Origin of the sequence: Pseudomonas triticifolii (genome assembly GCF_014358015.1) — a bacterium.
GTDB classification, from domain to species: Bacteria; Pseudomonadota; Gammaproteobacteria; order Pseudomonadales; family Pseudomonadaceae; genus Aquipseudomonas; species Aquipseudomonas triticifolii.
The window spans coordinates 1-55447 of record NZ_JACONV010000003.1 but is presented as its reverse complement, the minus strand read 5'-3'; the positions used below and the strand labels follow the sequence as shown (position 1 = coordinate 55447).

The following is a 55447-nucleotide window of genomic DNA, read 5'->3' as shown; positions in this document are numbered from 1 at the left end:
CAGGAACAGATTCTGCCAGCGCGTGCGGTTCTCGATCCAGGCCTTGTTCTGTTCACCCAGTGACGCCGACCAGGCTTGTATTCGGTCTTTCTGAGGCTGATTCAGTTTGCCAATCCACGGCGTCAGGCGCTTTTCCATGCGGTCAGCGCGCTCGGCAATCTGGCGTTCCAGAGGCTGGTCGAGGTATTTGTTCTCGCGCTTGCGCTGGTCCTTGGCAAATGCGTTCTGCATCTCCTGGACCTGCTTGTCGTCGAAGCGCGCCAGCAGCTCGACGGCCGATGGCGTGATCTCGCGGGAGATGGTGGCGATGGCTTGCCTGGCTTCGTTGGTGCGCGCTTGCAGGCCCTCATAGGTCACCTGATCGCTCTTCACCATCTCTTCCAGCTTGTCCAGCCAGTTCAGGTACTCAGGGAGCTGAGTGCTGCAATGCCAGCTCAGGTGCTGTTTGAGGCGCACATCCAGCCAGCTTTTCTGATCGGAGCTCATGTCCAGGTAGTCGCTGAGCGTCCACGGAATGATCACATCCAGATTGCGATACGCCAGCCCCACCTGATTGCATCCAGTGAGCAGCAACACGGCCATCAACATTGTACTGAAGGCTTTGAACAAAGACTGCATGACCACTCCTTGGGTACTGACTGCACAGGTTCTGTGCAGTAGAGGAGTGTAACGCGCGGTGGTTCAACCGGGTTGTTCTGTCAGAAGAACGAACGTACGGCCTTCAGGGTAAACGTGCCGTCACAGCGCGTGTTGTGGCCGCTGTAGACGCTGCAATCGCCGCCGCTAAGGCTCGATCCGCTGTAGATCAGATTCATGTCGATGCCCAGCCAGGGGCGAGACAGATTCAGCGACCAGTCATTGAAGCCGTTGATCTGTCCACCATCAGTGGCGGTCTGTGGCGTGTCGAACTGGTGGTTGGCGTATTGCATGCGTACGCCCACGCCCAGCCGCTCAATGGCGCCAAGGTCGATGAACACCGTGCTGTCACGCGAGCCCACATCGTTGCTGAAGGCTGCGCCGACCCGACTGTTCTCCATCCGTAGCCCGGCATAGAACTCGTGGCTGTCGATCTGACTGGTGTCGGGATAGCTGTAGCGAATCATCCCAAGCTCGTAACCCAGCGTGTTGTCGAAGGGTTTCTTGAAGCCCATGTAGGAATCGACTTCCAGCGCGCTGTCGGGTGTAAACCCCATGTTCGGGGCCCACTGGCCAAAATAGAAACCGCTTTCATGGGTCAGGTCCATCCCGCCATGGAAAGAACCGGAGCCGCCGCTGGGCGTCACCAGGCCCTGCGCCATGCTGCGCGTGGGGGTGGTGGCCAGTTTCAGGTCGAAGTCGCCCAGATCCCGCTCCAGAACCTGGGCAGACACAGAATGGCAGACGAATAAGGCGCTGAAGGTCAACGCGTGTAAGCGATGGCTGAGCATGGCTCACTCCTTAATGTGTCGAGGAGTGTGGTCAGGAATGGCGTATCGAAAAATGGCTCAGGAGCCCGACACAAGCCGCGTGCTAGACCCTCGCAAGGATACCGGTGAAATCGCTGTACAGTGGACCGTTCGTCGATTTGCAGTGTGTCAGTTGGCCGCAGTCGCCTGGGCCGGAGGAATGACCAGGCCACGGATCACCACCAGCGCCTGCTCGAAGGACGGGTAGCCACTCTTGGCGACGTCCAGTTCGGCGTACTCTTTCTGGTAGCGTTCGGAGAGTGCCGGGTCGCTGATGCTCAGCTGTTGGGAGAGCAGGGCGATGGCCAGCGGATGCTTGTGCCTGGCGGCGGTCTGCAACAGATCGACAATCTGTTTATGGTCGGCCTGTTGGCGGATCAGCAGAACCGCCTGATAGAACTCGGCTTCGCCGGAGGCGTCGTCCAGTGCGGCACGGCGCAGCATGGCCTCGGCCAGTTCGTAGTTCTCACGGTTGTCTTCGCTGATCAGCAGCTTGGCCTGCAGCATGTCGTTCTGATACAGCAGGTGCCCGGCCCGGCAGGGGCTGTCGGTGAGCTGACTGTCATTGGGGCCGTTCTCGCAATGATGCGAGGCGCAACCACCCAGGTACACAAGCGCGCCGATAAGCATCCAGTTCTTCATTCGAGCATTCCGCTAATGAGACAACTACCCGAGCATGATCCGGCTCGTGGTCATAGTGATATCAAGCAAGAGAGTAGCAGCGTGGCGGGAGGAATATCCAGAGAGGGTGTTCAATCTAGCGCCTTGAGCGTCAAGGCGCATAGAGATCGACGGGCGAAGCGGGGGGTTACTTCTTGCCGAGGTTGATCTGCTTGGACGGTGCGAAAGTCTGGCCACTCACGCCTTTGGCGATTTGCTGGATTTCGCCGCCGGACTTCAGGAAGGCCGCAATCTGTGCGTTGATCGAGTCGCTCGTTTCAACGGCTGGTGCGGGCTTGGCTTTCGAGTGGGATGCTTTGATACGCATGGCTGCCATTTACCTTCATAAACGTAATACGGCCAGCCATCGTACAGGAAACGCTTGCTCATTGCTTGGTCAATACGTTAACCACATGACGCGCCCGCAAGCGTCAACAAGCGTCAATACGCCTCATCATTCTGATCGGAGCCGCTAACCGACTGTTTTGATTGCAAAGTCTCTGCGTCCTGTTCAGAGGATGATCAATCTTCGGTCGGCTGGCCGGTGTGCCCGGCCGACGAGCGGGTCTGCTCAGTGCGCCGCAGGCCTGGCATCTTGCACCGCGAATGCCGACGCAAAGTCGGGTAGAATGCGCCCCACGCAATGAGGGTAATCTGCACATGGCTTTAATCGGGCGCTACAACAGCTTGCAAGTGGTCAAGCACACTAATTTCGGTCTGTACCTGGACGGCGCGCAGGATGGCGAAATCCTTCTGCCCAATCGTTACATCCCCAAGGATGTGCCCAGCGAAGATGAAGACTGGCTCAACGTTTTCATCTATCTGGACAGCGAAGACAAGCTGATCGCCACCACTGAGAAACCCAAGGTTCAGGTGGGCGAGTTTGCGAGCCTGAAAGTGGTCGAGGTCAACAGTATCGGCGTGTTTCTGGACTGGGGCTTGCCCAAGGACCTGTTGCTGCCGTATTCGGAAGAGAAGCGCACGCTGCAGGCGGGTGACTATTGCGTGGTGCATGTCTACCTGGACAAGCACACCCGCCGCATCACCGCCACGGCGCGTCTGGATCGCTATCTGGACAAGACCCCGGCCAACTACAGCGTGGGTCAGGAAGTCGATCTGCTGGTGGCCGAAGCGACCGACATGGGCTTCAAGGCAATCATCAACAACAAGCACTGGGGCTTGATCCACAAGAACGAAGTGTTCAAGTTCATGCGCGCCGGCAAGCAGGAAAAGGGGTTCATCAAGGAAATCCGCGCAGACGGCAACATCAGCCTGAGTCTGCAGCCGGTCGGTGCAGAAGCGGCAAGCAGCCTGAGCAACAAGATTCTGGCCAAACTGCGTGAGAACAATGGCACGTTACCCGTCAGTGACAAAAGCGATCCGCAGGTGATCAGCGGGCTGTTCGGCGTCAGCAAGGGCAACTTCAAGAAAGCCATTGGTGCGTTGTACAAACAGGGTCAGATCGTGATCCACGCCGATCGCATCGACCTGGTCTGATGGCGATGAAGTCTGACCGCGCAGCCTGGATGGCAACGCGGGTCAGACCCGGGCGGACAGCCTGTCGATTTCCTGCTTCAAGCGATTGAACGGCAGCGTGCCGTTGAAGACCCTCGCCTGCTCCAGCGACTGGTCGCTGCGCCTCAGCAATGCCACCGGTACAGCCCTCAGTCCAAGCTTCTGCGCGAGCGTCTGGTCATCCAGTACGGCTTTTTCGTACTCGCTGTCGATCAGCGCCTGTTCCAGCGCCTGCTTGTCCAGTCCTGCCGTGTGACCCAGTTCAAGCAGGTTCGGCGTTTCGCCGATATCCAGCCCGTCCTCAAAAAATGCCTTGAACGCGCCTTTGTGGAACGCAGCAAAACGGCCCGCCGTTTTGGCGAAGGCTGCGGCCTCAAGCACCTTTCGGCTGCGTGGCTGGACAGTGGGCATCCTCATGACGACTTGACGTTTATCCGCCATGGGCAGCACGGAACGTGACCAGGTGGCACGCAGGTAATCGGCATTGGGATCAAGCATGGCGAGCGGGGCAGGACGCAGTTCGAAGGCGTGCCAGTTGAATTCAAGCTGCTCGCCATAGCTGTTTTGAAGTTGTTCGAGCACCGACAGTTGCAGATAACAGAAGGGACAGACGTAGTCGCTCCAGACATCGATTTTAAAAAGACCTACAGTGTTCATTCACCAGACTCCTTAACGCTAGTAAACACTGACCCCCGTGATGCCTTAAAAGTCCTGCCGTTCAGAGGATCATTTTCCGCTCCCTGTCGGTCATACCTTCATACGGGGGCTCTTTGCCTTCGAGCTCATCAAGGAAGCCTCATGAAAATGCCTCTAAAAACGATCGTCGCAGCCTACCTGGGGACGCTGCTGGCGTTTCTGATACTCGATGGACTCTGGCTGGGTGTACTGATGGGGCCGACGTATCGCGAGTGGCTGGGCCCTTTGATGCTGGAGACGCCTGTAATCGGCCCGGCAGTCGCGTTTTACCTGTTGTATGGCGCAGGCGTGGTGATATTTGGCGTGATACCGGGCCTCAAGGAGCAACGTCTGGGACGTGCCACGGTGTGCAGTGGGCTGTTGGGGCTGATTGCCTATGGCACCTATGACTTGACTAACTGGGCGACGCTGCAAGGCTGGCCCGCGCAGCTGGCGCTGATTGACCATGCCTGGGGCACCGTGGTGTCGGCACTGGCGGGAACGGCGGGGTATCTGGCGGCGCGTCGGTTTGGCTGACAAACCGCGCCGACTGTATCGCCGGCAAGCCGCCTCCCACAATCTGGCGTTTACCATGAAGCCAGGCTGTGTCAGCGACATCGAAATGCCGTTGAGAATGCGCGTAACGTATTGAATATAGGCAATTTTATGTGGGAGGCGGCGTGCCGGCGATTCGGTTGCTCAAGCCACTCGTGAGCGACTGACACAGTTCCATCGCCGACACGCCGCCCCCCCGCAATCCAGCGTTCGCTGCACGATCAATCCTGCAGAAAGCCTGCAAAACTTAGGTTGCTGCCCTTGGGGCGCATGTCCTTGAGCCAGGAGTCCTTGTCGGCGCTCAGTTCCAGGCTGACGGTAGGTTTGCGCTTGTCGGCGTTGCGCACTTCAAGGCCTTCCATGTGATCACGCATGAACACGGTCGTCACTTTCAGGTGCAGCAACTGGTCTGTCTCAGGGGTGTGCAGCAGCAGATGCAGCCACTCGTACTGGCCAACCTGCAGACGCGGGACGGGCAAGTCGAACCACCAGATATTGCGTTTGTGGTCGAGCACGGCGAAATGGGTGTTGTTGACGCCCAGCACAGCGCCGCCCAGTTCCTGGTTTCTGCGTGCAATGGCCAGCTTTTTATCGAGTTTCATAACGTTCCTGTGAATCGGTTTGTTCAGCGTGCCGGACTCTGCGGGCAACGATGCCGCGCATTCTCGCACAAAGTCTGCCCGGCGCTCGCTGCGAAGCAGACAAATGCAGCTGAACCGGACTGCAGACGAACGGCAATCGTGGCTCGAAAAATACTTGAAACTCTTCGCAAACGGCGCAGGTCAACCTTTATGTCGAGTACGACATCCGAATTCTATGTGGTCTTCAGACCCGGGAGATACACCCATGAGCAGCACTGGCGATAAAATCAAAGGCATGGCTAATGAAGCAGCTGGTAACGTCAAGCAGGCTGTCGGCAAGGCGACCGACAACACCAAGCTGAGGGCTGAAGGCAAGGCGCAAGAACTCAAGGGCGAAGGCCAGCAGGCCAAAGGCGAAGCCAAGGATGCCATCAAAAAAGGTGTCGACAAGGCGTAAGCCTGGCTTTTCCCGAGTCTGAAATCGGGAGAAGAACAATGCAGATAACGGTCATCTCCGGATGGCCGTTATGCATTCTGCTCTACAAAACTGAAACCTTTTACCGCCCGTCAAGTCAATGTGACATCGGTGCCCGTGCAGGTTTGTCATTGAATTGACAGATAATTGCAGCGATACCCGGTCTTGAGGTTGTAAGGTGTTCCAGTAAGGGAGCGAGAGGAAACGCCATGATTTTCCCCCATTTACGTCAACTGTCGGTTGGCAAAGTGCTGGTACGCACCGTCAATGAATTTCTCGACGACGAGATGTCCACGTATGCGTCGGCACTCGCGTATCAAATGCTGTTTTCCCTGTTCCCGTTTCTGCTTTTTCTGATCGCACTGATCGGCTTTCTGCACCTGCCTGACTTTTTTTCGTGGTTGCGTCTGCAATCGGAGCTGGTCCTGCCGCCGCAGGCGCTGGAGCAGGTCAATCCGGTGATCGACCAGTTGCAGCAGTCCAAAGGTGGCTTGCTCTCCATCGGTATCTTCATTGCGCTGTGGACCGCTTCGGCGGGTGTACGGCTGATGATGAGCGCCATGAACGCTGCCTACGACGTGGTCGAAGGTCGGCCGATCTGGAAGCGCTTCCCATTGTCGATTTTCTATACCGTGGGTATCGCCGGCATGTTGCTCGCGGCGGCAGCCTTCATGGTGCTCGGGCCGCAGGTGATGAACTGGATTGCCGCGCAGATCGGCATGGAAGATTTTATCGTCACGCTGTGGACCATCCTGCGCTGGCCTGCAATCATTCTGCTGCTGATGGTCGCTGTGGCACTGATCTATTACGTGATGCCTGACGTGAAGCAGGAGTTTCGTTTCATCACCCCAGGCTCGGTATTGGCGGTGGTGGTGTGGATCGTCGCTTCGCTGGCATTCGGTTTCTACGTCAAGACCTTCGCGGACTACAACGCCATGTACGGCAGCATTGGCGCAATCATCGTGCTGCTGTTGTATTTCTACATCTCGGCAGCCGTGCTGTTGCTCGGCGCAGAGATGAATGCTGTCATTGAACACATGTCGGCCGAAGGCAAGGAAGCGGGGGAGAAGGAAGCGGGTGATGGCGGCGGCGAAGGCACTGAGAAACAACATGTCTCGGGCCTGGGTCGTGACCATTCCGTGCCCTTGGCCAAGGCTGACGAAACCTGATTTATTTGTGCAGCGTGGGCTTGCCCGTGTTCAATCCATACGTTGAGAGGCCTGGTTCGTGATTCATAAGATCCTGAAAATGGGCGACCCACGCCTGCTGCGCATAGCCCCGCCGGTGCCTGAAGAAATGTTCGGCAGCCAGGACCTGAAGACGCTGATTGCCGACATGTTCGAAACCATGGAAAGCGTCGGCGGCGTCGGGCTGGCAGCGCCGCAGATCGGCGTCGATCTGCAACTGGTGATTTTCGGTTTCGAGCGTAGCGAACGCTATCCGCAGGCCGAGGCCGTACCGCAGACCATCCTGATCAATCCGGTTATCACACCGTTGTATCCGGCGGTGGAAGAGGGCTGGGAAGGGTGCCTTTCAGTGCCGGGGCTGCGCGGCATGGTCAATCGTTTTCAGAGTATTCGTTACGAAGGTTTTGATCCGGACGGACAGCCCATCCAGCGCGATGCCTTCGGTTTTCATGCGCGCGTCGTGCAGCATGAATGCGATCACCTGATTGGCCGTCTCTACCCTTCGCGCATCACCGACTTCAGCAAATTCGGCTTCATGGACGTGATGTTTCCCGACATGGACCCCAACGCTGACGAGTAACCCGTGCCGTCATGCATCCCTGCACAGCGCCACCAGCGCCTTGGTGCGACTGTAGCGCATCAGTCGCTCGCCCAGCGGCAGTGGCAGGCGTTGTGCCGGTTCAAACCCTAAGGGTTGATAAAACGCCAGTAACTGCGGATCGCAGAACAGCCAGACCGGACCGTTGAGTGGCTGGAGAGCTGCATTGATCAGCCGCTTGGCGACCGCCTGACCACGTTGCTGCGGGGCGACGAACAGACTGGTCAGCCAGTGCCCGTCTGCAACAGGCGTCAGACACACTGCGCCCACGATTTCCTGCTGTTTCGCTACCCAGGCCTGCCCCTTGCCCGCAGCGCGCATCGACGACTGGTGCTGGCGATAAAACTTGCCCAGCAGTGGGCGGCATTCGTCGGGCAACGGCATGAAGTGTGTATCAGGCATGAGAAACCGCTCACAGGCGTGGAAAAGACGGGCTGCATCATACAGCTCGGCAGCTAGGGTTGATGAGGTGGTCAGGTATATGACTACAACTTATTACACCGAGCCGATGTCGATAGGCTTGAGACATCTTGTCCACTACCCGCACCTTGAGGTGATCATGAAATCCATAACACGACTTGTGGGCAGTTCGCTGCTGGCGCTGGGCCTGCTCGGGCAGCCCGTACTGGCAGCCGACAAGGCCGAACCCATCCTGTTCGGCGCGCTCACCTGGGAGAGCGGCAGCTTGATCACCGAAGTGCTGCGCACGCTGGTCGAGAAAGGTTATGGCTACCGGACCGATACCTTGCCCGGCAGCACCGTCAGTCTGGAAACCGCGCTGGCCAAGAACGACATTCAAGTGATCGCCGAAGAATGGACCGGTCGCAGCCCGGTGTGGGTCAAGGCCGAAGCCGAGGGCAAGGTGTTCGGGCTCGGCGATACCGTCAAAGGTGCAACCGAAGGCTGGTGGGTGCCCGAGTACGTCATCAAAGGTGACGCTGCCAAGGGCATCAAACCGCTGGCGCCTGAGCTGAAAACCGTTCAGGACCTGGCGCGCTACAAAGATGTGTTCAAGGACCCGGAATCCCCTGACAAAGGCCGCTTCCTCAATAGCCCGAGCGGCTGGACGTCGGAAATCGTCAACACCCAGAAACTCAAGGCCTATGGCCTGGATGACAGCTTCGTCAACTTCCGCACAGGTTCCGGTGCGGCGCTGGACGCCGAGATTGCCTCGTCCATTCGCCGTGGCAAACCGGTGTTGTTCTATTACTGGTCGCCGACGCCTTTGCTGGGTAGCTACAAGCTGATCAAACTTGAAGAGCCACCGTTCAACGCCGAGGCCTGGAAGACCTTGACCGATGCCAGCAATACCAACCCCAAGGGTTCTGCCTCGCTGGCTGCCAAGTTGTCCATCGGCGTCTCGGCTCCGTTCAAAGAGCACCACCCGGAGCTGGTGAGTTTCTTCACGAAAGTCGACCTGCCGATTGACCTGCTTAACAAGACGCTGGCCGAGATGACTGAAAAACGCACTGACCCAAGCGTCGCTGCGCAGGCATTTCTCAAGCAGCATCCTGAAGTCTGGAAGGCCTGGTTGCCGGATGATGTGGCCGCGAAGGTCAGCAGCGCGCTGTGACGGGCTCATGATTACGATTAGCACTGAACGCCTCATGCTGCGCGACTTCGAGGTCGCTGATGTGCCCGCGTTGGCCGTGATACTGGGCGATGGGCAGGTGATGCGCTATTCGGTGCGCGGCGTACTCAGCGAGCACGCCACAGGCGATTTCGTGCGCAACTGCCGGCATGCCTACAGCGTCGACGGGTATGGTCCGCAGGCATTGGTTGAATCCGCCTCGGGCCAATTGGCCGGGTTCTGCGGTTTGAATGCCGAGCTTGTGGACGGCGTGATGGAGGTGGAAATCGGCTATCGCCTGGCTCCGTCATTCTGGGGACGAGGCCTTGCCAGCGAAGCGGTTCAGGCGACGTTGCGGCATGGTTTTGAAACCCTGCGACTTGAATCGGTGATCGGCATCGTCCAGCCGCAGAATGCCGCATCGGTCAAGGTGCTGCTCAAGGCCGGGTTCAGTGACTATGTGCATAGCCAGTACCATCGCCTCGGAGTGCGTATTTATCGTCTCGATCAGGCGCAGTGGCAGGCGCGACATTGCTGAGAGCGGCACAGGTGTGCGGTATGCGACGTGGTGTGTGGTAAAGCCGGCGTTAGCTGTTAAGTTCGTCAAGTACCGATGTTTTGCCTGGGAGGGCCTGATGGGTGAAAGCAAGCAGGGCTCGCGTGTCGCAATCAAGACGGGCCTGGCGCTGATCGCCTGCCTGCTGGTTGACGGCACCCGGCAGGTGCATGCCGACGAGGTGGACGATACGGCGCTGGCTTTCGTTCAGGAACGCAAGCTGGGCGACGGCCTGGCCTGGCTGGGTTATCAGGTCGCCTCAAGAACCGCTACGTTCGCCAGTCTGGTGAATCAGGTCGGCAAAACCGAGGCGCAGGAGCTGGTTCAAACCGAGCTGCAGCGCCTGCAACCGACGTATCAGACCGAGTGGGACCGTAATCTCGCAGCCGCTTACGCACATTCCTTCACGGCCGATGAGTTGCGCTCGCTGAGCCAGGGGGATGGCTCATCGTCGGTGGTGAATAAATTCAGAGCCCGTAACATACAGGTCAGCGCCGAGATGAAGTCCAGCTCTTCCGAGCTGCTGGGGCGCTACGTCAGCAAGGCCCTTGGCAACGCTCAACAGGCCCTGAATTAATCCAACGCAATGAACAGTGAGGCAAACCATGGACCCATTCATGCAGGCTGCAATTGACGAAGCCAGACAAGGGCTCGAAGAGGGTGGAATCCCTATCGGTTCAGTCATCGTCCATGACGGCAAGATCATCGGCCGGGGCCATAATCGCCGGGTTCAGGAGGGAAGCGCCATCAAGCATGGCGAGATGGACGCCCTGGAAAACGCAGGTCGGCATCCTGCCAGTGTCTATCGCGAGGCGGTGCTGTATACGACCCTGTCACCCTGCGCGATGTGCAGCGGTGCGATTCTGCTGTATGGCATCCGCAAGGTGATCGTCGGCGAGAACCGGAGCTTCATGGGTGAGGAAGCCTTGCTGCGCTCACGTGGCGTACAGGTCGATGTACTCGATGATTCGACCTGCGAGCACATGATGCAGGGCTTCATCGCCAGCAAACCTGAGCTGTGGAATGAGGACATCGGGGAGTAACGCGCCAGTCGCGCGGCTTTATTTGCCCGTCTGGCTGGATAATGACTGGACTGCGGGTCGTGCCACGCCGAACAGCGCAACGTTGCTCAACGTATGTTCATCGCCGGTCAGCCTGATTGGCGCGGTACCGCCCGGCATGACCACTTCCACAAGGCCTGCCTGAATCCGCCCGGCTTTCCATGCTGCGCAGGCTACCGCGCTTGCGCTGGTGCCTGACGAGGCAGTCGCGCCTTCGCCTCTTTCGAATACACGCGCCTCGATACGGTTGGGATCGGTCACGCTCGCCCACTGCAGGTTCACGCCTGCCGCACAGGGATCGCCCAGTCCTACATCGCCGTCGGAAAACGCAATCCTGGCCAGCGCTTGATGCAGTTCCGGCGTCTGCAGTCGGGCGAAGGAAGGCAGGTGTTCGGGGGCACAGACCAGTGTCACGCAATGCGGATTGCCGATGCGCACAAAGACGCTTTGCGACCATGCCTCGTCAATGTCGCTCAAACGTTCGACGCGGTTTACCGGCGCGCCCATGAACATTGCCTCTGAAACGCCGGGACCCTGCGCGCTGACCGCCTCTGGTCCGAACTGCGGACGGCCCAGGTCGAGCCAGAAACCCGCAACGCCATCCATCGTCGTCGACTGGACCCACGTCTGGACGGGGGACGCTGCGTCCGTCTTGTCGTGATGTACCCTCAGTGTGAAAGGCTGCTCGTTGCTGACCAGACCCTGATCGGTCAGCGCCTGGGCAAAGATGGTCAGGCCATTGCCGCTGCGTTCGGCCAACGTGCCGTCGGTGTTGACGATCAGCAGGTCGAACGGTGCAGTGTCCTGAAACGGGCCGACCAGCAATCCATCGGTGCTGTGAGTGTTCCCCGATGCGTTCAGCGAATGCTCTTCAAGCGCGCAAACCTGCTGTACGGCGAGACCCGTCCAGTCCTTGCGCGACGAGGCTGCTGTCTCGACTGATTCCGGAAGCGGTATGCCCATCGCGCGCAGTGTCTGGGGCGTCACCACGGCGTAGACATTACCGCGGGCATCATAAATTCTGCTCATGCCGCTTACGCTCTTTTTTTCCACTTGCAAGAGATTCATCATAAGCGTTGTTCGTGCCATTAGTTTGCCGCTAACGATGATAATCTCGCTTCATCACTGTTGATGCACGTGTGACCTGCTGATGCACAGTCGTTTTTCTGGGGTTCTTTATGTCGGTCCAACAGCGCAATAACGTCAAGATCATGGGCGATGGACCGACCACACTGATCTTTGCCCACGGTTTTGGTTGCGACCAGAACATGTGGCGCTTCATGGCACCTCACTTTGCCGAACATTTCAGGGTGGTGCTGTTCGATCTGGTCGGCAGCGGGCAATCCGATACGTCGGCCTATTACCCGCACAAATATGCCTCGCTCAAAGGGTATGCCACCGACCTGCTGGAGTTGGCCGATGAGTTCGGCGGTTCTGGGCCGATCATTCATGTCGGGCATTCGGTCAGCGGCATGATCGCGGTGCTGGCCGAGCTTCAGTCGCCCGGGCGTTTTGCCGGTCACATCATGATCGGCCCGTCGCCGCATTACCTCAACGATGGCGATTATATGGGCGGCTTCACCCGTGCGGACGTCGATTCATTGTTGGAAACGCTGGAAAGCAATTACCTGGGCTGGTCCAGCACCATGGCGCCAACCCTCATGGGGGCGTCCGACCGTCCCGAGTTGGGTGAAGAGCTGGCCGACAGTTTCTGCCGCACCAATGCCGATATTGCCAAGCAGTTCGCGCGGGTGACCTTTTTGTCCGACCATCGCGCAGATGTGGCGCGTTTCAAGGCCAGGACGTTGATACTGCAAAGCAGCGACGATCTGGTCGTGCCCGTTCAGGTCGGGGAGTACCTTCATGCGACGATTGCGGACAGTACCCTTCACATGATCGACAACGTCGGTCACTACCCTCATATGAGTGCGCCGCAAGAATGCATCAACGCGATCAACCAGTTCCTCGACTCCCTCGGGAGTTCTGCGCATGGACGTTGAGCCGATACCACCGCGCGACGTCGAACAGCTTTATGAACATGCGCCCTGCGGGCTGATGGTCACCCAGGTCAATGGCACCATCGAGCGCGTCAACGAGACGTTCTGTCTCTGGCTGGGCATGACGCGCGAGGCGTTGATCGGGCGTCGCTTTCAGGACTTGCTGAATGTGGCCGGCAGGGTGTTTCTGCAGACTCACTGGGCACCGTTACTGCAAACCCAGGGCTCGATTGCCGAAGTGAAAGTCGAGATCACCCACGCCGATGGCCGCTCCATACCGATGATGCTCAATGCCGTGCGCCGTGAGCATCCGCAGGGCGTGCGTCATGAGCTGGCGGTCTTTCTGGCCGAGGAGCGTAACAAGTACGAGCGCGAATTGCTGGCCTCGCGCAAGATGGCCGAGGAGTTACTGCAGCAGCAGATGTTCGTGCAGACAGAGTTGACCTCCGCACGAAACCGCTTGCGTCTGGCTCATGCCGAAGCCGAGATACGGGCTATTTTTGCCGAGCAGATGATCGGCATTGTCAGCCATGACCTGCGCAACCCGCTGACGGCGATCAAGATGGCAGCCGGCCTGCTGGACCGTACTGCGCTCGAGCCCCGGCAGGAACGCATTCTGGGCCACATCCATCTCTCGACCGACCGGGCCGACCGCATGATTGTCGATCTGCTGGACTTTACCCACGCCCGGGTCGGACGCGGTATCTCGCTGTCGACCCAGCCGATTGATCTGCATGCAATCGTTGCCAAGGCCGTCGAAGAGCAGCGTCTGGCTTATCCGGGACGGGTGATCACTCATCTCACCGAGGGGCAGGGTGCCTGTACGGCCGATGTGGATCGTCTGCTGCAAATGATCGGTAATCTGGTGAACAATGCCGTGACTTATGGTGCACCCGACAGCGAGGTCGTTGTCACATCGGCTTTCGAAGCGAATGTTATCAAGGTGTCAGTGCATAACAGAGGCGAGCCGATCCCGGCGCACAAGATCGAAGGCCTCTACGAACCTATGGTCCACGTAGCTGGCAGCGGCGATGAAACCCGTACCGTCGGGCTCGGATTATTTATTGTTCGTGAGATCGTTCGGGCTCACATGGGTGATATCAGCGTTCGCTCTTCTGCCGAAGAGGGAACGACGTTCACCGCAACTTTTTCGCGCCCGGCTGACTGAATCAGATTGTAACGTTATAGAGATCCATTCAAATGAATGGTTTATGGTGCTTGCGTGAGCGAAGCACCTTCGCGCGTTGTGCGTCCTGTCTGGAACGTTCATCTCCGATTGGCGCCGGGCGTCAAGGTTTCACAAACGGTTATATACAAAACGTTCAGCGCGTCTAAAATGTTGCGTCATGCACAACACTTCAAAGTTTGGTTACAGGTCGGACATGCAGCAATCCATTGCAAACGATGTAGCCACCATAGGTCGGATCAGTGCGGTTCCTGCCATCCTGCAAGTCGTGACCGAGTCCACCGGTCTGGGCTTTGCTGCCGTTGCGCGCGTGACACAAACGTCGTGGACCGCCTGCGCTGTTCTGGACAAGCTCAATTTTGGTCTGCAAGCCGGCGGCGAGCTGGAGTTGAGCAGTACGATCTGTCATGAAATCAGCCTGTCCCATGAGCCAGTGGTGATCGACCATGTGGCTCAGGACACGCGATTCTGCGAGCACCACACACCGCGCACGTACAATTTTCAGAGCTACATATCCGTCCCGATCTTTCTCGGCGATGGCCGGTTCTTCGGCACCATCTGCGCGCTCGATCCCAAGCCCGCCAAAATGATCGGCACACCGATCCTGGCCATGATGGAGTCGTTTGCGCGTCTGCTGGCTCTGCAGCTTGAGGCCGAAAAAGACATGCAACAGGTGCAGGCCGACCTGCTGGCCGAGCGCGAAGTGTCAGAGTTGCGCGAGCAATTCATCGCCGTGCTGGGCCATGACCTGCGTAACCCGCTGTTTGCCATCAATGCCAGCGCTGAACTGCTGCTGCGTCTTCCGCTGGACGATAAGGGGCAGCAGATCGTGCAGCACATTCTGACGTCCGGAAAGCGCGCGTCGCAACTGGTGGATGACGTGCTCGACTTCGCCCGAGGTCGATTGGGGCACGGTATTCCGTTGAGCATTCATGATGCGCAAGGCCTTGATGCAACGCTTGAACACGTGGTCTCAGAGGTTCAGCGGGTACATCCGTCACGGCAGATTCGCTCGCAGATCGGCACGCTGGAGCTCATTCGCTGTGATCACGAGCGGATTGCGCAATTGCTGTCCAATCTGGTTTCCAATGCGATCAGCCATGGTGATGCGGCAAGCCCCGTCGATGTGGTGGCGCTGGTCGATGGCGGCTCGTTTCTGCTCAGCGTGACCAATCAGGGCGCGCCGATACCCGAGTCAGTGATGGGACAGTTGTTCCAGCCGTATTCACGCCCAGTGACGGACGAACCCCAGGCCGGTCTTGGGCTTGGCTTGTACATTGCCAGCCAGATCGCCGTGGCACATGGCGGCACGCTTGAGGTGTGTTCAACGCGCGAGCGCGGCACAACCTTCACGTTCAGCATGCCGCTGGTGTCGGTTTCCCGGTCGTCGCTTGCAGGTGCCCGATAAGAAACGACGGCCTCATGCTCGACGTTTCGGTGCCCCGCTGACCATCCTTGTTACAAACTCTCCGGCCGCTTTGCTTGCTCATCGTTGTTACCGGGCCGAACCTGAAGCCTCTATCGTCATCAAAGACCTGAGTCTTCACCGTCCTTCGGGGCAACCGATGAGAGCCCAGTGATGAACAGTCGTGTACGAAAATTTGCATGGGGCGCGTTGTGCGTCATGTTGAGTGTGAGCGCCGTTCAGGCGCAGACCCTGCCCAACAGCACCTTAGGCAATGGTGCCAGCAGCAACCCTTACAACAGCCCCATCCATCGCGCCAACCCCAACAGCCGCCAAGGTACCGAGTCGAGCATTCCGCCCTCGCGAGCGCCCAATATTGCGCCGCCGGTGCGCAGGCCAACGCTGGAAAACGGTGGTATCGGCAACGGCTACCCGACTCGTCAGACGCCGTCGCGCCCGGCCACGCAAACCCCTGACCCGCAACGTTCCAAGTGATCCAGTGACGTCACGTTCCCGTCTTGCGGCGGGACATCCAATTCATGCATAAGGAATCGCCCATGTTCAGAAAGACCCTGTTTGCGACACTGTGTGCCACCGCTGTCCTGAGCCTGCCACTTCCGGTAAGCGCCGCCTCTGCCGAGCAATACAAGAGCGAGCTTGGCACCGTCACGGTCACACCGATCGTTGAAGGTTTGAACTACCCTTGGGCGTTGGCGTTTCTGCCCGACAACAAAGGTATGTTGGTGACCGAACGCTCGGGTAATCTGCGACGGGTTTCGGCGGACGGCAAGCTGTCTGCGCCGCTCTCCGGTGTTCCGCAAGTCTGGGCCAGAAAGCAGGGCGGGCTGCTCGATGTGGTGTTGTCGCCGGACTTCGCCAAAGACCGAATGGTGTATCTGACCTACTCCGAAGGCAGCGGTAAAACGGCTGCCGAAGGCGATACCGCAGGCACCGCGGCAGGTCGTGGCCGGTTGTCGGCAGACATGACGAAGCTTGAAGATTTCGAAGTGATTTTCCGCCAGGAACCCAAGCTGTCAGTGGGTAATCACTTTGGCGCACGGATGGTCTTTGACCGCGACGGCTATCTGTTCATCGCGCTGGGCGAAAACAACGAGCGTGCAACCGCGCAAGACCTGGACAAACTGCAAGGCAAGGTCGTGCGTATCTTCCCGGATGGCAATGTTCCCAAGGACAACCCCTTCGTTGGCCAGAAAAACGTGCGCCCGGAGATCTGGTCCTATGGTCATCGCAACCAGCAGGGGGCAGCCCTGAATCCCTGGTCCGGCACATTGTGGACCAATGAACATGGCCCCAAGGGTGGCGATGAAGTGAACATTATCGAGCGTGGTCAGAATTACGGCTGGCCGCTCGCAACCCACGGCATCAACTATTCCGGCGAGCCGATTCCGGAAGCGAAGGGCAAGTTCGTCGAAGGCACCAAAGTGCCGTTCCAAGTGTGGGAAAAGTCACCGGGCATCAGTGGAATGACCTTTTATGACGATGGCCGTTTCAAAGCGTGGGATCACAACCTGTTCATTGGCGCACTGGCCACTGAAGAATTGATACGTTTGCAGTTCGAAGGCGACCGGATCGTTCACGAAGAACGTCTGCTCAAAGACATGAAACAGCGTATCCGTGATGTGCGTCAGGGACCGGATGGTTATCTGTATCTGTTGACCGATGACGATAAGGGGCAGTTGCTGAAAGTCGGGCTGGCGCAATAAGGCACGCGTTATACAACGCACAAAAAAGAAAATTCCCACCTGAAGTGGGAATTTTCTTATTGAGTCTGAGTGAACAAGCGCTGAAAGACTCAGCGCTGTGCACCCGCATCAACGATCCTGTTCGTCCCGAATAACAGCGCCGGTCTTGGCGTTGACATCGTAGTTCCACTCAACGCCTTTGGCGTCCTTGAGTTCGATCTGGTAGACGTAGTTGCCGCCCGCGTCTTTCTCCAGTTCGGTGTCGTGAATCTGAAAGCCCGAGTGCTTGGCCAAAGCCTGTTTGTTGAACTGCTCGAAGTCACCGACCGCGCCGGATTTTTGCAAGCGAATAACTTCATCTGGGCCGATATCGGCTTGAGCAACACCTGCAGCGGCAGTCAGGGCAACAGCAGCGAAGAGGGCAGACATAAGTTTCATAGGGTATTCCTTCTGATTGATCTGTTGTAATGGATTGTCGGCGTGCTGATTCGTTCAGTGCCTGTGTTGGAATCAGATTAGCGACGCATACTTAATTCACGCTTAATTAATCGACTGCGGTTCTTTATAGGATGGGCTGGATAGGATGGGCTGGGCGCTGCACGCGTAAAGTTTGCCGACCTGATTCGTTTGAAAAACAGCACGCACACAAAGGTTGAAAAAAACCGACGGTGAACGTAAAAGGTTGCCCCCTGCCTGAAGGTGCTTTGCGTCTGTCCAGGCGCATGATCTTCTGGAGTTCGACAATGAGTACGCCACACCGACCCGCTGCGCGTCTTGCGTTTCGCTTGCTGCCACTGGGCATGGCCGTTGCCTCACCCGTGCTGGCGGTCGAGCCGGTCAATCTGGCCGCAGTGAACGTCTCGGGCAGTCGGGAAGAAAGCGTGGGTGACTATCAGGCGGTTCGGGCGTCGATCGCCGGTCATGACCAGGCCACCCTGCTTGATACACCGGCGTCGGTGTCAGTGTTCACCGAGGCATTGATTCAGGACCGCCAGGCAAGACTGCTCAGTGAGGTACTGCGCAATGACGCGTCGGTGGGCGAAAGCTATGCCCCGGTGGGTTACTACGAAAACTTCGTGGTGCGCGGCTTCTCGCTAAATGCCGCCAACAGCTATCGCATCAACGGCCGCAGCATCACTGGCGAGCAGAACGTGGCGCTGGAAAACAAGCAGCAGGTCGAACTGCTCAAGGGCCTGTCGGGTCTGCAAAGCGGTGTATCGGAGCCGGGCGGTGTCATCAATTACCAGACCAAACGTGCAGAGGATGTGCGCTCGGTCACCGTGTCGACCAACGAGCACGGCGAACGCTACATCGCCACCGACGTGGGCGGCTGGTTTGGCAGCGAGCAGCAGTTCGGCTTGCGCGCCAACCTGGCGCATGAGGACATTCGTTCCTACGTCGAGCACGCCGACGGCCAGCGCGACTTCGCCTCCCTGGCGTTCGACTGGAACATCAGCGAGCGTGCCTTGCTGCAACTGGACGTCGAGTATCAGACCAAGGAGCAACGCTCGGTGCCCGGTTATCAGTTGCTGGGCGGCACAACCCTGCCGCACGACGCTTCGCCGCGCACATTGCTGGGCTATCAACGCTGGTCCAACCCCGTCGGCATCGATTCCCTGAACATGAACGGCCGCTTCGAGTACCGCTTCAACGATAGCTGGAAAGGCAGTGTCAGTGCGTCGCGCAGTCGGGTGGTCATCGATGACTACAGTGCGTTCGCCTGGGGGTGCTACGGTTCGGCCAGTTGCGCGGCAGAGGCGGTTCCGAATCATTTCAGTGCCGAAGGTGGCTATGACATCTACGATTTCCGCAGCCCAGACGACACGCGACGCAACGATGAGGTCGAGGCCGCTCTCTCCGGCACCTTTACGACCGGATCGCTTGCGCACGATCTGACCGTTGGCAGCAGCGCGTACCGGCGTACCGTCGATACCCGTGGCACCTTCAATGAGTTCGTCGGGTCCGGCAACATCAACGAGTCGCCTGAATCGGTTGCGCCGTCGGACCTGTCGTTGCCGCACACCGAGCGCCGTCTGGACAGCCGCCAGTACGGCCTGTTCTTGACCGACCGGATCAGCTTCAATGAGCAATGGCAGACGGTGCTGGGCGGGCGTCAGGTGCGTCTGGATGAGCAGGCCTATGCCGAGGACGGCAGTGATGCACGCCACACCGAGCGCTGGGTGTTTCTGCCTCAGGCAGCGCTGATTTACAAGCCAGTGGACAACGTTTCTCTTTACACCAGTTACAGCAAAGGACTTTCGCTGGGTGGCACGGCGGCCTGGTTTACCACCAACGCCAGCGAGATTCTGGCTCCGACCGTGTCACGCCAGCTTGAGGCGGGCGTCAAGTACGATTGGCAGCGTATGAGCTTCACTGCGGCGGTGTTTCAGGCGCGTCAGGCCTATCAGTATTCCAGACCCAATGACGACGGCACCTTCACCTACGTGCAGCAAGGCGAGCAGAAGAACACGGGGCTGGAGCTGGGTGCCAACGGCTGGGTCACTGATCGCCTGCAGCTTTCGGCCAGCGCGGCGGCAATTCGCGCACGGGTCGAGGGTAGCGGTACTGCAGTCTATGAAGGTCATCAGGCACTCAACGTTCCGAAATACCGAGGCAGTCTGCAAGCCGACTACAGCCTGCCGATTCGCGGGCTGGCCCTGCTCGGTGGCATGCAGTACAGCGCGAGCAAGATGGCGGATCGGGAAGGCTCCGTGCAGGTCAACGACTACGCGCTGTTCAACATCGGCAGCCGTTACAGCACGAAGATCAGTGGTTACGACACCGTCCTGCGCTTGACCGTCGACAACCTGTTCGACAAGCGCTACTGGCGCGATGCTGGCGAATACCTGGGCGACGACTACCTGTTCATGGGCGCCCCCAGAACCGCCAGACTCTCGGCCTCGGTCAGTTTCTGAACCCACTGCTGAGGCCCACGCAGAGCGTCCTGCGTGGCATTCCCGCGCAGGCGCGTGCAGTGTTCACCCATCTTGCTGGATGAACAAGGAACCCAGGGGATCTGTATTCCAAACCCCGCAGTTGGCCGCAAGCTTTGCTATTCTTCGCGCCCAGCGAGCGCGGGACGCGCTTTTCAGCCATGTATCGGGGGCTTCATGACGGCCATCGTTCGACCACCTCCACAGCCGTTCAGCCGTGGCGACTACAAGACTCTGGGTCTTGCAGCGCTGGGCGGGGCGCTGGAAATCTATGATTTCATCATTTTCGTGTTCTTTGCGCTCACCCTCAGCCAACTGTTCTTCCCGCCCGAAATGCCCGAGTGGCTGCGTTTGCTACAGAGCTTCGGTATTTTTGTGACCGGCTACCTGGCGCGTCCGTTGGGCGGCATTCTGATGGCGCATTTCGCCGACCGTCTGGGACGCAAACGGGTGTTCAGCCTCAGCATCCTGATGATGGCCTTGCCCTGCCTGCTGATCGGCATCATGCCCACCTATGCCCAGATCGGCTACTGGGCACCGTTGGTGCTCCTGGCCCTGCGCATTCTGCAAGGGGCAGCCGTCGGGGGAGAGGTGCCGAGTGCCTGGGTGTTCGTCGCCGAGCATGCACCGAACGGCCATCGGGGTTACGCCTTGGGTGTGTTGCAGGCCGGACTGACCTTCGGCTACCTGCTGGGCGCGTTGACAGCGACCTGGCTGGCCAGGGTCTTCAGCCCGGCGGAGATTCTCGACTGGGCCTGGCGCATCCCGTTCCTGCTGGGCGGCGTGTTTGGCGTGGTCGGCGTCTGGCTGCGTCGCTGGCTGAGCGAAACGCCTGTGTTCATGGCCTTGCACGCCCAGCGCGAAGGGCTGCAAGGACTGCCACTCAAGCAAGTCCTCAAAGATCACCGGGCTTCGCTGTTGCCTGCCGCCTTGCTGACCTTCGTGCTGACATCGGCCGTCGTTGTGCTGGTGGTGATCACGCCAACCGTCATGCAGCAACGCTTCGGCATCACGGCCAGCCATACCTTTGCCCTGAGTGCCGCCGGTATTGTTTTTCTGAACATGGGTTGCGTGCTGGCCGGCATGCTGGTCGACCGGATCGGTGCCTGGCGCGGTGTCATGCTCTACAGCCTATTGTTGCCGCTGGGGATCGGCGTGCTGTACGCCAGCCTGATCGAGGGCTGGTTGCCACTGGGTGTCGCTTACGCCATTGCGGGCCTGGCCTGCGGAATCGTGGGTGTCGTGCCGTCGGTGATGGTCGGCCTGTTTCCGGCCAGTATCCGAGTGTCGGGCATATCGTTTACCTACAACATTGCCTATGCGTTCTGGGCCAGCACCACGCCGTTGTTGCTGATCGCGTTGATGCCCTGGAACGTCTGGGTCTGCGTGCTTTATGCACTTGCGATGGGCGTAACCGGTCTGGTCACGGCCATCGTGTTCGGCGTGCGCAGAGGCGTTGTCGTCGATGATGTCGCACTGAGCCGAGCCGGTTAGCCACTCTTGTGCCTGGTTGGGTCTACGACCTCTGCACCGGGCCATCGCCCTCGTACACCGAAGACCTGTGCAACCCGTGAACGCCAGACAAGTCGATCCCGTCCAGCCCGGTAGGCGGGGTCGATTCAGCACGTTGAAAACGGACAGTCAGCGGGTGATTGGCTGGATCCAATTGTAACAACTGATTGTAATTATGAGTGTGCAAGTTTATCTTGCGCCTGTCTCGCCAAGTAACGTTTTATCAAACCCTCAGGTAAGTTCCCTTGTTTGCGCTAATCTGTGCAGGGCTTGCTTATGGGTTTTATATATAAATTAAATAGGATTTGTCTGGGCTTTTTGTAGGAGTTTTCTTTGGGGTTTTGAGTGTGTGATCGATTCAGGAATAGGCCTGCACACTATGTTCTGTCAGAGGCAATGTGTGCCGTGTGATAAAAAGATCATTAAATAAAATGGCGTCTGTGCCGATTCACTCTTGAAGTCATGGATGATGAATATGAGAAATGTCCTACAGTTTCATCTGTGCACGCAGTGACAATGGGAGGGAATACCATGTGGGTGACTATTCGGGAACAGGAAGTTCTGGGGCTCTTGCTTCAGGGATTTACCAACAAGGAAATTGCGCAGCAGCTTTGTATCAGCGGCTACACCGTGCGTGATCACGTATCTTCATTGCTCAGAAAGAATCAGGCCAAAACCCGGGCAGAGTTAATGGCACGTTGCGTGTCGCGTCTCATGGTGTCAAAAAATATCCTACCCCCTACATCTGTCGGATTGCCTGGCAAGATGATCTCTACATAATAGGTACTTGTAGGCTCGATCAGAAGCGCATCAAGCTTAGAGTGCCTGGGCGTTCGTTCTTTTTAAAACGTCAGGTTATACGATTCAGCCTATAAGGATTTACGGGTGCTGCGTCAGCACCCGAATAAACGTTTTACGGGTGGGGTGTTCTTGCGGGGAGGCAGGATATACCCATCCGGTGGCGAAGGGTCTTGTCGGCTGACGGTGGCGCAGCGTTTCAGACAGAGATACGGCACAACAACATTGGATCAACACTATAAAGGAGTCACTCATGAAAGTGTGTCTTGTTCGGCGAGCCTCGCGTTTCGATCAGTCATCGCGGCCGGAACCGCAACATCCAGACGTCGATACGATGACGGATGTGCAACGTGTCGCCCAGCGCCAGGCCGGCCTGTCGCGAGCCGTGCTCGCCGCCCAACAGGCAGCCCTGCTGGGCCCGACAGGGCACTTTGCAAACCTGTCCCGACAGGTTCGAAAGCAGGGCAGACAGGCACCCGTCCTCAAGGACATCAACGCTCTTGAAGACCACAACCGCCGGGTGCTGGCAGAGCAGGCCCTGCAATTCGTGCTGGCGGTCCATTGCCGGCGACCTCCGGCTGACAATCCGTTTCAAGGCATGACACGCGAATACCTGTGCTGCGTCGTATTCGATGAGGCAGCCCCCTACACACTGGTCGAGCGCTACGCAGCCGGCGATGCCCTGCGGCAAGTCGATAGCGAGTACTTCAGCAAGCTGATCGCGACGACGCGCGACACCGTCGAACGAAGAATCGTCTTCCATGGCTTGCTTGAGCACTTTGACCGACTACTGCCCATCGAAAAAAGTATCTATCCACTGGACTATCGCGCCGTGCAACAGGCGCACCTTGATCAGGAAGAAGCGCTCTACGGCAAACTGGAACTTGAACAGCCCATTCATGTGATTTTCGAAACACGCGAACCTCAATGGCTTGTCGATTACGTATCCTGACTTGAGCGTTCTGCCCACTGAGGCGTGGGTAACTATAAGCACTTCTCAAGCACCTGCCTTGTTTTTAATAATGCGCTGTCTCTATTGGAAGTAAGGAGTGTGAAAGTCTGTGCCCGTGCATGAGTGAATGCACGTGCAGGTTTTATAAAGTTTTCATGTGGTATTTATTTATAACATTTGGCAAGGCTGATGCGAGTACTTTTATTCAGGGGCCGCGAGATGACGGTTGCGGACCCTGGATCACGAGTTTAAAAACAGTCTTTCGGCGCTGACCCACTGTTGCGTGCGCAGATCGCCGGATCTTATAAATAAGGATTTTACGTATGAAAAAATTATTGCCTGTAGCGTTACTGTTTGTCTCGGTTGCCAGCGTGGCTGCTGATTTTTCGGTGACCACTACCCGAACACCTACTTCCATTATGGGGCCGGGACACAGTGCGTTTACCAGACACCAACTGAGGCTCTCGGAGTATGCACGTGGCGCGGCTATGAACTCCCGATTGCGAGGTATCTCTTGGTCAGCGACCATCTTTCCAGAAAGCACTGGAGAAGAAGCAAAGATCTGTTATCGGAGGGATGGTGTAAATGAAACGGCTTGCAGGGCTATAACGCCTGGCGAGCGTGATAGTACCGATGCATTTAATCATCTTGGGTTTAGTTATGCAACTGATGTTTTGATTAAGCACAAGGCTGCCAATGGGCCTTGGAAGAGCAATCCTGTGGGCCCTGAATCAGTAACCTTCCATTTGACATACTAAGAGACTAGCCCTTGGTGAATTTCGCCAAGAGCTAATTGGGAGAAGAGTATGAGAGTCCTGAGTTCTGGCGCGGAAGCAGTCAATGTAGCGACACAGTTGGATCAGAAGTTCATGTCGAGAGAAATGTCTTCTTTTTCTGGTTCTTTAGTTAAATCTGTATCCGCAAGATCAACGGTTGATATCAGTGGTCAAGCTCTTCTTAAGCAACGGATATTCGGTATTGACTGCCCCGAACGCTCTGCACCGGTATTGGGCCGGTCGGAGTGCGGCAGAATGAGGCCTGAAGCTGAATTTCTGACGCGGGACGATAGGGCTCTTCTCTGTGATATCTATAAATGGGCAAACGGTCACGGCGTTGATTTGGCGTACGTTGATGATCTTGCTTTTGAATTGGCAGAGTACAGAGAGTCGGATGATGGAAAACTAACGCTCGCTCACAACCAAGGGAAACTATATAGCGCTGAAGGGCATAGGGTTTTCTACAGCTTCACTGACAAGGATGCTGCAACAGCCAAGCGTATCCTGCAGAGCAAAGCGTTGGAGACGACAAGGCTTGATCATGGCTTTATTCGGTTCATTACCAATAAGGATTTCGGCTCCATTGGGCACAATAATTTTGACTTTATGGAGAAGGTCATTAGCAGGTTCTCTGCAAGCGTAACGAATGATCATCCGCCAGGTCCTGAGTTCTCGACATTCCAGTCTTCAAAAAATAGTTACATCCGGTCTTTATCCAAGGAGAAATATGGGCTGGGCAACGGTGATGCTCGGGAGGCTGGTAGCGATGTCGAATTGACAAAAAAATCAACAAAACCCAAACCCATCACTCTGGAATCCCTGCGCGCCGATCTGCGCCAGTCGTTGTTTCAAGCGATGGGGGTCAAGAGCTTTTCATCGCTGTTCGCGTTGTTGTTCAAGGACAAACGATAGTCCGCTAGGTCTGAACACCCATCGCGGAGCAGTCTTGTGTATCGGCGACGACCACCCGGTTGCGGCCCGTGCTTTTGGCGAGATATAGCGCCTTGTCCGCTTCGTGCAGCCAGATGGAGGTGTCGGCCAGCGAGTCATTGTAAGCCGCGACGCCGATACTGAGGCTTACCTTGAGGTCCTGGTGCGGCGAATAGGTGAATTCTTCGATGGCCAGACGTAGGCGTTCAAGTATTTCTCTGGCCTGAACCTGATGGGTATCCGGCAGAATGATGCAGAACTCGTCGCCGCCACATCGTCCGGTGAGGTCGCAGTCACGCAGGTTTTCCATCAGCGCCTGGCTGATGTTCTGCAGGACGGTATCGCCGACGAGGTGCCCGTACGTATCGTTGATCAGCTTGAAGTGGTCGATGTCGATCAGTGCCACCGTGCACGTCTGTTTCAGCTCCCGGCTCTTGGCAAACTCGATGTCCAGCAGGTCTTTCCAGGCGCCGTGGTTCAGCAGTCCGGTCAGGCTGTCGGTGCGGCTGAGCCTGCGCAGTACGTTGCGGTGCTCGGACAGTTTGATCGTGACCTTATGGCTCATCCAGCCAATGAAAATCGGGTAAATCATCAGCACCGGAAGGCAGGCATACACCTGCGCCGGATTACTGTCCAGGTGCACGGCAGGGTTGAGTATCAGCAGGGCGGCTAGCACGCCGAAGGCTTGTGCGATCAGGCCCCGCAGCATCAGGCGAGGGCCGGCTGCGGCCATGTTATGCATCGCCATCATCGCCACGACAGTGGCGGTGGGCAAAATGCTGAAACCCATGGCACCTATCCAGAAACCTCCGGCCAGCGAGTCGGCCAGAAGATTGCGCCATTCGGCCTTGTACGGTTCACGTGATGCACGGGCCAGTCGATAGGCAAGATGCGGCCAGATGAGCGCATTGAAGATCGCCAGTGGCCATAGCCAGAGCGCAGCGGTCACATGAAAAAGAGAGACCGCGACCGTCACGAAACCTACGCCGACCCCGAGTGTTCTGGGTGCGTAAATTCGCTTGGCAAATGCCTCGCCTCTTGCCTGATATACGTTCATAGCCTGTACCGGACATGGTGTAGAACCGGTCAGACAGCTCCCTCTGGACCGAAAGGCCTGAGTTTGAGGCTTTGCTCAGGTCGTGTGAAGGTCAAATTGCCATTATTTGATGAAGCTTGGTCGAGTCCATTGCGCGCGTGCGTTTTGGACCCAAGTCATCAGGCGTCGATAGACAGCCATCTCGTTCAGCCTCTGACAGTCTTTCTTGATCAGGCAGGCTGCCAATGGCTGAACCGATTTAATCGTCGGACTGAGTCAGGCTATTGCCTTTGCGTTGCGAAGCTTGGTCATCCAGGCCAGCACGATCGCCAGCAGGGCGACGACGGTCGCCACGTAGCCCACTGCTTCCAGGCCCAGATGTTCGATGGTGAAACCGCCGATGATGGAGCCCAGCCCGATGCCCGCGTTGGCGGCGGACACATTCAATGTACCTGCCAGGGCCTGAGCATGAGGCGCAGCGTTCATCACGCGGATCTGGCAGATCGGAAACAGAGCCGTGTGCGCAATACCCCATACCACCAGCACCACGGCCAACAATGGCATGGAGCCGGCAGCCGGAACGCTGGCGCTCATGCCCAATGCCAGCAGCAAGGCGAATACCATGGTTGAGCCCAACGGGCTGCGGTCTACATAGCGGCCTCCCAGCGTATTGCCGATCAGGCCTACCGCACCGAAGCCCATCAGCCACCAGCCCACCTGAGCCGATTCAATGCCTGCGATGCGCTCAAGCGTGTCTGCCAGGTAGGTGTAGGCACCAAACATCGCGGTAAACAGCAGGATCGACAGCAGCAGATTGGCGATGAAGTAGGGGTCACGCAGAATGCGTGCTTGCTGAGCCAGGCCGACTTTTTCGGTGCGCGCCATTTTCGGCATCGAGAGAGCCAGCAGCAGCGCCATCAGGGCCGACAGCAGCGTCAATGCCCAGAAAGCACCGCGCCAGCCTACTGCGTCGGCGAACACCGTTCCCAGTGGAATGCCGAACAGCATGGCGGCCGAGATGCCCAGATAGACCTGCGCCACGGCTTTGCCCGCCTGCTTGGGGCCAGCCATCATGCTTGCGGTTTCGCTGGCGGTGCCCCAAAACACGGGCAGCGCCAGTGCCGGGATGAAGCGTGCCAGTGCCAGCACCCACAGGTTGCTGGACATTGCCGCCAGCGCATTGGATGCCGCGAAAATCAGCAGGATAACGATGAAGGTCCGCTTGCGGTCCAGGTGCGACAGCATCGCTGTCAGAGGCGGTCCGAATAGCATGACGGTGAAGGCAAACAGCGTGACCAGCAGACCGGCTGTGGAAATGGATATGCCCAGGTCTCGGGCCATGGCCGGGAGCAGGCCGATGATCAGAAATTCGGTGGTGACGATGACAAAGCCGGCCAGCGCCAGGATAGCGATGGACAGACCCGCGCCTGTCGAGCGTTCGCCCGCAGCGCCCACAGCAGTTGTTTCAAGAGACGACATGACACAAAACCCGTTAGAAATAAGTGCGTCAGCTTATTGCAGAAAGTAATTCCTATCTTTGGTAAATATTCCATGCATTATGGAATCCATTTCATTAATAGGGTGCGTTGTGCTGTTTATGGATCGTCTTAAAGGCATCGAAACGTTTGTAGCGGTTGCGCATGCGGGCAGTTTTACGGCCGCTGCCGAGCGCCTCAATCTGACCAATTCGGCGGTCAGCAAAAGCGTGGCCCGCCTGGAAAATCGTCTGGGCATGCGCTTGTTTCAGCGCACGACCCGCAGCCTGTCGCTGAGCGAAGAAGGTGCCGCCTACCTTGCGGTGTGCACGCGCATGCTGGCCGAGCTTGAAGACGCAGAAACCGCTCTGGCCGCGCAACGCCGCGAGCCTGCCGGACAGTTGCGCATCGACTTGCCCGCGACCTTTGGCCGCCAGCATGTGTTGCCGTTGATCCTGGCGTTCACCGAAAACCATCCCAGGCTTCGCCCGCGCGTGACCTTCACGGACCGCTTCGTCGATATTCTGGAGGAGGGCGTCGACCTTGCCGTGCGCATCGGCGGGCCTCAGGTCTGGCCGGCCGGTCTGGGCCATCGCTATCTGGGCACCGAGCGCGTGATCTTTTGCGCAGCGCCTGCTTACCTGCACCGCCACGGTATGCCCCGCACATTCGATGAGCTGGCCGACCATGCCTGCATCCTCTTTGGACGAGGTGATGGCAGTATCAGCCCGTGGCTGTTTACCGACGCGCAAGGGCAGCCAGAAACGCGTGTGATCGAGCCACGTATCGTGGTGGGCAATGGCGAAGCACTGGTCGCCGCCGTGACGTCGGGGTTTGGCATCGCACAACTGGCAACCTGGCTGATCAAGGATCAACTGCAGCGCGGCGAGCTGGTGGAAATACTTCCAGATCTCTCCACCGAAGGTTTGGCCTTGCATCTGGCCTGGCCACGCAGTCGTGAGGCCTTGCCCAAGGTGCACGGTCTGATCGAGCTGTTATCAGGTGCATTGCGGGTGGACTGATTGATCAGCGTGAGCGGTCAGGCTGCGGTGCCCAAACGTCACACGCGGGCTGGGGTAACAGGAAGTCGCCATGACTTATCTGTTGCTGCTGCCGCCGTTCGTTAGCGTGCTGAACGGGTTTGCCGTTCGAATCACGGTTGAAGCGCGCACATAGGGAGGAAGCGCGGATCGGCTCGCGCCGACTGGATATCGAGCGATCCGCGTTCGCGGCGGATCGTTACTGACCGATGACCGCTTTTACCAGTGCGGCATGCTCTTTCGGGTTTTTAGCGTTGGACACCACGTTGAGAATCGCCGCACGCGTGCCGGATGCGGCCATGATCGTGGTGCTCAAGACCTGCGCATCGCTCATGGTTGCCGAGGTGTCGAGCTGGCGGATACCCAGGCCGTTCTTCTTGACGATTTTCTTCTCACCCAGCTTTTTGAAGTCCTTGTAGCCAGTGCTTTGCTGGGCAAGGATGCCAGTCACCAGACCCTCAAGTACCACGCTGTCGTTATCGCTGGCCTGCACGCCCATCGGGATCGGGGTTTCGGTGACGATGACCACGCGCTTGTCGGCGGCGTTGGAGTACAGCGCACCGGTTACGCCCTGCGCCTTGGCATTGGCATCGATCTCTGGCATCTCGCCTTGCACGTAACCGGCTGGCAACGTAAATGCCAGTTTGCCGCCCAGCAGCGAAGCTTTTTGAGCCGCAGCGGCGGTGGCTGCAGGCGCGTTGGTGGCCGCTTGAACACTGACGATTCCCTGAGCGCCGAACAGCGCCACGCACATCGCGATTGCCTTGAAACTGATAGACAGCATTGGAACTCCCTGATTGTCTGATGACAGATAGATAGCAGTGTGAATGGGGAATGTGAGCAGGCAGACAAAGAAAAGTGCCGCAACTGCGCTAATTCTTGCGAAAAATCGGCCGTATACCACGGCATTTGGGATACGCCGCACACCCCCAGAACTCCCCGGCATTTTTGCCGGTGCGGGCCACCTTGATCACCATCGGCTTTTTACAGTGCGGACAACCGGGCGTGGCGGGCTTGGGCTCGGGCTTGGAGATAGCGGGTCGATGCGGCTTTTTGCGCAGCCGGGCCGTGTTGCGGGCAGGTGGCTTGCTGGCGGGTGCCTCCGTCGGCGGCGACTCTGGTCGCAGTGCAGGCTCGGTGGGGTGTTCATGGCTGTGACGTGAACCCATGCCCTTGCGCAATGCCGCGAACAATCGGCGTATGACGTTGAGGGTTTTTGCTATCGGGGATGAGTTCTTGCGTGCCATTTTGGGGTTTCATGCCTTGGGTCAATGTCTTGCAACGGGCATGGTGCATAGTTCAAGACACCGAAGTAAAGCGGCCTTGCAGGTCTGCGCTGAGTCAGCAAGCTCAGGGTGGTCAAGCCTGACCTTTACGCTACGCCGAACCTGGCGTCTGACCGCTAATTGCTTGAGGCCGCTAAAGGCCCGTTCGTTTGAGTCGATACAAAGAGCAGAACGTCGGTTGTTACTTTGAAGGGCTGTGCTGCACCTTCAGGGCGGCTCCGGATTAGCGTGCAGTTATCAGGGAGTTGATCCATTCATGCGCGTCAATATGCCTATCACTCAGACTGAGCGAACCTTTCCCGCGTCTGAGCGCCTTATCTCCACGACCGACCTTAACAGCCATATCACCTACTGCAACGACGCCTTCGTCGCACTCAGCGGCTTTACGCGCGAGGAACTGATGGGGCAACCCCACAACCTGGTGCGCCACCCGGACATGCCGGCCTCGGTGTTCGCCCACATGTGGGAAACGATCAAACAGGGTAAACCCTGGATGGGCGTAGTGAAGAACCGATCCAAGCAAGGCGATTACTACTGGGTCAGTGCCTACGTCACCGCGGTTTATGAAAACGGTCGTATCGTTGGCTATGAGTCTGTCCGGACGCTGCCAACTCGAGATCAGGTGCGTCGTGCCGAAGCACTGTACATCCGCTTGCGCGCGGGCAAGTCCGCAGTCTCCAGCGTCAGCACGGCGGCCTATCATCTCGTCCGCCAGTTACCGATGATTTTGTGCGCTCTGGCCTTGATGGTCGGCGTTTATCTGCTGGACGACACCGCGTCGTTCGGCGTGATTCTGGCCGTGCTGATTGCACTGGGCAGCTTTCTTGAAATCCGCCATCGAAACAGCATTCGCCAAACCCTCGACGCACACCCCAAGGCGTTCAGCAGCGCGTTAGTTGCCCTGACTTACAGCGACAACCGTGGCCCGCAGGCACAACTTGACCTGGCCATGCTCAGTGAAGAAGCACGTTTGCAAGCCGCCTTGACCCGCCTGGCCGATACCGGCGAGAGCGTCAGGGCGCACGCCGGGCAGTCGGCCCAACTGTCGGTGCGTCAGGCTGAATCGCTGGATCAACAGCGCAGCGAAGCGGACCAGTCGGCGACTGCCATCAACCAGATGGCGGCGACCATTCAGGAAGTGACCCACAACGTACAGAACACCGCGCATGCCGCTGAAGAGGCCGACAAACTGGCTCAGCAGGGACGTGGTCTGGCCGATGAAAGTCTGCTGGCGATTCGGCACATGGCCAATTCCGTGACCGAGATCGGTCACGCAGTCGGTGAACTGGCCAGCGCCACGCAATCAATCGGCAGTGTGGTCGATGTGATTACCTCGATTGCCCAGCAAACCAACCTGCTGGCCCTCAACGCAGCCATTGAAGCTGCCCGTGCGGGCGAGCAGGGCCGAGGCTTTGCGGTAGTTGCCGACGAAGTCCGCTCGCTGGCGTCGCGCACGCAGTCTTCGACCGAACAGATTCAGCAGATCATCACGTCCTTGCGCGACGGTGCCGCCCGTGCGGTACAGACCGCCAACAAAGGCGAACAGATCTCGCTGGAAAGCGTCGCCAGCGTTGAAGCCGTGCAAAAGGCACTTGATGGCATCAGCCAGTCTGTCACCCGCATCACGGGCATGAGTCAGCAAATGGCCTCGGCGTCGGAAGAGCAGAGCCATGTTGCAGAAAACATCAGCCAGCAGATCACCCGTATCGCTCAACTCTGCGACCAAAGCGCCGGCCAGGCTCAACAAGGCTCGCAGATCAGCAGCGAGCTGGAGCACATGGCGGAGTACCTGCATAGCCTGGCAGAGCGGTTCAGTCGGTAGTCTTCGCGAGCAAGCTCGCTCCCACAAAAGCCGTCTTTGTTCAGTGGGTCAGGTTTTGCTTGAGTTGAGACGGCGCGGGCACTCATTGCACGAGTGTTTGCTCATCATGTGATCAGTGACGTTTCCACAGCTTGAATTTCAAACGCTCGGGCTTGTAGAAAAAACGTTTTCTCTCTTTGGGTGAGGGCAGCGATAGTGCATGAGCGATCACCATGAAAAGCGAGACCCAGCCCAGCACTGAGTTATCGACTGTGCCAAGAAATGGCAGCGTGCCGAGGCTCGCGAACTTAAAATGAACATGTCCGCAGGCTACGTTATAGATGATGAAGCCCCATAGTTTGGGTGCCGAAAAATGATGCCCAGAAAGCGCATACCTTGACCAAAACGCAGGAAAATAAAAGAGGGTCGTGGTGACCGTAAAGATAAGGTACGCGCTGACGTTACTCATACAGGCAACTCAGCTGATCAAAAACTGAAGCGGCTGTCACGGTGTCTGATGCCCGTTCAGTGACAAGTACAGCAAGCGGTGTCGTCTTGTAGGCTCTGATTTTGTCTGCGTCGTAGTACTTGAAAAGGCGCCATGCATCAGGCTTGACGACAAGACGAAAAACGCCATAAGCGGAAGGTCCTAAATCAGCCATTCCGTAAACTGTATTACCTTCGCATTCCCGTTTCCCTGCCACTTTTGCGACCGCCTGATAACCTTTCCTTACCGGACCTTCAACATCTGAGCGATCTTCCAGCAGATTTCGTCCGTTTTCATAAATATTGTTTGCACCGTGAGCAATCATTGCGCCGCCAAACACTGCGCAAAGCATGCCCGCGGACGCATAACAAATGCCAACACCACCCGTTACCTGCAGTACACCGGCCGCCAGACCTACCGTCTTCTGTCCAATCTCGGACGACTGCCTTAGCAGCCCATTCTGCTCTGCCTTTATGGCCTTCAGTCCCTCATCAACACTCTTCGTCCCGGCCTCCACATCCCGCACGATGGATCGGGCGTAGTAGGCCACTTCCCGATTGAATTGCAGACGGAGCGTGCCATCGTTGATGTGCCGTGCGGAGAGCGTGCAGGCTTGGCCTGCGAGGTGAGTGGCCGCTTCGCTGACTCGCCACAGGTCATGTTGTCCAGTGGTGCGCCTGTCTGGCAGGCTCATTGCTCTGCGATCCAGGAGGCATAGCCTGAGGTGTTCGCGAGGTGATGGGTCCAGATGATGTCGCGGTAACGGATAGCGACATGCTCCTGGGGTTCGGCGTCGTTCTGTAATATCGCGTGGGGCATGTCGAGTGTCAGGTCCGCGATGATGCATTCGCGTAGTTCAATGGTGTAGAACTTGTCTTGAGCGCCCGCAGACGAGGTGCGGTAAAAGTCGATCGTGCAATTGATGGGCTCTCGGTTGGCGAGCACCTGACCCAGCAGAGGAGATGACTTGTCGACGTATTTGGTGATGACGATAGGGCGGTGGGTGGCGTGTTTGATGTTGTCGATGTTGGCCATGTTGTGCGTAAACGACAGCACCATGATTTCGTCAACATGATCGACCTGGCAGCTGTTGCCAATCGAAGCCATGCTTGAGCAGCCTTTTGACAGAACCCCTCGCGTGTCGCTGGTGATCGTCATGTACCCGTGATTAGCCATGCTGCAATCGTCCTGATTGGTGAGGACGAGCAGTTTATTTTCGGGGTTTTGGAAAGAATGTAGGAAGCGTCCGAAAACGCTTCCGGCGAAAGATAATAATCCTGTGCTCCGCGCAGCGCTCAGGGCGCATTAACGCTTCAATACGCGTGACACCGGGCTGTTATCCTCAGCACGCCCAGTCCAGCTCCATCTTCTCCAGGTCAATCTGGCAGTTACCACCGCCGAAGTTGAAGCCGCCGAAGTCCTCTTCAAACTCGAGGTAGTAAGGACCAAATTCGGGATACCCCTGCACCGGATACATGGTGCCGCCCAAGTGGTTGCGGTTCGCAAACCGGTCCAGGCCCAGAGCCTCGCCTTCCTCGGTCACGTAGGGCCGGATGTAGCCGCTGTGCTCGCATTCATCGTCCCACTCGCGAGGCGGTTTGCCGACGTTAGGATCGTCTTCGCGCACCTGTGCCCTGATGGCGAACGCGGTATCCAGACCTGCTGCGCGCCCTTCGCCCGCTAGCCATGAGTAGGCGTCGGCATCGTGATTGCGCACAGTGGTATACAAATAGTGGTCTGCATAGCTCTTGTCCAGCCAGCCCGGCGTGCCTGTCAGCAGCGGGTTGCCGCGCAGATCCGGCGGGTTACACAGCGCGCCGTCAAATTCTGCCTGGGTCAGCCAGATGGCAACGTAGTGCGTGCCCAGTATGTCGGTCATGTCGAAATGGGAGGCGTGTCGAGCGTGACGGTGGGTCCAGAAGGGCAGCAAATCCTCGTCATCGGGAGGCGTGGACAGCAGCGGCGAGTCGAAGAAGTCTTCGACCTCGCTGCTCGGCGACAGCTCTTCCATCTGATCGTCAACGAACAGGCAGAACGCGACCCGCTCAGCGCCTTGCTTGCGGTATGGCTGCGGGACGTAGAGCGTGAAGGCGTGACGCAGAGGATGCCCCATGATCGGGCTCAGCGGCCATTGTTCGGTCGTGATACCTGGCGGCAGCCCGAGGCTCCAGCCGCCGCTCCACTCAGCACCACGCCCGGTTGCGCGCAGGTGCTGTTGAGGATCGCGAAGCAGGTCATAGGCCACCGTCAGATTCGGGTCGGCCAACAGTTTTACAGGCTCCGGATAGATTGCCCCCGGCTTTGAAATCTGGATGGCCAGAATCCTGTTCTCCGTCACCCGTACGAGCAGTTCGAATGCATCGTCCGTGCAATCCTTGAAGGTCAGCCATTCGGGTGGATCATCAGGCTCGCCAGCAGCAGGTTTCATATCAGGTCGTGCAGTCTGGGCCTCGGCGAGCGGCATGCCGATGTGGAGACGCTCGATCAACTGCTCCTTGGGAAACGACCGGTAAAAGCTGACGGTCCCCAGCACGCCCTGCGCGTCCACCCTGGCCCCATAACCCAGATCATGAACGCCGAGCAGATAACCGCTGTCAGAAAACGACAACCCATACTCGCCAGTCAGCCCGTCCACTGCTTCTTTTGGCATGCCGGGGCGCAGCGCTACGATCTTGGCAACGTTCATGTCTTCGGTTCCTCGGGACAGCCAGCGGGATCAGGTCGGGATTGCAGAGCATAGCAACCTCATGAGTGTTAAAACCCTATTTCTTGTCGGCACACAGGTGGTCTGGCAGCCATCCTGCGAGGCGAGTGTTCAGACCAGCACTCGGCGGCTGGCTGATGCCATCGCGGGCCTGTGAATCCCGACTCATACCCCTCGCCCCAAAACCTCATCCACCACGGCCATAAACGCCTCAACCAACAGCGAGCGACCCTGCGTTCTGGCCAGCATCAACAAATGCACGCGCGCCTCCGGCTCAGCCAGGGGTCGGTAGACCACGCCTGTCTTGGCCAGCGTTCGAGTGCATTCCGGCACCAGGGCGACGCCTTGGCCGGCTGCCACCAAAGCGATGATCGAGGTGATCTGGCGGCCGGACGGACCTGGGCGCAGCGGTAGGTCATTGTGTCGGTACAGGTGGCGGATCGATTCGTTGAGCCCGGAGCCATAGTCGGCCGGGAACAAAATCAGCGGGTAGGTGCTGAGCTGCTCAAGGGTCACGTCGTCCTGGCTGGCCAGCGGGTTATCGCAGGCGAGGGCGGCCACCAAAGGCTCTTCCATCAGCGACAGGACCTGCACGTCGGTCTGTTCACGCTCGGGCTGCAAGCGGCTGAGGCCGATGTCGATGCGGCCATCCAGCACCTGCGAGTACAGGCCGCTGGAGGCACTTTCCACCAGGGTCAATTGCACTTCGGGGAAGCGTTGCGCGAAGGCTTGGATGGTCTGGCTGAACAGGTCCGACAGCGCAATCGAACTGGCGTAACCCAGTACCAGTTGCCCGGCTTCTCCGGCTGCCAGCTTTCCGGCAATGACCTCCGTCAGGTTGGCCTGGTCCAGTACGGCGCGGGCGTAGGGCAGGAAGTGCCGCCCTTGTGCGGTCAGCGTGACCGTGCGGCTGGTGCGGTCGAACAGGCGAAACCCCAGTTCGGCTTCCAGCGCCGAAATCTGTCGGGTCAACGGCGGTTGCGCAAGGTGCAGGCGCAGTGCTGCACGGCCGAAGTGCAGTTCTTCAGCGACCGTCAAAAAGTAACGTAACTTGCGTAAGTCGAGCATCCTGTTCCCTGGGTATTGATCGGTCTGAATTCGGTATTGGTGTTGGCAGAGCGGCTCATTCTATAAAGACCCACCCGAATAAAACGAGAGGTCTCATGAATTCGCGCCTGCATAACGCTCGCGTCGCGCTTTTTTTGTGTGGATGTGCAGCCTTTCTCAATCTTTATTCGACCCAGAGCATTCTTCAGGAACTGGCCCAGAGTTTTGAGGTGAGCACCAGGCAAGCGGGTTGGAGCATCACCGTCACCACACTGGCCGTCGCCTTGACCGCGCCTTTTATCAGCCGTCTGACCGGTCGCTTCGAGCAACGCTCGGTGATTGTCGTCGCAGCGGTGATGCTGGCGGTGCCTGCGCTGTTTGCGGCCCACGCGAGCAGCTTTGCCGAGTTGCTGATCTGGCGCTTTCTGGAAGGCATGTTGATTCCGGTGGTCTTTGCCACCAGCGTGGCTTACATCGGTGACCGCTGGAAAGGCGGAGCCGTGACCGAAATCACCAGCCTGTACGTGGCCGGCACAGTGCTCGGCGGTTTTGCCGGGCGCTTCGTGTCAGGAACCATGACCGAATACGCGGGCTGGCGCGAGGCCTTTGAGTTGCTGGCGGTGCTTGGGCTGGTGGTGGGCCTGGCGATTCACATTCTGATGCCAGCAGATTCGCTGGCAACGCCCAAGGCATCACCTGTGCGGCTGAACGTTTATCGCGAGCTATGCCGCAAGCCTTTGCTGGCTGCTTATGGCGTCGGGTTTTGCGTGCTGTTTTCACAGGTCGCGACCTTTACCTACGCCGGTCTGCATCTCGGTCAGGCACCGTTCAACCTGGGCGCTGCGGCGCTGGGCGCTATTTATGCGGTGTTCCTGCTGGCGCTGGTGGTCATTCCGATCGCCGGACGCTTGAGCAAGTCCAGGCCGCAATCGGAGCTGTTGACCGGGGCCGCGCTGCTCGGTGTGTGCGGTTCGATCCTGACGTTAATGCCTTCGTTGTGGCTGATCGTGCTGGGTCTGGCCTTGAGTTCGACAGGGGTTTTTCTCGCTCAGGCATCTGCCAACGCCTTCATTGCCGCGACCGCCGGGCCCAACAAGTCCGGCGCGGTCGGGCTGTACCTGACCGCGTACTACCTGGGCGGCAGCTTTGGGGCTGTGGTGCCCGCGATGATATGGAATCACTGGGGCTGGCATGGATGCATGGCGCTGATCATGGGGTCGCAGCTGCTGTCGTTGCTGATCGGTCTGGCCGGCTGGAAGCCTGTCAGGCCCGATCGCCGAAATCCGCTTGCCGCACCTGCAACGTCCAAGCCGATTAATTTGCCCGATTCGTCATCCGATAATAACGGTTACAGGAGGTGATCATGAGTAACGTTGTGGCGCAGCAGAGTCAGTTGTTGAAAATCATTGAGCCTGTATTGAACGACATGCCCGCCAGTGCCCTGAAACATGCATTGTTCGAGGCATTTTGGGAGCAGGAAGAGGCGCTGGCGAGCATCGAGGAAGCCTTTATGACGCTCACCTCGCGTCGCCATTCGCCTGCGGTGCTGCGCAAGTTTTTTGCCAGTTGGTCGAAGACCAACAACTCTGCGGCCAGTGTGTCCGGCCTGGCCAATCGGCTGACGTTAATGGCCCGTGCAGAACAGGACCCCGAGGTTGCACGGCAGATCTACAAGGCGTGCGGCAGCCTGCAGCGCATTACCGACGAAGACCTGGGCGCACTGGGCAACACCCAGCATGCCGAGCTGTTCTACAACATGGCCACGCCATTGTGCGGCGATGATCAGTGGTTGCTGCGAGAGAACTGCCTGCCCTCGGCACAGACCTTCAAGGACTGGACCGACACCCGTCGCCTGCGCGATCGCGACCTGATGCAGGGCTTGCTCACGACGCTGGTTCATGAGGTGTACACCCACGGTGAGGTCGAGTTGATTCATCCGCTGTATGCGCAGTGGTTCGTGCGCGACATGGGCATACCCGATTCACGGGTCCGCGCCACGGTGGCTTGGGTCACGGTGCACACCGGAGGCACCGAAAGTAACCATTTTGCGCACGCGGTCGCCGCGATCAGCGAGTTTGTCGAAGCGCTGCAGATTGAGATCAATCCTGAGGCGGCGCGCAGCATCTTCTCCGAGTACCTGCGCCGCAAGGCGCATGTGATGATGGACTGCGCACGGCTGATGCACTGACTGAGCAGCACCTCACACGGAGCGCTGCGTGATACTGGCCTTCACTACAAGCCATTGACGACGATGAACGATCTGAATGCTCAAGCAGCACCCGTGCACACGCCAGCACCTGCCGAAGCGTCTGCGTCTGCCCGTCGCCGGTCACTGGTGGCCGGGTGCGGCGCTCACGCGGTGCATGACGGCCTAACCGACGTCATCTATGTGCTGTTGCCGATCTGGCAGATGCAGTTTGGCATGAGCTACGCGCAGATAGGCCTGTTGCGCGGCGCCTACGCCGGGATGATGGCAGGTTTCCAGTTGCTGGCCAGTCGTGCTGCCAGACGCTGGGGACGCGACCGGCTGCTGGTGGGTGGCACCGCGCTGGCGGGGTTTGCGTACCTGCTGGCGGGACAGGCGGGCGGCTTGACGGTGCTGCTGTTGGCGCTGTTGCTGGGAGGCCTGGGCGCCAGTACGCAGCACCCGTTGGCTTCGTCTTTGATCACTGACAGCCATGAAGCGGGTGGTGGCGTGAAGGAGGCCTTGTCTCAGTACAACTTCGCCGGTGACATCGGCAAGATGCTGGTGCCGGGTCTGATCGGTCTGTTGCTGACCGTCATCAGTTGGCGGGCCAGTGTCACGTTATTGGGGGTGCTAGGGCTGGCCGCTGCGGGGTTGCTGTGGTGGCTGATTCCGGCTCGCACCCGTGCTGCGCCCATGAAATCCAAAGCGTCCAGGGTGGCGATGGGCAAGGGGTCGGTCAGCGGCCTGCGTGCACTGATCGTCACCGGCACGCTGGACAGTGCCGTGCGCATGGGCTTTCTCACGTTTCTGCCGTTTCTGTTGAAGGACAAGGGGGCGAGCACGGCGGGCATCGGTCTGGCCTTGACGATGCTGTTCGTGGGTGGCGCGTTCGGCAAATTGCTGTGTGGCTATCTGGGCGCGCGTATTGGCATGGTGAAGACAGTGTGGCTGACGGAGTTCACCACGGCGGTGTTGATCGTCATGTCGGTGTACCTGCCATTCTTCGGGTTGATGTTGGTGCTGCCCTTGCTCGGCCTGGCGCTGAATGGCACCTCGTCTGTGCTGTACGGCGCCGTGCCGGATCTGGCGGGCCCCAGCAATCGTGATCAGGCGTTTGCCGTGTTCTATACCGGCACGATTGGCGGCGGGGCGCTGGCTCCGATTCTGTTCGGCGGGCTTGGCGACATGATCGGCGTGCCCATCGCGGTCATGCTGCTGGCCGCCATGCTGTTGCTGACATTGCCGTTATCCTGGTTCGTACAGAAGGGGCTGGACGCTGATGCTCAATCCGGGCCTGAAATGAGTTGAATGTGGGGTTTGATCGACTGGTGTATGAACCCGGTTGTCAGCATTACACCACGTCGCATTCAGGCTTGATGTTTGGTTTTCAGTATCAATAACGACGCAAATAGTATTGGCTCGTCCGCCGGGATGTCATCAGACTGTCAATAAGTCCTGGCGGTAACGCAGTGTTGTGCTGTCTTGAAGTACGCTATTCCAATAAGTTGCTTGAATCGCTTGGCAGATATAAAAATGAATAATAAACCGCCCGCTGCAAGTCGGTTGCTGCTTGCCCGACGAACGCTCGAAATTCGAGCGCCGGGCACTTCCAGTATGCGCAGTAAAGCCAATGCCCTGAAAGAAAGCGGTATCAATGTCATTAACTTCGCGGCAGGCGAATTGTCATTCGATGCCAGCCAGACAATGAAAGCTGGCGCTATTGATGCGGTGAAGCGCTCGCAGAATCGCTACACCCCTCCGATTGGACTGCCCGCATTGCGCGAGGCGTTGGCAGACGAAGTCAGCCAGCGCTGCGGTATCGCGTATTCAGCCAGCGAAGTGGCCGTGACGGCCGGTGCCAAGCAAGCGCTGTTCAATGCCGCCATGGTGCTGCTCAACCCGGGCGACGAAGTCATCGTGCCGGTGCCTTACTGGGAGACCTTCCCCACACAAATTCTGCTCGCGGGAGCGGTCCCGGTGTTCGTCGACACCCAGGCCGACGACTATCGCCTGACCTGCAAGGCGGTCGAACAGGCGATTTCCCCGCGCACTCGCATGATCGTGATCAATACGCCCAACAACCCTACAGGCACGGTCTACCAACGAGAACAACTGCTGCTGATTGCGCAACTCGCCTTCGATCGCCAACTGTGGGTGGTGTTCGACGAGTGCTACCGCAAGTTGGTGCGCCATCCTCATGAGCATCACAACATCGTATCGCTGTTCCCGGCCCTGAAGAACCAGACCCTGCTGGTTGACTCCTTTTCCAAGAGCCATGCCGTCACCGGCTGGCGCGTGGGGTATGTGTGTGCGCCAGCCGAAGTGGTGGCGGCCATGCACAACCTTCAGGGGCACACCACGTCCAACCCCAGCAGCCTGTCCCAATACGCGGCGCTGAAGACCTTGAAAGCGGATTCAACAGACTTCGTGCGCGAGGTGAACACCTTTCTCGATCAACAACTGCAGGCCGCTCTTATCTGCCTCAGTTACGTCAATGGCGTGACCTGCGCACCGGCGGAGGGCGCGTTTTATCTGTTCATTAACGTGGCCCGGCATTTGGGTGGCAAATACCTGGGTACGGTGATTCGTGATGTCGATCACCTGGCCGAACTGTTATTGACCGAGGCGCACATTGCCGTAGTGCCTGGTTCGGGGTGCGGTGCGCCAACGTGCATCAGGCTTTCATATGCGGTCGGGCGCGAAGAACTTGTTCAAGGACTTACGCGTCTGGCGCAGTTCATGTCGGAAGTTACTCTGGATGAATAAGCGCTGTGATTGAACGACTGCAACGGAGTGCCAGTGCAGGCATCCCGAATCATTAACACGCAGTTGTAGCATTAATTGGTAACACCCTGGTCTCTCTTGTCTCATAAGGAAGCGGTCATGGAACTACTCACGCGACACTTTATTTCATACGTGGATCAAGCGTTGACGGATGTCGAGGACAGGCACCTCGTATACGCATTAATGAGCGGTTTCCATGCCCACCCTGACAAGCTGGATGCCTATTGCGATACCTACACCGAGATGACCTCCAATCAATGGACCGAGTCTTCGCTGTGTACCTTCTTTTGCGGCTGGAGAAGCCCGGACGGCGCTGCGCATGCCGTATCGAGCATCATCGTGCGGATCCTGCAGGAGTCCGCTTCATTGAGCGACGACGCCAAGCTGCAAATGCTCGCAGCGGCGCGGCACTGCGGTGAAATCATTGTTGAAGATGTAGGCCTTGGCGAAATGCATGGCCATCCTCACCACTCCAAACTCTATTACCGCATGGCATCTGCCATTTGCGGCTCCGATGACTGGCGTCTTCAGGACCGTTTTCTCGACCCCATCACCAAAGAGTTTTCCAGCTGGGTAGGCCAGACACGGCCCCTGGCGCCCAACCTCATCGAAGCGCTTGAGATGATGGCGATGACGGAGCTGTTCAACACCGGCGAGTACAACCTCATGACGCCCATGTGGAAACAGTGGCTTCGGGAGGTCCGCGGGTATCCCTCCGGCGAGGCCAATCGGGTTGCCGCCTTCCTCAGTGTTCACTGCGGAAGTGTCGAGGCCCGGCATTTCAAGCATGCGGCAGAAGCCCTGAAACTCTACGCCAGCGCCACGGAACAACCCATCAACTATCGACGTATCGAGCGCCTGTCCCGGGAGTACGTGACCCGAGCCTGCGAGCACCTCGGCAAGATGGCGTCTGTCCTGAAAAGCGAAATGCCCGCCTGGGATTAAGGCCGCCCGCAACCGCGTTGCCTGAGCACCCCCGATAATAAAAAGGAGCCTGGATTCGTATGATGGACATCGATACCCGTCGAACCAATCTGGCCGCGCTGCTGCAGAGCAAGCGTTGCCTTCGCGTGCTTGAAGCCCATAGCCCGATGTCCGCGTTACTGGCCGAGCGCGCACGATTTGAACCCACCGCAGGGCAGAGCGTTTCCTACGACGCCATCTGGTCAAGCTCGTTGACCGACTCGACCCAGCGCGGTCTGCCGGACATCGAAATCCTCTCGCCCAGCAACCGGTTGCACGGCATCCGCGAGATTTTCGACGTCTGCTCCATGCCCCTTATCTTCGACGCGGACACCGGCGGCAAACCCGAGCACTTCGCGATTCACATCAAAATGCTGGAGCGCGCTGGCGTCTCGGCTGTGGTAATCGAAGACAAGTGCGGCCTCAAGAAAAACTCACTGTTCGGCACCAGCGTCAGCCAGCAACAGGAATCCATCGAAGAGTTCTGCGAGAAAATCCGTGCAGGCTGCAATAACCGCAACAACGGCGGGCTGCTGATCATCGCGCGCTGCGAAAGCCTGATCCTCGGCAAAGGCATGGACGACGCCATCGAACGCTGCATGGCCTACGTCGATGCCGGTGCCGACGGCATCATGATTCACAGCCGCGAAAAAGACGGCCAGGAAATCCTCGACTTTGCCAAACGCTTCCGCCAGCACTGCCCGCACGTGCCATTGATCTGCGTCCCCACCAGCTACGCCCACCTGCGCTTCGACGTACTGGAAACCGCCGGATTCAATGCCGTGATCTACGCCAACCACATGCTGCGCAGCGCCTACCTGGCCATGCGCGACATCGCCGTCGGCATACTGGCCAACGGCCGAACACTGGAAGTCGAGCCGCGTTGCCTGGGGATCGATGAAATACTGGATTTGGTGCCGGGGACTCGGTGAGTGTCGTGGTGGGTAGGTGATTCAACGTAGGCTGAATCCGTGTGGCGTGTAGGGATTGACTGTTTTGCGTTGGGTGGCGGTGTGGTGGCGCGCCACTCACTTAAGCTCTCGCGTCTCCTCATCCACGGATCTCATTCCTTGAGCAAAAACCTCGCATGAACGGGCTCATCGTTTTCGTCGTTACGGTGCTGATTTCAATTGCTTTGGACTACGGCATCAAACCCCGACCCTATCGTAAATGGTTGGGAATTCTTATCGGCTTACTCGGGGGCGTCGGCATGTTTAATCTGCCGACGATCCTTGATGGCTTCGATCCGTTCAGTCTCTATCTGGTGATGTGCTTTACGGGCATGACGCTGTTTTGCAGTCGTGATCGTTATGCGGATAAATAATGAGCCGTTGGGTCAGGGCCAAAAGATCTAGGCATTAGCGACCTCACAAACGGGCCGTGATCAAGTGTCACGGCCACCTGATCGCATTCAACCCGCTCGAAACACCGGCAACGCCGAACGCCACCACGGCTTGCTCAACTGACGCGGCGCTGACTGAGCCTGCATCTGTGGATGCGAGAGCATCACTGGCATATCCCTCAGCCTGATCCACGGCTCGCTCTGCCAGTGCAGCACATTCACCGACAAGCCCGGCCACTGCAGCATGCTCAGGTGCGGCGCGTGATCATCGGACGACACCTCACCATCGCGCAGCGTCGCCACCACCTCATGGGTCAACCACTGCCGCAGCCCGCGATTCTCCGCATGATAGTGATGCACCAGCATCGCGTAAGCCCCTGACTCCGTCACCATCAACTCCGGCTCAGGTCCGCTGTGCTGCTCGAGCGTCATGACCCGGTACTGGTCTGCGTCCAGCTTGCGCAGGGGTCTTTCGTTCAACGGCCAGCCGATGAGACGCCCCAGATCACGGGCGCTGAACCAGGGTTGGTGTTCGAGGAGGAGGGCCTTGAGTTGGCGGTTGTGGCGGTGGAAGAGGGTGGGCTTGAGAGCTTCAGGCATGCGCCACCTCCCCGAGGGAATGTGTACGGGAAAAAACGGATCTATCGCGTGAGCTGATCATGAGGACCTCTGGATGCTTTCTTAGGGCAGGGATTTAGGTGTCGGGAGCTAAGAAACCCACCAGAGACGGGCCGGACATATTTCCCTTTCGGGTCTTGTATTCGCCCACTCCCGACATAAAACGGGACATTTTCTGCAGGCGCAGCGAAACCGCTGGCGCAAAAAAGCCGCATGGCTGTCGGGTGCGGAGGCCGCTCTGGTTTTTGAGTTTCTTAGGCTCTGGGCGGAGAGGTTAGGGGGATGAATTGACGCGGTCAACCGTTCTGGCATGTCGGACGGGCTACGGAAGCTGTAGGAATCTGCTGGAAATCCTCGACAAAGAATCACCATTTCTATCTCACGAGCTTGAGCATGGACAGATCAGGAAATACTCATATACTGTTTTTTTATACAGTAATCGAGCACTGTTCAGATCCAAAGATAGCGGCTTCATTTCCGTGCAGACCGAAATGAGGAATTTACTTAAAGCTTGAATGGAATAGAATGGTGATCGTTTGTCACACGTTTGACCCAGAGGAACAAGGCTCATGAGTCTCTTTGAACCCAATGCTTTTGAATCGTCCCAAATGAGCGAGCCTGTCTCTTCGTCTGATCCCCATCCCGCTCAGGACATGGATCTTCTCAAAAGGCTTCTTGAGATCTACGACCAAGGGCAATTGGCGGCGAAACTGAATGAAATCGGGTCTTCGCACTGCCGTGAGACGATAAATCGCTGGGTCAAAGGAAAGTCATCACCCCGTCTGACTCACCGGGAATATGCTCATCTAGAGTCCTTGTTGCCCGAACCGCCTTCCTACAAGCCTTCGTTCACTTTCATTGATCTGTTCGCCGGCATTGGCGGAATCCGAAAAGGCTTTGAATCGATCGGAGGCGAGTGTGTTTTCACCTCTGAATGGAACACCTACGCCGTCAAGACTTACAAAGCAAACCACTACTGCGATCCAAAGCGGCATCGATTCAATCAGGATATTCGCACTGTTACCTTGTCCGACCAGCCTGAGGTAACCGAGGAAGCGGCTTACAAGCATATCCAGAACGAGATTCCCGATCACGACGTTCTTTTGGCTGGTTTCCCTTGTCAGCCATTCTCTCTGGCAGGCGTCTCCAAGAAAAACTCATTGGGCCGCAAGCACGGTTTTGAATGTGAAACCCAAGGCACGTTGTTTTTTGACGTGGCGCGAATCATCGCTGCCAAGCGGCCTGCTGCCTTTCTGCTTGAGAACGTGAAGAACCTGAAGAGTCACGACAAGGGCAACACCTTCCGGATCATTTGCGAAGCGCTGGATGAACTGGGCTATGAGGTCGCAGACGTCAACGCACCCAAAGGTGCTGATCCCAAGGTGATCGATGCCAGGCATTTCGTCCCTCAGCATCGCGAGCGAATCGTACTGGTAGGGTTCCGACGAGACCTCAATGTCCATGGCGGCTTTACTCTGCGCGACATAGACAAGCTGATACCCAAGCAGCGCCCCAGCTTTGGCGATCTTCTGGACAAGGAAGTAGACAGCAAGTACATCCTGACACCGAAGCTTTGGGACTACCTCTATAAATATGCAGAAAAGCATCGCCAGAAAGGCAATGGCTTCGGCTTTGGACTGACTCGCCCTAATGATGTGGCGCGGACTCTCTCTGCGCGGTATCACAAGGACGGGTCAGAAATTCTGGTTGATCGGGGTTTTGTCGAGCACCTTGATTTCAACAGCGAGCTGAATCAACTGAACCGTCCACGCCGTCTCACTCCGCACGAGTGTGCCCGTTTGATGGGTTTCGACAAGCCGGGTGAGAGCAAATTTGTCATTCCGGTTTCGGACACACAGGCGTATCGGCAGTTTGGTAACTCGGTTGCGGTACCAGTTTTTGAGGCCGTTGCCAAGCTTATGAAAAGCCGAATTCTTGCTGCAAAGGAGAAGGATATGGACAAGCCGCAGCTGGAATTTTCGTTGTCTGCTTAAGTCGAAAGTGCTTCTACTAATGTCGGGGCCGCTGGGCCTCGATAAGGGGCAAGCATGACTGATGTGGTAGATGCAGCAACTCGTTCGAGGATGATGGCTGGAATCCAGGGGAAAAATACATCTCCTGAACTACTGATACGGAAAGCTTTGCACGCTCGAGGTTTTCGATTCCGTATCCATGCGAAGCACCTTCCCGGTAAGCCTGATCTGGTCTTGCCAAAATACAATGCGGCGATTTTTGTTCATGGGTGCTTTTGGCATGGACACGATTGCCGTTTTTTCAAGGTCCCGCAGACTCGTCCAGAATTCTGGCTTGAAAAAATCGGGAAAAATCAAGCTAGGGATTTGGTTCAGATTGCTGCTCTGCGGGCTTTAGGCTGGAGGGTACTAGTGGTTTGGGAGTGCGCAGTACGGTCGATGAAAAAACAAAAAACGATGCTGCTTATTGACCTGATTGGTGAATGGCTGGTAAATGGTTCTGAGTATCTCCAGCTAGACGAAGCAATAGCTGAGCAGATTGCTGCTGCATTAGATGATAAGTAATCTGGAACGCTATTTTTCTGGATTCGAGCTGAGAATAATCCTAAGTTTGATGGCTTTAAGGTTTAACCATCAAAATAAGTGTCTTTTGATGTATGTCCAAAGTAGAGGGTTGTGATGGGTTTTCATCCCGAATGGAAAGATATTTCTAAATGTATTTCAGAAAGTGAACGTATTTTTATAAAGAAGCTGTCGCGTAATGATACTGCTTGGGCCGATAGCTCTAAAAACGGCCATCAAAACGGTTTTTTTATTCCAAGAGCTATTGCTGAGTCAGACTTTTTTCCTGTTTTAAAAAATACAAACCCAGAAAAACCGCACATCTTTGATGTGACGTATCAAACATTTTGGCCTGCAACAGGTGAGGTAAAGACCTCAACAATAAAATATTTCTCAAAGCGTAATCCAGGCGATAAAGAAAAGGAGAGGCCAAGGTACGAATGGCAGCACACCGGAATCCCAAAGGAGCAGTTTCAAGCCCTGTCTCCTGCCTCGTGGCTTATTGTCGGTAGATATAAGCAGCAAAAGTCGGGTGCTTTTTATTGGTTCATTGTCATCGATTCGGTTAGTGAAGAGGCAGAAATCATTGAAACGGCTTTTGAGCTAGAAGCCGACTTTCATTTTGGTTTTTTCAATTCAGCATCGCTCGTAGCCCCTGCATTCGAAACTGATCAGCTTATTGCCGAGTTATCGCAAGCGATTAAAAACGGGACTTTGGAGCAATTCATCAAGAAGCAAACTCTCCCATCTCCTGAAACGCTGGCGTTCCAGGCTCAGACGAGATGGCTTGACGAGAATGGTTTTAGAGATATGAGTCCGTTTTTGATTCCGCACCCAGGTGACGCTGTTATGCGAATCAGCAGGGATATTGAATACTCAATCTACAAACGGGCGGAGCTTCGCTTCCGCGCCGCTCAAGTCGCACGTATACTTTTGCATGGCGGAGGTGATCCTGTTGCTAATCTCGTCAAAGCGTTCTCTGAGCTGGACTCGATATTCCTTAGCGCCGCACAGACCAGGAAAAGCAGAGCTGGTCTTTCGTTCGAACACCATGTAGGAAGGCTTTTTAAAGATGGTCGCGTTCGTTACGAAGCTCAAGTAGTGTTCGGTGGGCGTCGTCCGGACTTCGTATTGCCCGATGTAAGAGAGCTTAATCTCAAAGGGGACGCCGTCATCGTATCCTTAAAAACCACTCTGCGTGAAAGATGGAAGCAATTAGCTTTAGAGAAACCTCTCGGGGCGATTTTTCTCGCTACAGTTGATGACCGCGTTTCTGGCGAGGCTATTGACGAAATGGGCCGGCACTCGATTTCTCTCGTTGTGCCTGAGTCTTTGAAAAAGGCTAAGGAATCTGCTTATGACAACTACGATAATGTCATCACATTCAGGCAGTTCTTTGATCACGAAGTTAAATCCAAGCGACCCTCATTGATACTTTCATTATAGCTACATTGGGCAGTTACAGATCATTGCTCTCCTGTAAGCCAAAATAAAAAGCCAGGCAGCTTCCGCTCCTGGCTTTTTCATTACCGCTGGCTCAAAGCCGGACTATCAATCCCAGCTCAACGCCCCGCCTGTCTGATACTCAATAACCCGAGTCTCGAAGAAGTTCTTCTCTTTCTTCAAGTCCATGATCTCGCTCATCCATGGGAACGGGTTGGTGGTACCTGGGTACTCTTCCTTCAAGCCGATCTGGCTCAGGCGACGGTTGGCGATGAATTTGAGGTAGTCCTCCATCATGGCCGCGTTCATGCCCAGTACGCCGCGTGGCATGGTGTCACGGGCGTATTCGATTTCCAGCTGGGTGCCTTGCAGGATCATCTGCGTGGCTTCTTCCTTCATCTCGGCATCCCACAGGTGCGGGTTTTCGATCTTGATCTGGTTGATCACGTCGATGCCGAAGTTCAGGTGCATGGATTCGTCGCGCAGGATGTACTGGAACTGCTCGGCGACGCCGGTCATCTTGTTGCGGCGGCCCATGGACAGGATCTGGGTGAAGCCGCAGTAGAAGAAGATGCCTTCCAGTACGCAGTAGTAGGCGATCAGGTTGCGCAGCAGTTCTTTGTCGGTGTCGACGGTGCCGGTTTCGAACTTCGGATCGGAGATCGAACGGGTGTACTTCAGGCCCCAGGCGGCTTTTTTCGCGACCGATGGAATCTCGTGGTACATGTTGAAGATCTCGCCTTCATCCATGGCCAGCGATTCGATGCAGTACTGGTACGCGTGGGTGTGGATCGCCTCTTCGAAGGCTTGGCGCAGGATGTACTGGCGGCACTCCGGGTTGGTGATCAGGCGGTACACGGCCAGTACGAGGTTGTTGGCAACCAGCGAGTCAGCGGTGGAGAAGAAGCCCAGGTTGCGCATGACGATGCGGCGCTCGTCGTCGGTCAGGCCTTCCGGGTTTTTCCAGAGGGCGATGTCGGCGGTCATGTTGACTTCTTGCGGCATCCAGTGGTTTGCGCAACCGTCCAGGTACTTCTGCCAGGCCCAGTCGTACTTGAACGGTACGAGCTGGTTCAGGTCGGCGCGGCAGTTGATCATCATCTTTTCGTCAACGGCAACGCGAGCGCTGGCACCTTCGAGTTCGGCCAGGCCTTCGGCAACGTCCAGTGCATCCAGCGCTTTCTTGGCGCGGATCAGGGCAGCGGAGTCGTTAGCGGTAACGGCGCGGGCTTCTTGAGCCGCAGCACCACCGGCGCTGTCGAGGCGATCCATGTTGGCCTCGTTGGCGTGACCGGCGTTGGTCGCTTTAGCGACGACTTCGCCGTCTTCTTTATCGAATTCATCCCAGCTCAGCATGGTGAAATCTCCGGCTTGAGGGTCAGTCGCTTGGGCTGACCTGTTGTATCTAAAGAGTATGTTGGTTGCGTTAGTGCTGAACGCAAGGAACATGAATGTGTTAACCCGGTTGTGGATGGCTTGGGTTTAGCGCCTTTTCGCGGACAAGTCCGCTCCCACAGTGTTGCGGTTGACCTTGAGGTTGAGGCCCGGCTTTCGGGCCTCTTCATCGGATTGCTGCCTTGAGCTGGCTCACTCCCGCAGTGTTCAGCTACGGGAGCGGGCAGGGCGATTGCCTTATTGGCAAGCCTCGCAATCCGGCTCGTCAATGGCGCAAGCCTTTGGAACCGGTGCAGGACCGGCCGGTGCTGCTTCGGTCGGGCGTGGGGCGGTGATGGCCGAGTCGTCCGGGCCGTGGCCACCGCTCGATACCGCGTTGAGCTTGCCGGTGTTGACGGTCGATTTCTCGGTGCTGGTCGCGGCCAGGGCACGGAGGTAGTAAGTGGTTTTCAGACCACGGTACCAGGCCATGCGGTAGGTTACGTCCAGCTTCTTGCCCGATGCGCCAGCGATGTACAGGTTCAGGGATTGAGCCTGGTCGATCCACTTCTGACGACGGCTTGCCGCGTCGACGATCCACTTGGTGTCCACTTCGAAGGCTGTCGCATACAGCTCTTTGAGCTCCTGCGGAATGCGCTCGATCTGTTGCACCGAACCGTCGTAGTACTTCAGGTCGTTGATCATGACCGAGTCCCACAGGTCGCGGGCCTTGAGGTCGCGAACCAGGTACGGGTTGATCACGGTGAATTCGCCCGACAGGTTCGATTTTACGTACAGGTTCTGGTAGGTCGGTTCGATCGACTGCGACACGCCGGTGATGTTGGCGATGGTGGCGGTCGGTGCGATGGCCATGATGTTCGAGTTACGGATACCTTTCTGCACACGGGCACGTACTGGCGCCCAGTCCAGGGTTTCCTTCAGGTCGACGTCGATGTACTTCTCGCCGCGCTGCTCGATCAGGATCTGTTGCGAATCCAGCGGCAGGATGCCCTTGGACCACAGCGAGCCCTGGAACGTCTCGTACGCGCCACGCTCGTCGGCCAGGTCGCAGGACGCCTGGATGGCGTAGTAGCTGACCGCTTCCATGGATGCGTCGGCGAACTGCACAGCCGCATCGGAACCGTACGGAATGTGCTGCAGGTACAGCGCGTCCTGGAAGCCCATGATGCCCAGGCCGACTGGACGGTGGCGCAGGTTGGAGTTCTTGGCCTGCGGCACGGAGTAGTAGTTGATGTCGATGACGTTATCGAGCATGCGAACGGCTACGTCGACAGTGCGCTTGAGCTTGTCGGTGTCCAGTTTGCCGTTGACGATGTGGTTCGGCAGGTTGATCGAGCCCAGGTTGCAGACTGCGATCTCGTCCTTGTTGGTGTTCAGGGTGATCTCGGTGCACAGGTTCGAGCTGTGAACCACGCCCACGTGCTGCTGCGGGCTGCGCAGGTTGCACGGGTCTTTGAAGGTCAGCCATGGGTGGCCGGTTTCGAACAGCATCGAGAGCATCTTGCGCCACAGATCCTTGGCCTGGATGGTCTTGAACAGCTTGATCTTGCCTGGGTATTCGGTCAGCGCTTCGTAGTACTCGTAACGTTCCTGGAAGGCGCGGCCGGTCAGGTCGTGCAGGTCCGGTACTTCGGAGGGCGAAAACAGTGTCCACGGGCCGTCATCGAAGACGCGCTTCATGAACAGGTCAGGGATCCAGTTGGCAGTGTTCATGTCGTGGGTACGACGACGGTCATCACCGGTGTTCTTGCGCAGCTCGATGAACTCTTCGATGTCCATGTGCCAGGTTTCCAGGTAGGCACAGACAGCGCCCTTGCGCTTGCCGCCCTGGTTGACTGCTACTGCGGTGTCGTTGACCACTTTGAGGAACGGCACGACGCCTTGCGATTTGCCGTTGGTGCCCTTGATGTAGGAGCCCAGCGCACGAACCGGCGTCCAGTCGTTGCCCAGGCCGCCTGCGAATTTGGACAGCATGGCGTTGTCGTGGATCGCGTGGTAGATGCCCGACAGGTCATCCGGCACGGTGGTCAGGTAGCAGCTGGACAGCTGTGGACGCAGGGTGCCTGCGTTGAACAGCGTCGGGGTCGACGACATGTAGTCGAACGACGACAGCAGGTTGTAGAACTCGATGGCGCGGTCTTCACGGGCTTTCTCTTCGATCGCCAGGCCCATGGCCACACGCATGAAGAAGATCTGCGGCAGTTCGAAACGCACGCCATCCTTGTGGATGAAGTAACGGTCGTACAGGGTTTGCAGGCCCAGGTACGTGAACTGCTGATCGCGCTCGTGGTTGATCGCCTTGCCCAGCTTCTCGAGGTCGAATTCGGCCAGCACAGGGTTGAGCAGTTCGTACTTGATACCGGTGGCGACGTAGGCAGGCAGCGCCTTGGCGTACAGGTCGGCCATTTCGTGGTGCGTGGCGCTCTCGGCCACTTCCAGGAAGCTCAGGCCTTCGGCACGCAGGGTGTCCATCAGCAGGCGGGCGGTCACGAACGAGTAGTTCGGCTCGCGCTCGACCAGCGTACGGGCAGTCATCACCAGCGCCGTGTTGACATCTTTCAGCGCAACGCCGTCGTACAGGTTTTTCAGGGTTTCGTTCTGGATCAGCGCGGCGTCGACTTCAGCCAGGCCTTCGCACGCTTCGGTGACGATGGTGTTCAGGCGGCTCATGTCCAGCGGCGCCAGGCTGCCGTCAGCGCGGGTGATGCGGATCGAGGGATGAGCGTGGACTTCAGCTTCGGGCGAACGAACGGCACGTTCCTTGGCGCGCGAGTCACGGTAGATGACGTAGTCGCGAGCGACTTTCTGCTCGCCGGCGCGCATCAGGGCCAGTTCGACCTGGTCCTGGATCTCTTCGATGTGGATGGTGCCGCCCGAAGGCATGCGACGCTTGAAGGTGGCCGTGACCTGTTCGGTCAGGCGGGCAACGGTGTCGTGGATGCGCGACGAGGCAGCCGCAGCGCCGCCCTCAACTGCAAGAAACGCCTTGGTGATGGCGACGGTGATCTTGTCATCGGTGTACGCGACGACAGTGCCGTTCCGCTTGATCACGCGCAGTTGACCAGGAGCGGTCGCGGACAGGTCCTGTTGGGCCTGGTTCGTCAGCGGCGCTGTGGTCGGCGAGTTCTCGCGAGTTGTGTCTGTTTGCATGGGTGTCTCCACGTTCTTTAAGTTTGTTCGGGCATGGCTGCCCACCGTTCCGTTCTGGCAATGAGTCGCCAAACGGGCGACTCAAGACTCCAAAACGGAGGTGGCAGCGAGGATGTCATCGCTGCCGGGTTTTGAAGTCAAAAAGGGACCGGGTCATATGCCCGATCCCTTGCAAATCTGTTGCAGCATGCAGGTTCTATATTGCAAGACGTGTACCGGGTCGCCTGGGGGTAGCGCGAGCGGTTTGGTTACCGAATACGTCTTAAAGTTCAACCCCACAAACGTAAGAAAAGTGCTTGAATTTCTCGTTTGACTTGTGCTGGAGTTTTGGCAGAAAACCCTACATGTAGGGTGTCGCTGCGGGTCGGGCTACAAGATAATGCGTTTTGGACATCAATTGCAACGTACGACCTGTGGATAAACTTGTGAGTACTTTGTGTATGAAACACCTACAACGCGTGTAGGCCGCATGGCTGCTGCGTCGGACCGTTTGTCACTGTTTTTTACAGATGTCTTGAGGTCGGGGCCGATTTTTGCGGGCGCGAACCCTATCACAAAAAAAGCCATCTGCAAGGGCGATCTGGCATGTCGTGTGCTTTGCTGCGCGGTTGCTACAATCGCCGGACATTCGCCTCATGCAGCGATGCCTGAATCAGCGTTTCAATAACGATAAAAAGGAAGCCGTTCGTGGAGCCACACACCTGGCAGGTGCTCATTGTCGAAGACGACCAGCGATTGGCGCAGTTGACCTGCGACTACCTGCAGAACAACGGCCTGATCGTCAGTATTGAAGGCAATGGCGCGCTGGCGGCGGAGCGCATCGTGGCCGAGCAGCCGGACCTGGTGATCCTCGACCTGATGCTGCCTGGCGAGGACGGTTTCAGTATCTGCCGCAAGGTGCGTGATCGTTACGAAGGCCCGATCCTGATGCTCACTGCGCGTACCGACGACACTGATCATATTCAGGGGCTCGATACCGGCGCGGATGATTTTGTCTGCAAGCCGGTTCATCCACGGGTTCTGTTGGCGCGCATTCATGCCTTGTTGCGTCGCAGTGAAGCACCGCAGGTGCCTGCCGCCGAACTGCGCCGGCTGGTGTTCGGGCCGCTGGTGGTGGACAACGCCCTGCGCGAGGCCTGGCTGCGCGAGCAGAGCATCGAGCTGACCGGTGCCGAGTTCGACCTGTTGTGGCTGTTGGTGGCCAACGCCGGGCGCACGCTGTCACGCGAGGAAATTTTCACTGCGCTGCGCGGCGTCGGTTACGACGGTCAGGACCGTTCCATCGACGTGCGTATCTCACGCATCCGCCCCAAGATCGGTGACGACCCCATTCATCCACGTCTGATCAAGACCGTGCGCAGCAAGGGCTACCTGTTCGTGCCCGAAGCAGCGCAGGACATGAGCGGCCACGTGTTCAGCGGCTGACGTCCATGAATTCGATCTTTCTGCGTATTTATGGCGGCATGCTCGGTGTTCTGGTGCTGGTGGCCTTGCTCGGCATGCTCGCGCTGCATGGCCTCAATCAGGCGCGTGGCGAGCAATACCGTGAGCGTCTGGCCCACGGCACGTTCACGGTCATGGCCGATAATCTGATTGCCCTTGATGACGTCGAGCGTCGTCGTGCCCTGGCGGTCTGGGAGCGGCTGTTGGGCATTCCGCTGAGCCTGCAAAGCCTGGAGCAGGCGCAACTGGACAGCAGTGCCCGCAGTCGTCTGGCGCGTGGGCAAGTAGTGGTCGAGCAGATCGGCCCGCACGCAGCGAAGGTCTATCGCCAGTTGAGCGATAAAGAGCCGCTGCTGTTGAGCGGCGAGGTGCAGCAGATCACCGAGCAACTGGCGCGGGCGACCATCTATCTGTTGATCGATGAGCTGGTGCGCTTTCCGGTCGATGAGCAGCCAGCGCGTTTGCAGGCGCTGCGTGTCGACAAGGGCTTCGGTTTCGACATGCACTTGCTGGCGCTGGATCAGGCTGACCTGGATGACGACCAGCGCCGCCGCATTTACGAAGGCGATACGGTCATGGCGCTGGGCAAGGGCGGCGATTCGATCCGCGTGCTGGCCGGGATCGTCGACACCAACTGGGTGCTGGAAATCGGTCCGCTGTATCAAATGAATCCCTACCCGCTGCAATGGTTGGTGTTGATTGCCTTGCTGGGGCTGTGTTTCATCGGGCTGGTGGTGTATCTGCTGGTGCGCAGACTGGAGCGGCGAGTGCTGGAACTGGAAGCGGCCGCCACGCTGATCGCCCAGGGCAGCCTGCAAACCCGCGTACCCACCGAGGGCTCTGATTCGGTCGGGCGTCTGGCGGCAGCCTTCAACAGCATGGCCGAGCACTTGCAGCGCTCGCTGATGATTCAGCGTGAACTGGTGCGCGCGGTGTCCCATGAATTGCGCACGCCGGTGGCGCGTTTGCGTTTCGGTCTGGAGATGGTCAGCGACGCGACCACACCTGAGGCGCGCCTCAAGTACATGCGCGGCATGGACAGCGACATTCAGGACCTCGACAAGCTGGTGGATGAGATGCTGACCTACGCACGGCTTGAGCAGGGTGCGCCGACGTTGAATTTCCAGCGCATCGACCTGGATGCGCTGATCGATCAAGTGATTGCCGAACTGGCACCGTTGCGCGCGGATGTACGGGTGTCGCGCGGTGAATGCAGCACCGCAGCGCCAGGCGAAGCCGCGTGGGTAGAGGCCGAACCGCGCTATATGCATCGGGCGTTGCAGAATCTGGTCAGCAACGCGATGCGTCATGCCGAGACGCAGGTGTGCATCAGTTATCGTCTGGGCGCACAACATTGCCGGATCGAGGTGGACGACGACGGCCCTGGCGTGCCTGAAGACGCGTGGGAGCAGATCTTCACGCCCTTCATGCGCATCGACGACAGCCGCACGCGGGCCTCGGGTGGCCACGGGCTGGGGTTGTCGATTGTCCGGCGCATCATCAACTGGCATGAAGGCCGCGCCTTGATCGGACGCAGCGTGAGTCTGGGCGGCGCGTGTTTCAGCCTGTCCTGGCCGCGCACGCAGGCACCAAGGTGAGCCGAGCGTTTATGGCGGATGCCGCTATGTCGCAGCAAACATC

Annotated in this window: 55 protein-coding genes and 1 pseudogene (1 of these 56 cut by a window edge); 35 read left to right on the top strand and 21 right to left on the bottom strand. The window is 57.7% G+C overall.

What is annotated here, in order from left to right:
- The 4 genes from H8S56_RS07635 to H8S56_RS07620 all read right to left on the bottom strand — a co-directional run.
- Positions 1-618 carry the 5' portion of a DUF6279 family lipoprotein gene (locus H8S56_RS07635; protein ID WP_024695503.1) on the bottom strand. Its footprint begins 255 nt before the window's first position, so the window shows 618 of its 873 coding nt (coding positions 1-618); the start codon lies at positions 616-618; its stop codon lies off the left edge, out of view.
- A gap of 80 nt (positions 619-698) precedes the next feature.
- The gene (locus H8S56_RS07630; protein ID WP_024689141.1) at positions 699-1427 is read right to left on the bottom strand and encodes a TorF family putative porin; all 729 of its coding nucleotides are present in this window, start codon (positions 1425-1427) and stop codon (positions 699-701) included.
- Positions 1428-1574: 147 nt separating this feature from the next.
- A complete protein-coding gene (locus H8S56_RS07625) occupies positions 1575-2087 on the bottom strand; it encodes a hypothetical protein (protein WP_024695504.1) in 513 nt (170 codons plus the stop codon).
- 166 nt (positions 2088-2253) lie between these two features.
- Complete coding sequence (locus H8S56_RS07620; RefSeq protein ID WP_002554403.1) at positions 2254-2442, bottom strand: hypothetical protein; 189 nt, start codon at positions 2440-2442, stop codon at positions 2254-2256.
- 323 nt (positions 2443-2765) lie between these two features.
- Here H8S56_RS07620 and H8S56_RS07615 point away from each other — a divergent pair, with 323 nt between their 5' ends.
- Complete coding sequence (locus H8S56_RS07615) at positions 2766-3602, top strand: CvfB family protein (RefSeq protein ID WP_187518295.1); 837 nt, start codon at positions 2766-2768, stop codon at positions 3600-3602.
- A 42-nt stretch (positions 3603-3644) separates the two neighbouring features.
- Here H8S56_RS07615 and H8S56_RS07610 read toward each other — a convergent pair whose 3' ends face one another.
- Positions 3645-4277, bottom strand: coding sequence for a DsbA family oxidoreductase (locus H8S56_RS07610; RefSeq protein ID WP_024689144.1), 633 nt, complete (start codon positions 4275-4277; stop codon positions 3645-3647).
- Between the two features lie 141 nt (positions 4278-4418).
- On the opposite strand from H8S56_RS07610, the gene H8S56_RS07605 reads away from it, so the two are divergent.
- Positions 4419-4832, top strand: coding sequence for a DUF2177 family protein (locus tag H8S56_RS07605; RefSeq protein WP_024695506.1), 414 nt, complete (start codon positions 4419-4421; stop codon positions 4830-4832).
- Between the two features lie 239 nt (positions 4833-5071).
- Here H8S56_RS07605 and H8S56_RS07600 read toward each other — a convergent pair whose 3' ends face one another.
- On the bottom strand, positions 5072-5452 hold the full coding sequence (locus H8S56_RS07600) for a hypothetical protein (RefSeq protein WP_073170293.1): 381 nt from the start codon (positions 5450-5452) through the stop codon (positions 5072-5074).
- A gap of 244 nt (positions 5453-5696) precedes the next feature.
- Between H8S56_RS07600 and H8S56_RS07595 the strand changes: the two genes are divergently transcribed.
- The 3 genes from H8S56_RS07595 (at position 5697) to def (ending at position 7673) form a co-directional block, all read left to right on the top strand.
- Positions 5697-5888, top strand: coding sequence for a CsbD family protein (locus H8S56_RS07595; RefSeq protein WP_073170295.1), 192 nt, complete (start codon positions 5697-5699; stop codon positions 5886-5888).
- A 227-nt stretch (positions 5889-6115) separates the two neighbouring features.
- Positions 6116-7075, top strand: coding sequence for a YihY/virulence factor BrkB family protein (locus tag H8S56_RS07590; protein ID WP_024686843.1), 960 nt, complete (start codon positions 6116-6118; stop codon positions 7073-7075).
- 58 nt (positions 7076-7133) lie between these two features.
- Positions 7134-7673, top strand: coding sequence for a peptide deformylase (gene def, locus H8S56_RS07585; RefSeq protein WP_187518294.1), 540 nt, complete (start codon positions 7134-7136; stop codon positions 7671-7673).
- Positions 7674-7682: 9 nt separating this feature from the next.
- Here def and H8S56_RS07580 read toward each other — a convergent pair whose 3' ends face one another.
- Positions 7683-8093 (bottom strand): GNAT family N-acetyltransferase, encoded by a 411-nt coding sequence (locus H8S56_RS07580; protein WP_024686841.1) that lies wholly within the window; start codon positions 8091-8093, stop codon positions 7683-7685.
- A 157-nt stretch (positions 8094-8250) separates the two neighbouring features.
- On the opposite strand from H8S56_RS07580, the gene H8S56_RS07575 reads away from it, so the two are divergent.
- The 4 genes from H8S56_RS07575 to H8S56_RS07560 all read left to right on the top strand — a co-directional run bounded on the left by H8S56_RS07575 (position 8251) and on the right by H8S56_RS07560 (position 10860).
- The gene (locus H8S56_RS07575; protein ID WP_024686840.1) at positions 8251-9264 is read left to right on the top strand and encodes an ABC transporter substrate-binding protein; all 1014 of its coding nucleotides are present in this window, start codon (positions 8251-8253) and stop codon (positions 9262-9264) included.
- A 7-nt stretch (positions 9265-9271) separates the two neighbouring features.
- Positions 9272-9799: a GNAT family N-acetyltransferase gene (locus H8S56_RS07570; RefSeq protein WP_187518293.1), complete on the top strand. Its 528-nt coding sequence runs from the start codon at positions 9272-9274 to the stop codon at positions 9797-9799.
- A gap of 97 nt (positions 9800-9896) precedes the next feature.
- A complete protein-coding gene (locus H8S56_RS07565) occupies positions 9897-10394 on the top strand; it encodes a hypothetical protein (protein ID WP_024695510.1) in 498 nt (165 codons plus the stop codon).
- A gap of 28 nt (positions 10395-10422) precedes the next feature.
- Positions 10423-10860: a nucleoside deaminase gene (locus H8S56_RS07560; protein ID WP_024686837.1), complete on the top strand. Its 438-nt coding sequence runs from the start codon at positions 10423-10425 to the stop codon at positions 10858-10860.
- Positions 10861-10878: 18 nt separating this feature from the next.
- On the opposite strand, the gene H8S56_RS07555 is transcribed toward H8S56_RS07560, so the two are convergent.
- Positions 10879-11907: a diaminopimelate epimerase gene (locus H8S56_RS07555; protein ID WP_187518292.1), complete on the bottom strand. Its 1029-nt coding sequence runs from the start codon at positions 11905-11907 to the stop codon at positions 10879-10881.
- A gap of 149 nt (positions 11908-12056) precedes the next feature.
- On the opposite strand from H8S56_RS07555, the gene H8S56_RS07550 reads away from it, so the two are divergent.
- The 5 genes from H8S56_RS07550 (at position 12057) to H8S56_RS07530 (ending at position 17190) form a co-directional block, all read left to right on the top strand.
- Entirely contained in the window at positions 12057-12878 is an 822-nt protein-coding gene (locus tag H8S56_RS07550) for an alpha/beta fold hydrolase (RefSeq protein ID WP_187518291.1), read from the top strand.
- The gene (locus H8S56_RS07545; protein WP_408003783.1) at positions 12868-14043 is read left to right on the top strand and encodes a PAS domain-containing sensor histidine kinase; all 1176 of its coding nucleotides are present in this window, start codon (positions 12868-12870) and stop codon (positions 14041-14043) included. The genes H8S56_RS07550 and H8S56_RS07545 overlap by 11 nt, the downstream gene beginning before the upstream one ends.
- 214 nt (positions 14044-14257) lie before the next feature.
- Complete coding sequence (locus H8S56_RS07540; protein ID WP_187518290.1) at positions 14258-15469, top strand: GAF domain-containing sensor histidine kinase; 1212 nt, start codon at positions 14258-14260, stop codon at positions 15467-15469.
- Positions 15470-15640: 171 nt separating this feature from the next.
- Positions 15641-15961, top strand: coding sequence for a hypothetical protein (locus H8S56_RS07535; protein ID WP_024686832.1), 321 nt, complete (start codon positions 15641-15643; stop codon positions 15959-15961).
- Between the two features lie 62 nt (positions 15962-16023).
- Positions 16024-17190, top strand: a complete 1167-nt coding sequence (locus H8S56_RS07530; RefSeq protein WP_187518289.1) for a PQQ-dependent sugar dehydrogenase — start codon at positions 16024-16026, stop codon at positions 17188-17190.
- A 108-nt stretch (positions 17191-17298) separates the two neighbouring features.
- Here H8S56_RS07530 and H8S56_RS07525 read toward each other — a convergent pair whose 3' ends face one another.
- Positions 17299-17607, bottom strand: coding sequence for a PepSY domain-containing protein (locus H8S56_RS07525; protein WP_187518288.1), 309 nt, complete (start codon positions 17605-17607; stop codon positions 17299-17301).
- 305 nt (positions 17608-17912) lie between these two features.
- Between H8S56_RS07525 and H8S56_RS07520 the strand changes: the two genes are divergently transcribed.
- The 6 genes from H8S56_RS07520 to H8S56_RS07495 all read left to right on the top strand — a co-directional run bounded on the left by H8S56_RS07520 (position 17913) and on the right by H8S56_RS07495 (position 25052).
- Positions 17913-20084, top strand: a complete 2172-nt coding sequence (locus H8S56_RS07520) for a TonB-dependent siderophore receptor (protein ID WP_187518287.1) — start codon at positions 17913-17915, stop codon at positions 20082-20084.
- 195 nt (positions 20085-20279) lie between these two features.
- Complete coding sequence (locus tag H8S56_RS07515) at positions 20280-21596, top strand: MFS transporter (protein ID WP_024695518.1); 1317 nt, start codon at positions 20280-20282, stop codon at positions 21594-21596.
- Between the two features lie 549 nt (positions 21597-22145).
- Positions 22146-22394 (top strand): helix-turn-helix domain-containing protein, encoded by a 249-nt coding sequence (locus tag H8S56_RS07510; protein WP_032610655.1) that lies wholly within the window; start codon positions 22146-22148, stop codon positions 22392-22394.
- 271 nt (positions 22395-22665) lie between these two features.
- Entirely contained in the window at positions 22666-23364 is a 699-nt protein-coding gene (locus tag H8S56_RS07505; RefSeq protein WP_187518286.1) for a hypothetical protein, read from the top strand.
- A gap of 323 nt (positions 23365-23687) precedes the next feature.
- Positions 23688-24122 carry a hypothetical protein gene (locus H8S56_RS07500; protein WP_187518285.1) on the top strand — a complete coding sequence of 145 codons (435 nt, stop codon included), beginning with the start codon at positions 23688-23690 and terminating at the stop codon, positions 24120-24122.
- A 48-nt stretch (positions 24123-24170) separates the two neighbouring features.
- Complete coding sequence (locus H8S56_RS07495) at positions 24171-25052, top strand: hypothetical protein (RefSeq protein ID WP_187518284.1); 882 nt, start codon at positions 24171-24173, stop codon at positions 25050-25052.
- Positions 25053-25056: 4 nt separating this feature from the next.
- Here the strand turns inward: H8S56_RS07495 and H8S56_RS07490 are convergent, their stop codons facing one another.
- Together H8S56_RS07490 and H8S56_RS07485 are read right to left on the bottom strand one after the other, a co-directional pair.
- Positions 25057-26127 (bottom strand): diguanylate cyclase, encoded by a 1071-nt coding sequence (locus H8S56_RS07490; RefSeq protein WP_187518283.1) that lies wholly within the window; start codon positions 26125-26127, stop codon positions 25057-25059.
- Between the two features lie 255 nt (positions 26128-26382).
- Positions 26383-27585, bottom strand: a complete 1203-nt coding sequence (locus tag H8S56_RS07485) for an MFS transporter (RefSeq protein WP_024695522.1) — start codon at positions 27583-27585, stop codon at positions 26383-26385.
- A 109-nt stretch (positions 27586-27694) separates the two neighbouring features.
- Between H8S56_RS07485 and H8S56_RS07480 the strand changes: the two genes are divergently transcribed.
- Positions 27695-28603, top strand: coding sequence for a LysR family transcriptional regulator (locus tag H8S56_RS07480; RefSeq protein WP_187518282.1), 909 nt, complete (start codon positions 27695-27697; stop codon positions 28601-28603).
- A 217-nt stretch (positions 28604-28820) separates the two neighbouring features.
- Here the strand turns inward: H8S56_RS07480 and H8S56_RS07475 are convergent, their stop codons facing one another.
- Together H8S56_RS07475 and H8S56_RS24685 are read right to left on the bottom strand one after the other, a co-directional pair.
- Positions 28821-29405: a DcrB/PsbP domain-containing protein gene (locus H8S56_RS07475; RefSeq protein ID WP_187518281.1), complete on the bottom strand. Its 585-nt coding sequence runs from the start codon at positions 29403-29405 to the stop codon at positions 28821-28823.
- Between the two features lie 88 nt (positions 29406-29493).
- The gene (locus H8S56_RS24685) at positions 29494-29868 is read right to left on the bottom strand and encodes a topoisomerase DNA-binding C4 zinc finger domain-containing protein (protein WP_328803365.1); all 375 of its coding nucleotides are present in this window, start codon (positions 29866-29868) and stop codon (positions 29494-29496) included.
- Between the two features lie 295 nt (positions 29869-30163).
- Between H8S56_RS24685 and H8S56_RS24840 the strand changes: the two are divergent.
- Together H8S56_RS24840 and H8S56_RS07465 are read left to right on the top strand one after the other, a co-directional pair.
- Positions 30164-30445: pseudogene (locus H8S56_RS24840) on the top strand (PAS domain-containing protein); the annotation flags it as partial.
- Between the two features lie 207 nt (positions 30446-30652).
- Positions 30653-31729, top strand: coding sequence for a methyl-accepting chemotaxis protein (locus tag H8S56_RS07465; protein WP_408003787.1), 1077 nt, complete (start codon positions 30653-30655; stop codon positions 31727-31729).
- 112 nt (positions 31730-31841) lie between these two features.
- Here the strand turns inward: H8S56_RS07465 and H8S56_RS07460 are convergent, their stop codons facing one another.
- The 5 genes from H8S56_RS07460 to H8S56_RS07440 form a co-directional block, all read right to left on the bottom strand.
- Complete coding sequence (locus H8S56_RS07460; RefSeq protein ID WP_024686819.1) at positions 31842-32177, bottom strand: hypothetical protein; 336 nt, start codon at positions 32175-32177, stop codon at positions 31842-31844.
- A complete protein-coding gene (locus H8S56_RS07455) occupies positions 32170-32889 on the bottom strand; it encodes a DUF4225 domain-containing protein (RefSeq protein WP_187518279.1) in 720 nt (239 codons plus the stop codon). The genes H8S56_RS07460 and H8S56_RS07455 overlap by 8 nt, the downstream gene beginning before the upstream one ends.
- Complete coding sequence (locus H8S56_RS07450; RefSeq protein WP_187518278.1) at positions 32886-33371, bottom strand: Hcp family type VI secretion system effector; 486 nt, start codon at positions 33369-33371, stop codon at positions 32886-32888. Before H8S56_RS07450 ends, H8S56_RS07455 begins: the two co-directional genes overlap by 4 nt.
- Positions 33372-33537: 166 nt before the next feature.
- Positions 33538-34881, bottom strand: coding sequence for a DUF7256 domain-containing protein (locus tag H8S56_RS07445; protein ID WP_187518277.1), 1344 nt, complete (start codon positions 34879-34881; stop codon positions 33538-33540).
- 183 nt (positions 34882-35064) lie between these two features.
- Positions 35065-35967: a LysR family transcriptional regulator gene (locus H8S56_RS07440; RefSeq protein WP_024686815.1), complete on the bottom strand. Its 903-nt coding sequence runs from the start codon at positions 35965-35967 to the stop codon at positions 35065-35067.
- Positions 35968-36062: 95 nt separating this feature from the next.
- On the opposite strand from H8S56_RS07440, the gene H8S56_RS07435 reads away from it, so the two are divergent.
- The 7 genes from H8S56_RS07435 to H8S56_RS07405 all read left to right on the top strand — a co-directional run bounded on the left by H8S56_RS07435 (position 36063) and on the right by H8S56_RS07405 (position 43205).
- Complete coding sequence (locus tag H8S56_RS07435) at positions 36063-37307, top strand: MFS transporter (protein ID WP_187518276.1); 1245 nt, start codon at positions 36063-36065, stop codon at positions 37305-37307.
- A gap of 2 nt (positions 37308-37309) precedes the next feature.
- Positions 37310-38134: a hypothetical protein gene (locus H8S56_RS07430; protein WP_024686813.1), complete on the top strand. Its 825-nt coding sequence runs from the start codon at positions 37310-37312 to the stop codon at positions 38132-38134.
- A gap of 63 nt (positions 38135-38197) precedes the next feature.
- A complete protein-coding gene (locus tag H8S56_RS07425) occupies positions 38198-39442 on the top strand; it encodes an MFS transporter (protein ID WP_187518275.1) in 1245 nt (414 codons plus the stop codon).
- 306 nt (positions 39443-39748) lie between these two features.
- Positions 39749-40900: a pyridoxal phosphate-dependent aminotransferase gene (locus H8S56_RS07420; RefSeq protein ID WP_187518274.1), complete on the top strand. Its 1152-nt coding sequence runs from the start codon at positions 39749-39751 to the stop codon at positions 40898-40900.
- 117 nt (positions 40901-41017) lie between these two features.
- Positions 41018-41863, top strand: coding sequence for a hypothetical protein (locus H8S56_RS07415; RefSeq protein ID WP_024686810.1), 846 nt, complete (start codon positions 41018-41020; stop codon positions 41861-41863).
- A 59-nt stretch (positions 41864-41922) separates the two neighbouring features.
- Positions 41923-42813 (top strand): phosphoenolpyruvate mutase, encoded by an 891-nt coding sequence (aepX, locus tag H8S56_RS07410; RefSeq protein WP_187518273.1) that lies wholly within the window; start codon positions 41923-41925, stop codon positions 42811-42813.
- A 155-nt stretch (positions 42814-42968) separates the two neighbouring features.
- Positions 42969-43205, top strand: a complete 237-nt coding sequence (locus tag H8S56_RS07405; RefSeq protein ID WP_187518272.1) for a hypothetical protein — start codon at positions 42969-42971, stop codon at positions 43203-43205.
- 87 nt (positions 43206-43292) lie between these two features.
- Here the strand turns inward: H8S56_RS07405 and H8S56_RS07400 are convergent, their stop codons facing one another.
- Positions 43293-43823 (bottom strand): BRO-N domain-containing protein, encoded by a 531-nt coding sequence (locus H8S56_RS07400; RefSeq protein WP_187518271.1) that lies wholly within the window; start codon positions 43821-43823, stop codon positions 43293-43295.
- Positions 43824-44410: 587 nt separating this feature from the next.
- Here H8S56_RS07400 and dcm point away from each other — a divergent pair.
- The 3 genes from dcm (at position 44411) to H8S56_RS07385 (ending at position 47821) form a co-directional block, all read left to right on the top strand.
- Complete coding sequence (dcm, locus tag H8S56_RS07395; RefSeq protein ID WP_328803364.1) at positions 44411-45835, top strand: DNA (cytosine-5-)-methyltransferase; 1425 nt, start codon at positions 44411-44413, stop codon at positions 45833-45835.
- Between the two features lie 54 nt (positions 45836-45889).
- On the top strand, positions 45890-46378 hold the full coding sequence (locus H8S56_RS07390; protein WP_187518270.1) for a very short patch repair endonuclease: 489 nt from the start codon (positions 45890-45892) through the stop codon (positions 46376-46378).
- A gap of 114 nt (positions 46379-46492) precedes the next feature.
- Positions 46493-47821, top strand: coding sequence for a type II restriction endonuclease (locus tag H8S56_RS07385; protein WP_187518269.1), 1329 nt, complete (start codon positions 46493-46495; stop codon positions 47819-47821).
- A gap of 105 nt (positions 47822-47926) precedes the next feature.
- On the opposite strand, the gene H8S56_RS07380 is transcribed toward H8S56_RS07385, so the two are convergent.
- Together H8S56_RS07380 and H8S56_RS07375 are read right to left on the bottom strand one after the other, a co-directional pair.
- A complete protein-coding gene (locus tag H8S56_RS07380; RefSeq protein ID WP_024686806.1) occupies positions 47927-49174 on the bottom strand; it encodes a ribonucleotide-diphosphate reductase subunit beta in 1248 nt (415 codons plus the stop codon).
- 276 nt (positions 49175-49450) lie between these two features.
- A complete protein-coding gene (locus H8S56_RS07375) occupies positions 49451-52363 on the bottom strand; it encodes a ribonucleoside-diphosphate reductase subunit alpha (protein ID WP_187518268.1) in 2913 nt (970 codons plus the stop codon).
- A gap of 687 nt (positions 52364-53050) precedes the next feature.
- Here H8S56_RS07375 and H8S56_RS07370 point away from each other — a divergent pair.
- Positions 53051-53788 carry a response regulator gene (locus tag H8S56_RS07370; protein WP_187518267.1) on the top strand — a complete coding sequence of 246 codons (738 nt, stop codon included), beginning with the start codon at positions 53051-53053 and terminating at the stop codon, positions 53786-53788.
- Between the two features lie 5 nt (positions 53789-53793).
- A complete protein-coding gene (locus tag H8S56_RS07365) occupies positions 53794-55404 on the top strand; it encodes an ATP-binding protein (RefSeq protein WP_024686802.1) in 1611 nt (536 codons plus the stop codon).
- The last annotated feature ends 43 nt before the right edge of the window (positions 55405-55447 follow it).

What these genes read in the sequence shown, in the direction of transcription:
- H8S56_RS07630 (WP_024689141.1), bottom strand. Translation starts at nt 1,427, where the DNA reads ATGCTCAGCCATCGCTTACACGCGTTGACCTTCAGCGCCTTATTCGTC.
- H8S56_RS07625 (WP_024695504.1), bottom strand. Translation starts at nt 2,087, where the DNA reads ATGAAGAACTGGATGCTTATCGGCGCGCTTGTGTACCTGGGTGGTTGC.
- H8S56_RS07620 (WP_002554403.1), bottom strand. Translation starts at nt 2,442, where the DNA reads ATGGCAGCCATGCGTATCAAAGCATCCCACTCGAAAGCCAAGCCCGCA.
- H8S56_RS07615 (WP_187518295.1), top strand. Translation starts at nt 2,766, where the DNA reads ATGGCTTTAATCGGGCGCTACAACAGCTTGCAAGTGGTCAAGCACACT.
- H8S56_RS07610 (WP_024689144.1), bottom strand. Translation starts at nt 4,277, where the DNA reads ATGAACACTGTAGGTCTTTTTAAAATCGATGTCTGGAGCGACTACGTC.
- H8S56_RS07605 (WP_024695506.1), top strand. Translation starts at nt 4,419, where the DNA reads ATGAAAATGCCTCTAAAAACGATCGTCGCAGCCTACCTGGGGACGCTG.
- H8S56_RS07600 (WP_073170293.1), bottom strand. Translation starts at nt 5,452, where the DNA reads ATGAAACTCGATAAAAAGCTGGCCATTGCACGCAGAAACCAGGAACTG.
- H8S56_RS07595 (WP_073170295.1), top strand. Translation starts at nt 5,697, where the DNA reads ATGAGCAGCACTGGCGATAAAATCAAAGGCATGGCTAATGAAGCAGCT.
- H8S56_RS07590 (WP_024686843.1), top strand. Translation starts at nt 6,116, where the DNA reads ATGATTTTCCCCCATTTACGTCAACTGTCGGTTGGCAAAGTGCTGGTA.
- H8S56_RS07580 (WP_024686841.1), bottom strand. Translation starts at nt 8,093, where the DNA reads ATGCCTGATACACACTTCATGCCGTTGCCCGACGAATGCCGCCCACTG.
- H8S56_RS07575 (WP_024686840.1), top strand. Translation starts at nt 8,251, where the DNA reads ATGAAATCCATAACACGACTTGTGGGCAGTTCGCTGCTGGCGCTGGGC.
- H8S56_RS07570 (WP_187518293.1), top strand. Translation starts at nt 9,272, where the DNA reads ATGATTACGATTAGCACTGAACGCCTCATGCTGCGCGACTTCGAGGTC.
- H8S56_RS07565 (WP_024695510.1), top strand. Translation starts at nt 9,897, where the DNA reads ATGGGTGAAAGCAAGCAGGGCTCGCGTGTCGCAATCAAGACGGGCCTG.
- H8S56_RS07560 (WP_024686837.1), top strand. Translation starts at nt 10,423, where the DNA reads ATGGACCCATTCATGCAGGCTGCAATTGACGAAGCCAGACAAGGGCTC.
- H8S56_RS07555 (WP_187518292.1), bottom strand. Translation starts at nt 11,907, where the DNA reads ATGAGCAGAATTTATGATGCCCGCGGTAATGTCTACGCCGTGGTGACG.
- H8S56_RS07550 (WP_187518291.1), top strand. Translation starts at nt 12,057, where the DNA reads ATGTCGGTCCAACAGCGCAATAACGTCAAGATCATGGGCGATGGACCG.
- H8S56_RS07545 (WP_408003783.1), top strand. Translation starts at nt 12,868, where the DNA reads ATGGACGTTGAGCCGATACCACCGCGCGACGTCGAACAGCTTTATGAA.
- H8S56_RS07540 (WP_187518290.1), top strand. Translation starts at nt 14,258, where the DNA reads ATGCAGCAATCCATTGCAAACGATGTAGCCACCATAGGTCGGATCAGT.
- H8S56_RS07535 (WP_024686832.1), top strand. Translation starts at nt 15,641, where the DNA reads ATGAACAGTCGTGTACGAAAATTTGCATGGGGCGCGTTGTGCGTCATG.
- H8S56_RS07530 (WP_187518289.1), top strand. Translation starts at nt 16,024, where the DNA reads ATGTTCAGAAAGACCCTGTTTGCGACACTGTGTGCCACCGCTGTCCTG.
- H8S56_RS07525 (WP_187518288.1), bottom strand. Translation starts at nt 17,607, where the DNA reads ATGAAACTTATGTCTGCCCTCTTCGCTGCTGTTGCCCTGACTGCCGCT.
- H8S56_RS07520 (WP_187518287.1), top strand. Translation starts at nt 17,913, where the DNA reads ATGAGTACGCCACACCGACCCGCTGCGCGTCTTGCGTTTCGCTTGCTG.
- H8S56_RS07515 (WP_024695518.1), top strand. Translation starts at nt 20,280, where the DNA reads ATGACGGCCATCGTTCGACCACCTCCACAGCCGTTCAGCCGTGGCGAC.
- H8S56_RS07510 (WP_032610655.1), top strand. Translation starts at nt 22,146, where the DNA reads ATGTGGGTGACTATTCGGGAACAGGAAGTTCTGGGGCTCTTGCTTCAG.
- H8S56_RS07505 (WP_187518286.1), top strand. Translation starts at nt 22,666, where the DNA reads ATGAAAGTGTGTCTTGTTCGGCGAGCCTCGCGTTTCGATCAGTCATCG.
- H8S56_RS07500 (WP_187518285.1), top strand. Translation starts at nt 23,688, where the DNA reads ATGAAAAAATTATTGCCTGTAGCGTTACTGTTTGTCTCGGTTGCCAGC.
- H8S56_RS07495 (WP_187518284.1), top strand. Translation starts at nt 24,171, where the DNA reads ATGAGAGTCCTGAGTTCTGGCGCGGAAGCAGTCAATGTAGCGACACAG.
- H8S56_RS07490 (WP_187518283.1), bottom strand. Translation starts at nt 26,127, where the DNA reads ATGAACGTATATCAGGCAAGAGGCGAGGCATTTGCCAAGCGAATTTAC.
- H8S56_RS07485 (WP_024695522.1), bottom strand. Translation starts at nt 27,585, where the DNA reads ATGTCGTCTCTTGAAACAACTGCTGTGGGCGCTGCGGGCGAACGCTCG.
- H8S56_RS07475 (WP_187518281.1), bottom strand. Translation starts at nt 29,405, where the DNA reads ATGCTGTCTATCAGTTTCAAGGCAATCGCGATGTGCGTGGCGCTGTTC.
- H8S56_RS24685 (WP_328803365.1), bottom strand. Translation starts at nt 29,868, where the DNA reads ATGGCACGCAAGAACTCATCCCCGATAGCAAAAACCCTCAACGTCATA.
- H8S56_RS07465 (WP_408003787.1), top strand. Translation starts at nt 30,653, where the DNA reads ATGGTCGGCGTTTATCTGCTGGACGACACCGCGTCGTTCGGCGTGATT.
- H8S56_RS07460 (WP_024686819.1), bottom strand. Translation starts at nt 32,177, where the DNA reads ATGAGTAACGTCAGCGCGTACCTTATCTTTACGGTCACCACGACCCTC.
- H8S56_RS07455 (WP_187518279.1), bottom strand. Translation starts at nt 32,889, where the DNA reads ATGAGCCTGCCAGACAGGCGCACCACTGGACAACATGACCTGTGGCGA.
- H8S56_RS07450 (WP_187518278.1), bottom strand. Translation starts at nt 33,371, where the DNA reads ATGGCTAATCACGGGTACATGACGATCACCAGCGACACGCGAGGGGTT.
- H8S56_RS07445 (WP_187518277.1), bottom strand. Translation starts at nt 34,881, where the DNA reads ATGAACGTTGCCAAGATCGTAGCGCTGCGCCCCGGCATGCCAAAAGAA.
- H8S56_RS07440 (WP_024686815.1), bottom strand. Translation starts at nt 35,967, where the DNA reads ATGCTCGACTTACGCAAGTTACGTTACTTTTTGACGGTCGCTGAAGAA.
- H8S56_RS07435 (WP_187518276.1), top strand. Translation starts at nt 36,063, where the DNA reads ATGAATTCGCGCCTGCATAACGCTCGCGTCGCGCTTTTTTTGTGTGGA.
- H8S56_RS07430 (WP_024686813.1), top strand. Translation starts at nt 37,310, where the DNA reads ATGAGTAACGTTGTGGCGCAGCAGAGTCAGTTGTTGAAAATCATTGAG.
- H8S56_RS07425 (WP_187518275.1), top strand. Translation starts at nt 38,198, where the DNA reads ATGAACGATCTGAATGCTCAAGCAGCACCCGTGCACACGCCAGCACCT.
- H8S56_RS07420 (WP_187518274.1), top strand. Translation starts at nt 39,749, where the DNA reads ATGCGCAGTAAAGCCAATGCCCTGAAAGAAAGCGGTATCAATGTCATT.
- H8S56_RS07415 (WP_024686810.1), top strand. Translation starts at nt 41,018, where the DNA reads ATGGAACTACTCACGCGACACTTTATTTCATACGTGGATCAAGCGTTG.
- aepX (WP_187518273.1), top strand. Translation starts at nt 41,923, where the DNA reads ATGATGGACATCGATACCCGTCGAACCAATCTGGCCGCGCTGCTGCAG.
- H8S56_RS07405 (WP_187518272.1), top strand. Translation starts at nt 42,969, where the DNA reads ATGAACGGGCTCATCGTTTTCGTCGTTACGGTGCTGATTTCAATTGCT.
- H8S56_RS07400 (WP_187518271.1), bottom strand. Translation starts at nt 43,823, where the DNA reads ATGCCTGAAGCTCTCAAGCCCACCCTCTTCCACCGCCACAACCGCCAA.
- dcm (WP_328803364.1), top strand. Translation starts at nt 44,411, where the DNA reads ATGAGTCTCTTTGAACCCAATGCTTTTGAATCGTCCCAAATGAGCGAG.
- H8S56_RS07390 (WP_187518270.1), top strand. Translation starts at nt 45,890, where the DNA reads ATGACTGATGTGGTAGATGCAGCAACTCGTTCGAGGATGATGGCTGGA.
- H8S56_RS07385 (WP_187518269.1), top strand. Translation starts at nt 46,493, where the DNA reads ATGGGTTTTCATCCCGAATGGAAAGATATTTCTAAATGTATTTCAGAA.
- H8S56_RS07380 (WP_024686806.1), bottom strand. Translation starts at nt 49,174, where the DNA reads ATGCTGAGCTGGGATGAATTCGATAAAGAAGACGGCGAAGTCGTCGCT.
- H8S56_RS07375 (WP_187518268.1), bottom strand. Translation starts at nt 52,363, where the DNA reads ATGCAAACAGACACAACTCGCGAGAACTCGCCGACCACAGCGCCGCTG.
- H8S56_RS07365 (WP_024686802.1), top strand. Translation starts at nt 53,794, where the DNA reads ATGAATTCGATCTTTCTGCGTATTTATGGCGGCATGCTCGGTGTTCTG.